The organism is Stenotrophomonas sp. YJH_SMC_80, from assembly GCF_059372495.1.
The window spans coordinates 167,835-225,029 of record NZ_JCAFVP010000003.1; the positions used below are offsets into that span (position 1 = coordinate 167,835).

General features: G+C 67.3%; 47 protein-coding genes, 3 tRNA genes and 1 pseudogene (2 of these 51 running past the window's edge). 22 read left to right on the top strand and 29 right to left on the bottom strand.

Annotation, left to right across the window (positions count from 1 at the left end; all coding sequences use genetic code 11):
* The 3 genes in view from AC5P99_RS06520 to AC5P99_RS06530 are tightly spaced (at most 7 nt apart) and all read right to left on the bottom strand, a layout consistent with a single transcriptional unit that may run on beyond the window.
* On the bottom strand, positions 1–2,046 hold the 5' portion of the coding sequence (locus tag AC5P99_RS06520; protein WP_099604852.1) for a fimbria/pilus outer membrane usher protein. 333 nt of this gene lie to the left of the window's left edge; the window shows 2,046 of its 2,379 coding nt (coding positions 1–2,046); it begins with the start codon at positions 2,044–2,046; the stop codon falls past the left edge of the window.
* A 7-nt stretch (positions 2,047–2,053) separates the two neighbouring features.
* A complete protein-coding gene (locus AC5P99_RS06525; RefSeq protein WP_495212999.1) occupies positions 2,054–2,803 on the bottom strand; it encodes a fimbrial biogenesis chaperone in 750 nt (249 codons plus the stop codon).
* The gene (locus AC5P99_RS06530) at positions 2,803–3,333 is read right to left on the bottom strand and encodes a Csu type fimbrial protein (RefSeq protein WP_005412747.1); all 531 of its coding nucleotides are present in this window, start codon (positions 3,331–3,333) and stop codon (positions 2,803–2,805) included. The genes AC5P99_RS06525 and AC5P99_RS06530 overlap by 1 nt, the downstream gene beginning before the upstream one ends.
* Positions 3,334–3,573: 240 nt before the next feature.
* Here AC5P99_RS06530 and map point away from each other — a divergent pair, with 240 nt between their 5' ends.
* The 8 genes and pseudogenes from map (at position 3,574) to AC5P99_RS06570 (ending at position 13,711) form a co-directional block, all read left to right on the top strand.
* Positions 3,574–4,350: a type I methionyl aminopeptidase gene (gene map, locus AC5P99_RS06535; RefSeq protein WP_010486307.1), complete on the top strand. Its 777-nt coding sequence runs from the start codon at positions 3,574–3,576 to the stop codon at positions 4,348–4,350.
* 20 nt (positions 4,351–4,370) lie between these two features.
* Positions 4,371–6,980 (top strand): [protein-PII] uridylyltransferase, encoded by a 2,610-nt coding sequence (locus tag AC5P99_RS06540; RefSeq protein WP_446832540.1) that lies wholly within the window; start codon positions 4,371–4,373, stop codon positions 6,978–6,980.
* Positions 6,980–8,041, top strand: coding sequence for a 2,3,4,5-tetrahydropyridine-2,6-dicarboxylate N-succinyltransferase (dapD, locus tag AC5P99_RS06545; RefSeq protein WP_005408756.1), 1,062 nt, complete (start codon positions 6,980–6,982; stop codon positions 8,039–8,041). Before AC5P99_RS06540 ends, dapD begins: the two co-directional genes overlap by 1 nt.
* A gap of 143 nt (positions 8,042–8,184) precedes the next feature.
* Positions 8,185–8,451, top strand: a pseudogene (locus tag AC5P99_RS06550) (hypothetical protein); the annotation flags it as partial.
* A gap of 31 nt (positions 8,452–8,482) precedes the next feature.
* Positions 8,483–8,854, top strand: a complete 372-nt coding sequence (locus tag AC5P99_RS06555; RefSeq protein WP_171039728.1) for an arsenate reductase — start codon at positions 8,483–8,485, stop codon at positions 8,852–8,854.
* Complete coding sequence (gene dapE, locus AC5P99_RS06560; protein WP_495213000.1) at positions 8,851–9,978, top strand: succinyl-diaminopimelate desuccinylase; 1,128 nt, start codon at positions 8,851–8,853, stop codon at positions 9,976–9,978. The genes AC5P99_RS06555 and dapE overlap by 4 nt, the downstream gene beginning before the upstream one ends.
* A 553-nt stretch (positions 9,979–10,531) precedes the next feature.
* Complete coding sequence (asnB, locus tag AC5P99_RS06565) at positions 10,532–12,223, top strand: asparagine synthase B (protein ID WP_108270484.1); 1,692 nt, start codon at positions 10,532–10,534, stop codon at positions 12,221–12,223.
* 99 nt (positions 12,224–12,322) lie between these two features.
* Entirely contained in the window at positions 12,323–13,711 is a 1,389-nt protein-coding gene (locus tag AC5P99_RS06570) for a cation:proton antiporter domain-containing protein (protein WP_164222267.1), read from the top strand.
* An 82-nt stretch (positions 13,712–13,793) separates the two neighbouring features.
* Here AC5P99_RS06570 and AC5P99_RS06575 read toward each other — a convergent pair whose 3' ends face one another.
* A complete protein-coding gene (locus tag AC5P99_RS06575; protein WP_108270482.1) occupies positions 13,794–16,121 on the bottom strand; it encodes a penicillin acylase family protein in 2,328 nt (775 codons plus the stop codon).
* Positions 16,122–16,244: 123 nt separating this feature from the next.
* Here AC5P99_RS06575 and bfr point away from each other — a divergent pair, with 123 nt between their 5' ends.
* Positions 16,245–16,733, top strand: coding sequence for a bacterioferritin (bfr, locus tag AC5P99_RS06580; protein WP_005408763.1), 489 nt, complete (start codon positions 16,245–16,247; stop codon positions 16,731–16,733).
* Between the two features lie 453 nt (positions 16,734–17,186).
* Here bfr and parC read toward each other — a convergent pair whose 3' ends face one another.
* Together parC and AC5P99_RS06590 are read right to left on the bottom strand one after the other, a co-directional pair.
* The gene (gene parC, locus AC5P99_RS06585; RefSeq protein WP_495213001.1) at positions 17,187–19,430 is read right to left on the bottom strand and encodes a DNA topoisomerase IV subunit A; all 2,244 of its coding nucleotides are present in this window, start codon (positions 19,428–19,430) and stop codon (positions 17,187–17,189) included.
* A gap of 59 nt (positions 19,431–19,489) precedes the next feature.
* Positions 19,490–20,371: a helix-turn-helix domain-containing protein gene (locus AC5P99_RS06590; protein WP_005408765.1), complete on the bottom strand. Its 882-nt coding sequence runs from the start codon at positions 20,369–20,371 to the stop codon at positions 19,490–19,492.
* Between the two features lie 172 nt (positions 20,372–20,543).
* Between AC5P99_RS06590 and emrR the strand changes: the two genes are divergently transcribed.
* From emrR to emrB, 4 genes are read left to right on the top strand one after another with little or no spacing between them, the layout of a single operon-like run.
* Entirely contained in the window at positions 20,544–20,987 is a 444-nt protein-coding gene (emrR, locus tag AC5P99_RS06595; protein ID WP_005408766.1) for a multidrug efflux system transcriptional regulator EmrR, read from the top strand.
* Positions 20,984–22,477, top strand: a complete 1,494-nt coding sequence (gene emrC / locus AC5P99_RS06600) for a multidrug efflux transporter outer membrane subunit EmrC (protein WP_033834101.1) — start codon at positions 20,984–20,986, stop codon at positions 22,475–22,477. The genes emrR and emrC overlap by 4 nt, the downstream gene beginning before the upstream one ends.
* Before the next feature lie 11 nt (positions 22,478–22,488).
* Positions 22,489–23,670, top strand: a complete 1,182-nt coding sequence (gene emrA, locus AC5P99_RS06605; protein WP_049451302.1) for a multidrug efflux MFS transporter periplasmic adaptor subunit EmrA — start codon at positions 22,489–22,491, stop codon at positions 23,668–23,670.
* A gap of 7 nt (positions 23,671–23,677) precedes the next feature.
* Positions 23,678–25,264 carry a multidrug efflux MFS transporter permease subunit EmrB gene (emrB, locus tag AC5P99_RS06610; protein WP_005408769.1) on the top strand — a complete coding sequence of 529 codons (1,587 nt, stop codon included), beginning with the start codon at positions 23,678–23,680 and terminating at the stop codon, positions 25,262–25,264.
* Between the two features lie 111 nt (positions 25,265–25,375).
* On the opposite strand, the gene AC5P99_RS06615 is transcribed toward emrB, so the two are convergent.
* From AC5P99_RS06615 to AC5P99_RS06625, 3 genes are all read right to left on the bottom strand, one after another.
* A complete protein-coding gene (locus AC5P99_RS06615) occupies positions 25,376–25,654 on the bottom strand; it encodes a hypothetical protein (protein ID WP_049451301.1) in 279 nt (92 codons plus the stop codon).
* Between the two features lie 325 nt (positions 25,655–25,979).
* Positions 25,980–26,064, bottom strand: a tRNA-Leu gene (locus AC5P99_RS06620).
* 50 nt (positions 26,065–26,114) lie between these two features.
* The gene (locus tag AC5P99_RS06625) at positions 26,115–27,014 is read right to left on the bottom strand and encodes a LysR family transcriptional regulator (protein ID WP_049451300.1); all 900 of its coding nucleotides are present in this window, start codon (positions 27,012–27,014) and stop codon (positions 26,115–26,117) included.
* 99 nt (positions 27,015–27,113) lie between these two features.
* Here AC5P99_RS06625 and AC5P99_RS06630 point away from each other — a divergent pair, with 99 nt between their 5' ends.
* Positions 27,114–27,860 carry a sulfite exporter TauE/SafE family protein gene (locus tag AC5P99_RS06630; protein WP_049451299.1) on the top strand — a complete coding sequence of 249 codons (747 nt, stop codon included), beginning with the start codon at positions 27,114–27,116 and terminating at the stop codon, positions 27,858–27,860.
* Positions 27,861–27,916: 56 nt separating this feature from the next.
* Here AC5P99_RS06630 and AC5P99_RS06635 read toward each other — a convergent pair.
* Both AC5P99_RS06635 and AC5P99_RS06640 read right to left on the bottom strand, forming a co-directional pair.
* Positions 27,917–28,001 (bottom strand) — tRNA-Leu (locus AC5P99_RS06635).
* A gap of 205 nt (positions 28,002–28,206) precedes the next feature.
* Positions 28,207–28,291, bottom strand: a tRNA-Leu gene (locus tag AC5P99_RS06640).
* 128 nt (positions 28,292–28,419) lie between these two features.
* On the opposite strand from AC5P99_RS06640, the gene rnr reads away from it, so the two are divergent.
* The 3 genes from rnr (at position 28,420) to rlmB (ending at position 32,305) form a co-directional block, all read left to right on the top strand.
* Positions 28,420–30,879, top strand: coding sequence for a ribonuclease R (gene rnr / locus AC5P99_RS06645; RefSeq protein WP_123958370.1), 2,460 nt, complete (start codon positions 28,420–28,422; stop codon positions 30,877–30,879).
* A 94-nt stretch (positions 30,880–30,973) separates the two neighbouring features.
* Positions 30,974–31,456: a GFA family protein gene (locus AC5P99_RS06650; RefSeq protein ID WP_005412762.1), complete on the top strand. Its 483-nt coding sequence runs from the start codon at positions 30,974–30,976 to the stop codon at positions 31,454–31,456.
* Between the two features lie 105 nt (positions 31,457–31,561).
* Positions 31,562–32,305 carry a 23S rRNA (guanosine(2251)-2'-O)-methyltransferase RlmB gene (gene rlmB, locus AC5P99_RS06655; protein WP_005408775.1) on the top strand — a complete coding sequence of 248 codons (744 nt, stop codon included), beginning with the start codon at positions 31,562–31,564 and terminating at the stop codon, positions 32,303–32,305.
* 91 nt (positions 32,306–32,396) lie between these two features.
* Here rlmB and AC5P99_RS06660 read toward each other — a convergent pair whose 3' ends face one another.
* From AC5P99_RS06660 to AC5P99_RS06670, 3 genes are read right to left on the bottom strand one after another with little or no spacing between them, the layout of a single operon-like run.
* On the bottom strand, positions 32,397–33,836 hold the full coding sequence (locus AC5P99_RS06660; protein ID WP_108270480.1) for an efflux transporter outer membrane subunit: 1,440 nt from the start codon (positions 33,834–33,836) through the stop codon (positions 32,397–32,399).
* A complete protein-coding gene (locus tag AC5P99_RS06665; protein WP_005408777.1) occupies positions 33,833–35,791 on the bottom strand; it encodes a MacB family efflux pump subunit in 1,959 nt (652 codons plus the stop codon). The genes AC5P99_RS06660 and AC5P99_RS06665 overlap by 4 nt, the downstream gene beginning before the upstream one ends.
* Positions 35,788–37,032, bottom strand: a complete 1,245-nt coding sequence (locus tag AC5P99_RS06670) for an efflux RND transporter periplasmic adaptor subunit (RefSeq protein ID WP_005408778.1) — start codon at positions 37,030–37,032, stop codon at positions 35,788–35,790. The genes AC5P99_RS06665 and AC5P99_RS06670 overlap by 4 nt, the downstream gene beginning before the upstream one ends.
* Before the next feature lie 204 nt (positions 37,033–37,236).
* Between AC5P99_RS06670 and AC5P99_RS06675 the strand changes: the two genes are divergently transcribed.
* The 3 genes from AC5P99_RS06675 to AC5P99_RS06685 all read left to right on the top strand — a co-directional run bounded on the left by AC5P99_RS06675 (position 37,237) and on the right by AC5P99_RS06685 (position 42,585).
* Positions 37,237–37,965, top strand: a complete 729-nt coding sequence (locus AC5P99_RS06675) for a response regulator (protein WP_005408779.1) — start codon at positions 37,237–37,239, stop codon at positions 37,963–37,965.
* 6 nt (positions 37,966–37,971) lie between these two features.
* Positions 37,972–39,381 carry an ATP-binding protein gene (locus tag AC5P99_RS06680; protein WP_495213002.1) on the top strand — a complete coding sequence of 470 codons (1,410 nt, stop codon included), beginning with the start codon at positions 37,972–37,974 and terminating at the stop codon, positions 39,379–39,381.
* Positions 39,382–39,558: 177 nt separating this feature from the next.
* Positions 39,559–42,585, top strand: a complete 3,027-nt coding sequence (locus AC5P99_RS06685; RefSeq protein ID WP_495213003.1) for a two-component regulator propeller domain-containing protein — start codon at positions 39,559–39,561, stop codon at positions 42,583–42,585.
* Between the two features lie 192 nt (positions 42,586–42,777).
* Here the strand turns inward: AC5P99_RS06685 and rnt are convergent, their stop codons facing one another.
* From rnt to AC5P99_RS06760, 15 genes are all read right to left on the bottom strand, one after another.
* Entirely contained in the window at positions 42,778–43,428 is a 651-nt protein-coding gene (gene rnt / locus AC5P99_RS06690; RefSeq protein WP_032965690.1) for a ribonuclease T, read from the bottom strand.
* A 169-nt stretch (positions 43,429–43,597) separates the two neighbouring features.
* Complete coding sequence (locus AC5P99_RS06695; protein WP_123958371.1) at positions 43,598–44,119, bottom strand: HvfX family Cu-binding RiPP maturation protein; 522 nt, start codon at positions 44,117–44,119, stop codon at positions 43,598–43,600.
* Positions 44,120–44,145: 26 nt separating this feature from the next.
* A complete protein-coding gene (locus AC5P99_RS06700) occupies positions 44,146–44,901 on the bottom strand; it encodes an HvfC family RiPP maturation protein (RefSeq protein ID WP_123958372.1) in 756 nt (251 codons plus the stop codon).
* Positions 44,894–45,769: an HvfB family MNIO-type RiPP peptide maturase gene (locus AC5P99_RS06705; protein ID WP_123958373.1), complete on the bottom strand. Its 876-nt coding sequence runs from the start codon at positions 45,767–45,769 to the stop codon at positions 44,894–44,896. The genes AC5P99_RS06700 and AC5P99_RS06705 overlap by 8 nt, the downstream gene beginning before the upstream one ends.
* Positions 45,756–46,112, bottom strand: a complete 357-nt coding sequence (locus AC5P99_RS06710) for a hypothetical protein (RefSeq protein WP_123958374.1) — start codon at positions 46,110–46,112, stop codon at positions 45,756–45,758. The genes AC5P99_RS06705 and AC5P99_RS06710 overlap by 14 nt, the downstream gene beginning before the upstream one ends.
* Before the next feature lie 256 nt (positions 46,113–46,368).
* The gene (gene phoU, locus AC5P99_RS06715; protein WP_005408787.1) at positions 46,369–47,076 is read right to left on the bottom strand and encodes a phosphate signaling complex protein PhoU; all 708 of its coding nucleotides are present in this window, start codon (positions 47,074–47,076) and stop codon (positions 46,369–46,371) included.
* A 65-nt stretch (positions 47,077–47,141) separates the two neighbouring features.
* Positions 47,142–47,972 (bottom strand): phosphate ABC transporter ATP-binding protein PstB, encoded by an 831-nt coding sequence (gene pstB, locus AC5P99_RS06720; RefSeq protein ID WP_005408788.1) that lies wholly within the window; start codon positions 47,970–47,972, stop codon positions 47,142–47,144.
* Between the two features lie 19 nt (positions 47,973–47,991).
* Positions 47,992–48,855, bottom strand: coding sequence for a phosphate ABC transporter permease PstA (gene pstA / locus AC5P99_RS06725; protein WP_005408789.1), 864 nt, complete (start codon positions 48,853–48,855; stop codon positions 47,992–47,994).
* Positions 48,855–49,823: a phosphate ABC transporter permease subunit PstC gene (gene pstC, locus AC5P99_RS06730; RefSeq protein ID WP_008267250.1), complete on the bottom strand. Its 969-nt coding sequence runs from the start codon at positions 49,821–49,823 to the stop codon at positions 48,855–48,857. The genes pstA and pstC overlap by 1 nt, the downstream gene beginning before the upstream one ends.
* A gap of 82 nt (positions 49,824–49,905) precedes the next feature.
* Positions 49,906–50,994: a phosphate ABC transporter substrate-binding protein PstS gene (gene pstS, locus AC5P99_RS06735; RefSeq protein ID WP_005408791.1), complete on the bottom strand. Its 1,089-nt coding sequence runs from the start codon at positions 50,992–50,994 to the stop codon at positions 49,906–49,908.
* A 473-nt stretch (positions 50,995–51,467) separates the two neighbouring features.
* Positions 51,468–52,484: a phosphate ABC transporter substrate-binding protein PstS gene (pstS, locus tag AC5P99_RS06740; protein ID WP_005408792.1), complete on the bottom strand. Its 1,017-nt coding sequence runs from the start codon at positions 52,482–52,484 to the stop codon at positions 51,468–51,470.
* Between the two features lie 222 nt (positions 52,485–52,706).
* The gene (locus tag AC5P99_RS06745) at positions 52,707–53,918 is read right to left on the bottom strand and encodes an OprO/OprP family phosphate-selective porin (RefSeq protein ID WP_005408793.1); all 1,212 of its coding nucleotides are present in this window, start codon (positions 53,916–53,918) and stop codon (positions 52,707–52,709) included.
* Between the two features lie 196 nt (positions 53,919–54,114).
* Positions 54,115–54,804 carry an endonuclease III gene (gene nth / locus AC5P99_RS06750; RefSeq protein WP_012479638.1) on the bottom strand — a complete coding sequence of 230 codons (690 nt, stop codon included), beginning with the start codon at positions 54,802–54,804 and terminating at the stop codon, positions 54,115–54,117.
* Entirely contained in the window at positions 54,804–55,157 is a 354-nt protein-coding gene (locus AC5P99_RS06755; RefSeq protein ID WP_005408795.1) for a hypothetical protein, read from the bottom strand. The genes nth and AC5P99_RS06755 overlap by 1 nt, the downstream gene beginning before the upstream one ends.
* 4 nt (positions 55,158–55,161) lie before the next feature.
* Positions 55,162–55,944 carry an enoyl-CoA hydratase/isomerase family protein gene (locus AC5P99_RS06760; RefSeq protein ID WP_012479639.1) on the bottom strand — a complete coding sequence of 261 codons (783 nt, stop codon included), beginning with the start codon at positions 55,942–55,944 and terminating at the stop codon, positions 55,162–55,164.
* Positions 55,945–56,111: 167 nt separating this feature from the next.
* Here AC5P99_RS06760 and AC5P99_RS06765 point away from each other — a divergent pair, with 167 nt between their 5' ends.
* Positions 56,112–56,813, top strand: a complete 702-nt coding sequence (locus tag AC5P99_RS06765; protein WP_005408797.1) for an FKBP-type peptidyl-prolyl cis-trans isomerase — start codon at positions 56,112–56,114, stop codon at positions 56,811–56,813.
* Between the two features lie 215 nt (positions 56,814–57,028).
* On the top strand, positions 57,029–57,195 hold the 5' end (the start) of the coding sequence (locus tag AC5P99_RS06770) for a CoA pyrophosphatase (RefSeq protein WP_024957875.1). It continues 637 nt past the right edge of the window; the window shows 167 of its 804 coding nt (coding positions 1–167); it begins with the start codon at positions 57,029–57,031; its stop codon lies beyond the right edge, outside the window.

The window sequence follows — 57,195 nt, forward strand, 5'->3', positions numbered from 1 at the left end:
ATCGGCGCGCATGTCCTCGGGCAGGTCCAGGGTGTCGATGGAGACGCGATTGCGCTGCCAGGACAGCAGTGGGCTGACCAGCAGCAGGCCGCGATCATCGGTCACGCCGATCAGCCGGTTTTCCAGCCGCACCGGCACGCCGCCCACGCCGTTGGTGCTGATGACTGCGAACGCGTCGGAGACTTCGCGGGTGGCGAAGGCATGCCCGTCCATCCACACCAGGCTGCCACTGGCGCTGGCGTAGGCATAGTTCAGGCCGCCCTGGCGCGAGGCGCCGAATGAGTAGCGACCGACGTCATTGAGGATGCCGACTTCGGCCAGGCCGCCATTGCCGTCCTCGCCATGGCGCACCTGCGCGCGCCAACCGACGCCGCCGGCGCTGCCATCGCCGGGTACCGGCTGGGTCACGTCCGCTACCCAGCTCTGGCTGTCGCCGTTGCGCTGGCTGGAGAGGCTGGCCTGGCGGTTGTTGCCCAGGCTGGCGGTGACCGACAGGTAGATGCTGCGGTCATCGCTCTTGTCCAGGTTCTGGTTCACCGACAGGTAGGCCGACCACCGCTGGCTCCAGGTGCGCGACCAGAACAGGCTGGCGTAGCGGTTGTCGTCTCCGTCGGGATAGCGCAGGCGCAGGTAGCTGGCGCTGAGCGTGCCCAGCCGCAGCAGATCGGCGCCGACCGTGGCCTGTTCACTGATGCTCGGCGGCAGGTTGCCCTGCAGTGCGCCCAGGTCGCGGTAATCGCCATGGCTGCGCACGCTGCGCAGATTGAAGTTGAGTCGGCGGTTGTTCCAGCTGTAGCCCAGTGCCCATTGCCCGCCCCGCAGGTCGTGATAGTCACTGTGCGCATAGGCGGCGTTGAACACGCCCGCGCCGCCGAGCAGCCACCAGCCGCCGATGCCGGCCTGGGCCAGGCCGCCGCCGCCTTCGGCATGTGCTTCGCCGGTAAATGTGTCGCTGATACCGCCTCGCCAGCTGGCACTGGCCACGGTGCGATCGTCGTAGGCGAAGGAACGCTGGCCGAAATCCTCACGCAGGCGGCCAACGCCGGCCGACCAGTCCGACAGGCCCTTGGCCAGCAGCTGCTGGGTGCCATAGAAACTGAAATCCAGCGTCTGCATGCGCCCGAATGCATCGGTCACCACCACCTGTGCGCTGCCGGTGCCGCTGATGCCGGGTTGCGCGGCCAGCTGGAACGGACCGACCGGCACCTGCCCGCTGTACTGGCGCAGGCCATCGACGTACAGCTCGACCGTGGACGGCACCACCGCCTGGCCGAGGAAGCTGGGCGTGGGGGTGAGTACGCGATACGGCTGCAGGCCGTAGTTGCGGCCGATCTGCAGGCCGCCCAGGCGCACCGGACGGGTCCAGTCGACGAAGCCGCTGTAGAAATCGCCGACCTCCAGCGTCATCGCCTTGTCGGGGAAATCCAGGCTCCAGCGCGTATCCAGGCGCACGCTCTCACCGCGCCAGCGACGATCGCCGGGCTGCTGGTAGCGCCGGCTGATCGCTGTGTTCTCGACGGTGCCGTTACCAATCCCGAACAGGCGCAGCTCCGAGCTGAGGCTGAGGTTGCCGAGCATGTCGACCCGGCTGCCATACACGTCGTAGTTCAGCAGCAGGCCGGGCGAGGCGGTGCTGGCCGGTGCCCGGGTCTGCGGCTGGCTGAGCACGGTGGTCGGCAGGGTCAGCTGGTCCAGCGGCACGTCCAGGGCCAGGGTCTGCATATGCGCGTCGTAGCGCACAACGGCCCCGCTGATCTGGTCCAGATAGACCGGCGCATCGCCGCGGGCGCTGAAGCCGAGCTGGCGCAGCACTTCCGGACTGGCCTGCAGCCGGCCACGGGTTTCAGTGAACGGCAGCAGGCCGCGGGGCGTGCTGTTGAGCGAGACGTCCAGGTACAGGGTCTGGCTGGCGGTCAGGGGCGTGGGGGCGGGCAGGATCGCGTCGGCCGACACCCCGGAGACGTCCGCAGCCCCGGCGGCAGCCACGCCGGACACATCGGCGGCTTCGGTCGCCGCAGGAGCCAGGGCAGCAAACAGCGCGCCCATCAACGCCTCAGCGAGCCGGTGGTGGCGACAGCGGCGTCTGTTCCGACTCGCCATTGAGCTTGGCCGTGATCTGGTCGTTGTCGCGGTCGATGGCCGTGCGCTCGATCGGCCAGCGCATCACCTGCCCGGGCAGTACATAGCCCAGCAGGCCGGGGTGCACGATGCGCGGGCGCTGGACGCTGCCCAGCGCCAGGTCGGCGATCTGTGCATAGCTGTTGCCGGTGTTGGCCACCTCCACGCCGTTGCGTCCGTCCTGCAGCCGCACCAGGCTGGCCTGCAGGCGCGGCGCCAGCTTGCCGCCCGAGGGTTGCACGAACACCGGAATCGAATAGCGCAGCACGAACTGCATGCCGTTGGCGCGGGTCGCCAGATCAGGCACCTCGTCGACGATCAGCCGGTAGTACTGCTGTGCCGCAGGCGGTTCGTGGTTCGGGCGCATGACCCGCACCAGCTGCTGCTGGCCAGCGCCCAGTTCCTGCATCGGAGGGGTGGCCAGCAGTTCCTCGGTGGGCAGCAGTTGTTCCTGGCCATCCTGCTGTACCCAGCGGAAGACCCGCACCTGCAGCCTGACCGGCGAGGTGCCACTGTTGGTCAGCCACAGTTCGCCAGCGCGCTGGCGGGCCTCAAGCTGCAGGGTGGTGGGGGCGACCTGGAGGCTGGTGGCACCGGCAGGGGCTGCGGCCAGCAGGGAGAGGGCGAGCAGCGCCACGCCGGTGGCGCGCCACGGGCGGGGTCCGGCCATGCGGGCGTGCTCCATCAATAGGTGATCGTGGCGGTGACCGTATCCAGGTAGTTGCCGGTGGCCGGGTTGTTCGTGCTCAGGTTCAGGATCTGGCCGTAGACGATGTAGGGCACGGCCAGGCCAGTGCCGATGCCGGCCTGGGTGTTGGTGCCCGAGGTTGCACCCCAGACCAGGGTATGAGCGGCGTCCTGGTAGAGCTGGTAGCCAACGAAGTTGTTGGCGGTCACCGCGGCGTTGGTGTTCTTCATCCGGCGGGTGGTGACGTCGTTGGCGGTGCTGGCATTGGCGCCCGCGTTCAGCGAAATCGTGTACGGGGTCAGGGCCGAGCATTGGGCGGTCACCGTGCCCTGGCCCAGGGTGGGGGTCGCCGTGGTCGAGGCCGCCGTGCCGAAGTCAACGTTGGTGGCCGCCGCCGCCGTGATGGTGCAGGCCTTGGTGACCACCAGGGTCACGTTGAAGGTCGTGGTGTCGGCGGCCAGTGCGGGGCCGGCCAGCAACAGTCCGGTCAGGACCCAGGCGAGCGGTGAGCGGAACGTGGATCGCATGGACAACCTCCCTGACCCGAAGGTCTGTTGAACAAGGCGAAGGCGGCAGGTTCGGGGCCGCTTTGACAACGGTCGTGGCCAGCTTCTGCGGGTAAGTGTCTGTAATCCGTGATAAACAGGCGTGCGAAAGGGTGGAGATCGTCACGCTTTCACTTTCCTTGCCGGAACCGTGCATGCCCCCGGATCGCCAGTTGGGTGGCGTTCGTTCAGATTGCAGCGGGATCGGCGATAATGGGCGCCATGAGCGTGAATCTGAAAACCCCGCAGGAAATCGAGATGATGCGCATCGCCGGCCGCCTGGCCAGCGAAGTGCTCGACATCGTCACCCCCCACGTCAAGCCCGGTGTCACCACCGAGGAGCTGGACCGCATCTGCCACGACCACATCGTGAACGTGCAGGGCGCGATTCCGGCCAACGTCGGCTACCGCGGCTTCCCGAAGACCGTGTGCACCTCGGTCAACAACGTCATCTGCCACGGTATTCCCAGCGAAGGGAAGGTGCTGAAGGATGGCGACATCATCAATATCGACGTCACCGTCATCAAGGACGGCTGGCACGGCGACACCAGCCGCATGTACTTCGTCGGCACGCCGTCGGTGATGGCCCGCCGCCTGGTGGAAACCACCTACGAAGCGATGTGGCGCGGCATCCGTGCGGTGCGTCCGGGCGCAACCCTGGGCGACATCGGCCATGCCATCCAGAGCTATGCCGAAGGCGAGCGTTTCAGCGTGGTGCGCGAGTACTGCGGCCACGGCATCGGCAAGGTCTACCACGACGAGCCGCAGGTGGTGCATTACGGCCGCCCGGGCCAGGGCCTGGTGCTGCAGCCGGGCATGACCTTCACCATCGAACCGATGATCAACGAGGGCACCCGTTACAACAAGGTGCTGCCGGATGGCTGGACCGTGGTGACCAAGGACCGCAAGCTGTCGGCGCAGTGGGAGCACATGATCGCGGTCACCGAGACCGGCGTCGACGTGCTGACGCTGTCGCCGGGCGAGTCGCAGGTCTCCTGAGGATGCTGCCGGCGAGTTCGCTGCTGGACACGCCGGCCGCGTCGCTCAACGACCCGGACTGGGCTGCTGCCGCGCGCCAGGCGCTGCAGCAGGCCGACGCGCGCCTGTACCGCCGCTTCGACCAGGGCGACAACATCGAGCGCCTGCTGGCGCTGCGCGCGCGTGCCGCCGACCATCTGATCCGCCTGGCGTGGCAGCGCTGCCTGCCAGTCGAGAGTGGCCTGTCGCTGTTCGCGGTGGGCGGCTATGGGCGCGGTGAGCTGTTCCCGCGCTCGGACATCGACCTGCTGGTGTTCGGCGGCCCGCCGGCACAGCTGGCGCACGAAGCGGCACTGGCGCGCCTGTTTGCGCTGCTGTGGGATTGCGGGCTGGCGGTCAGCCATGCGGTGCGTTCTGCATCCCAGTGCCGCGAGGCGGCGACGGACCAGACCGTGCTGACCGCGCTGATCGAGGCGCGCCCGATCCTGGCTGATGATGCGGCGCGCCGCGCGCTTCGCGAGGCCATCGACGACCGCGAACTGTGGCCGGCACGCGCGTTCTTCCTGGCCAAGCTGGAAGAGCTGCGCAACCGGCACCAGCGTTTCGGCGATACCGCCGACAACCTGGAGCCGGACCTGAAGGATGGCCCCGGTGGCCTGCGCGATCTCAATACGCTGGGCTGGATGGCTCTGCGCGCCTTTGGCGTGCGCGACCTGGAAGCCCTGGTCGGGCTCGGCCATCTGGGTGCCGACGAAGCCGCGGCGCTCAAGCGCGAACGTGCGGTGCTGGCGCGGTTGCGCTTCGGCCTGCACCTGGTAGCACGTCGCCCGGAAGAGCGCCTGCGTTTCGATTACCAGAAGACCCTGGCCGCGCGCCTGGGCTTCGAAGACGACGCCGAGAACCTCGGTGTCGAGAAGATGATGCAGGGCTTCTACCGCGCCGCGCTGGTGGTGCGCCGGATCAGCGACCGCCTACTGCAGCGCTTCGAGGAACAGTTCGATGGCGAAGCGCAGCCGGAACCGCTGACCGTGGGCTTCTCCCTGCGCCGCGGCTACCTGGCCGCCAACGAGGCCGACTGGCCGCGTGGCGATATCGGCCAGGTGTTTGCGCTGTTCTCCAGCTGGGCCAACAATCCGCAGGTACGCGGCCTGCATTCGCTCACTGCGCGTGCACTGGCCGAGTCGCTGCCGCTGCTGCCGGCCTACGACCAGGCCGACACCGACGCGCGCGAGCAGTTCATGACCCTGCTGCGTGGCCAACGCCCGGTCGATACGCTTTCGCGCATGGCGCGGCTGGGCGTGCTCGGCCAGTGGATTCCCGCGTTCGCCCAGGTCAGCGGGCGCATGCAGTTCGACCTGTTCCATGTCTATACCGTCGACCAGCACACGCTGATGGTCCTGCGCAACATCGGCCTGTTCGCCAGCAGCCGTGCCGACGAACGCTTCTCGATCGCCCATGAAGTCTGGCCGCGCCTGCGCAAGCCGGAACTGCTGCTGCTGGCCGGCCTGTTCCATGACATCGCCAAGGGCCGCGGCGGCGACCATTCCGAACTGGGCGCGGTCGATGCGCGCGCGTTCTGCCAGGCGCATGCGCTGAGCACGTCCGATACCGAACTGGTGGCGTGGCTGGTCGAACAGCACCTGCGCATGTCGGTGACCGCGCAGAAGCAGGACATCGCCGACCCGGTGGTGATCCATCGCTTCGCCACCCTGGTGGGCAGCCGCGACCGCCTCGACTATCTGTACCTGCTGACCTGCGCTGATATCGCCGGCACCAGCCCGAAACTGTGGAACGCGTGGAAGGACCGCCTGCTGGCCGATCTGTATTTCGCCACCCGGCGCGCGCTGCGCGAAGGGCTCGAGCACCCGGTACCGGCGGCCGAGCGCGTGGCCGAGGCGCGTGACAGCGTGCGCGCACTGGTGCGCGAGCAGGGTTACGACGACGCCACCATCGACCGCCAGTTCGCCGTGATGCCGGATGAGGGCTTCATTCGCCTGCGCCCTGAGCAGCTGGCCTGGCAGGCCGCGGCGCTGGTACCGGTGAAACAGGGCCAGACGCTGGTGAAGGTGCGCCGCATCAGTGTCGACGACCCGGCACTGGAAGTGTTCGTGCATTCGCCGGACCGCGACGGCCTGTTCGCCGCCATCGTGATGACCCTGGACCGCAAGGGCTACGGGATCCATCGCGCGCGCGTGCTGGATGGTCCGGCCGACACCATTTTCGATACCTTCGAAGTGAACCCGGCCGACAGCTTCGCCGATGGCAGCAGCGCCAACCTCGAGGCCGCGCTGCGCGAGGCACTCAGTGGTGACCTGTCGCGCCTGCGCCCGTCGCGTCGGGTGGTGCCACGCCAGCTGCGCCATTTCCGCTTCGCGCCGCGCATCGAGTTCCGCGATGAACCGGGCGCAACCCGTTTTGCCCTGGTCGCACCCGACCGCCCCGGCCTGCTGGCCGACGTGGCGTTCGTGCTGCGCAACCAGGGCCTGCGCGTGCATGATGCACGCATTGCCACATTCGGCGAACGCGCCGAAGACACCTTCGTGATCAGTGACGAACACGACCTCCCCCTGACTGAACCTGCCCGGCAGCAGCTGCATGACGCGATGCTGGCCTGCCTGGACCCTGATCGAAACGCCGGAGACCCCGCCTGATGGCCACCAAGCCTGTTAAGAAGACTGCTGCCACCGCCAAGAGCGCAGCGGCCAAGAAAACTGCCGCCGTGCCGGCCGCGAAGAAGGCTGCCGCGCCGAAGAAAGCCGCGGTGGTGAAGGCGCCGGCGAAGAAGGTGGCAGCACCGAAGAAGGCCCCGGCCAAGAGCGCAGAAGCCGCACGCGCCGAAACCATCGCCCGCAAGTCGCTGCGCAAGCCGGCCGCGCCGGGCGTGGAAGAACTGAAGTTCGGCATCGAAAGTGCCTTCGAACGCCGCGCCACGCTGACCCTTCACGAACTGGAAGGCTCGACCCGGCCGCTGGTCAACCGTGTGATCGACGGCCTGGAGAGCGGCGAATTCCGCGTTGCCGAACCGGACGGCCACGGTGGCTGGAAGGTCAACGAGTGGCTGAAGAAGGCCGTGCTGTTGTACTTCCGCGTCAACGACATGGCCGTGGTCGACGCACGTCCGGCGCCGTTCTGGGACAAGGTCGAATCGCGTTTTGCCGGTTATGACGAAGCGAAGTTCCGCCGTGGTGGCGTGCGCGTGGTGCCGGGCGCGATTGCCCGCCGCGGTACGTACTTCGGCAAGGACGTGGTGCTGATGCCGAGCTTCACCAACATCGGTGCCTATGTTGGTGAAGGCACCATGGTCGATACCTGGGCCACCGTGGGTTCGTGCGCGCAGATCGGCCAGCACTGCCACCTGTCCGGCGGTGCCGGCATTGGCGGCGTGCTGGAACCCCTGCAGGCCAGCCCGACCATCATTGAAGACCACTGCTTCATCGGTGCGCGTTCGGAAGTGGTGGAAGGCGTGGTGGTCGGTCACCACAGCGTGATCGGCATGGGCGTGTTCCTCAGCCAGAGCACCCGCATCTACAACCGTGCCACCGGCGAGATCACCTACGGCTACATCCCGCCGTACAGCGTGGTGGTGTCCGGCTCGCTGCCGAGCAAGGACGGTACGCATTCGCTGTACTGCGCGGTGATCGTCAAGCAGGTTGATGCCAGGACCCGCAGCAAGACCAGCGTCAACGACCTGCTGCGCGGCCTGGCCGACTGAAGGTGGCTGCGCCGGAGGATCTGGCGCAGTCCGCGATCTACCGGCTACCGGCATCCGTCCGACACCCTGTTGGGGCGGATGCTGCCGCGCCTGCTGCACGCCATGCGCTGGACCCGACTGCGCCGCGCACTGTCGCGGCGCTGGCCGATGCCGGCGCCGCCTTCGGTGGCCATCAGGCCCCCCTGCGTTTCCTCACCTGCCAGGACGAGGCCATCGCCCGCACCTGCGACTGTCGCTGGGCCAGCACCCGCATCGCGCTGCCGGTAGACCTCGACAACCTGCAGCCGCTGCGCCTGGAACGCGAGCTGCGGTGCCCGCGCCTGCAGGCGATGGGCGTGGCGCTTGCATCGGGCCTGGCCTTCCGCTTGCCGAGAGTGCCGTTCCGGGTCGTGTCCGAGCGCCTGTTGTGAGATTCTGGCCCTCTGTTTTCCAGCATCACAGATGGCCATGAGCACCACTGTCTACGGTTTGAAGAACTGCGATACCTGCAAGAAGGCGACCAAGTGGCTGGACCGCTTCGGCGTGCCGTACACCTTCGTCGACTACCGCGACAACAAGCCCAGTCCGGAAATGCTGCTGGAATGGGCCGCGCAGCTGGGGGGGCTGGCGGCGATGGTCAACAAGTCCTCCACCACCTGGCGGCAGTTGCCGGACAACCGCAAGGCCGCGGACTCCGAGGCCGAATGGAAGCTGCTGCTGCGCGAGTATCCGCAGCTGATCAAGCGCCCGCTGGTGGTCACCGCCGATGGCAAGGCCAGCCAGGGTTTCAGTGACAATGGCTTCAAGGCACGCTTCGGCGTGGGCGACGCATGAGCGCGGTCCTCGACCTGACCTGCGAGCTGATTGCGCGACCTTCGGTAACGCCGGACGATGCTGGTTGCCAGGCGCTGTTGGCGGCGCGGCTGAAGCAGGCCGGATTCCAGTGCGACCATCTGCGCCTGGGCGACGTTGACAATCTGTGGGCGACCCATGGCCAGGGCGCGCCGGTGCTGGTTCTGCTGGGCCACACTGACGTGGTGCCCACCGGCCCGCGCGAGACCTGGACCAGCGACCCGTTCACCCCACAGATCCGCGATGGCGTGCTGTATGGGCGCGGTGCCGCCGACATGAAAGGCAGCGTGGCGGCGTTCGTGGTGGCCGCCGAGCAGTTCGTCGCCGACCATCTCGACCATCCCGGCACGCTGGCGGTACTGCTGACCAGCGACGAGGAGGGCGATGCCATCGACGGCGTGCGCCATGTCGCACGCCTGTTCGCCGCACGCGGCCAGCGCATCGACTGGTGCATTACCGGTGAACCGTCGTCGACCGCGACGCTGGGTGACCTGCTGCGCGTGGGGCGTCGCGGCAGCCTGTCGGCCAAACTGCGCATCCAAGGCGTGCAGGGTCACGTGGCGTATCCGGAAAAGGCACGCAATCCGATTCACCAGGCGGCTCCGGCCCTGGCCGAACTATGCGCGCGGCGCTGGGACGACGGCTACGAGAGTTTCCCGCCGACCAGCCTGCAGATCTCCAACATCCACGCCGGCACCGGTGCCAACAACGTGATTCCCGGTGAGCTCGACGTGGATTTCAACATCCGCTACAACCCGCACTGGGATGCGCCGAAGCTGGAGGCGGAGATCACCGCACTGCTGGACCGGCATGGCCTGCAGTACACGCTGAAGTGGCATCGCAGCGGCGAGCCGTTCTACACCCCGGAAGGCACGCTGCGCGCCGCCGCGCGTGCGGTGCTGGCCGAGCACATCGGCCGCGCGCCAGAAGAAAGCACCGGCGGCGGCACCTCCGATGCACGCTTCATCGCGCCATTGGGCGCGCAGTGCATCGAAGTAGGCCCGGTCAATGCCAGCATCCACCAGGTGGACGAGAACGTGCGCGTGGACGATCTGGAAGCGTTGCCGGGGCTGTACCAGCGGCTGGTGGAACGGCTGCTGGTGTGACGATGGTGGTGTGAGGATGGTGGATGCCGACCGTGGGTCGGCACACCTTCCGCGCAGGACTGCAGCCGGGCCCTGGTCCGAAAAGATGAATAACGGCGGCATGATCGCCTTTTCCCAGTAGCTTGGCGCGGCCATGTAGAAACGCTGCGCCTGGGGGCCGGGCGAACAAGCCGGCCGCCGCTGGCAGGGCCGAAGGCGGGTGAGGGTCTGGTAGGCCGCCAGGCCCAGGCAGGGCAGGGCAACCAGTGCCCCGGTGCCTCGGTTGCCGACGCAACTGTTGCGCCGCGCTGGAAACCGGGGTAGGGTCGATGCCATGTCGATCCGTCTGGCCACCGCCGTCAACAACAACAACCGCAATAATCTGCGCGCGAATAATCGTGCGCGGCCGATGCGGGACTGCGCCCTGGGTAGATAGACAGCAACACACGCCCGGACACCAGAAAACCCGCATCAGCCGATGCGGGTTTTTTTGTGCCCGGGCGCAGCCTGCCCGGGCCTGGATGGCCGGTCGAACACCTTCCCACCCGTGAAATTCCCCAACAGGAGCTCCCCCATGTGTTCGATCTTCGGAATCTTCGGCCTGCAGGCCGGTGACGATCTTCCCACCCTGCGCCGCCACGCGCTGGAACTGTCGCAACGCCAGCGCCACCGTGGCCCGGACTGGAGCGGCGTGTACCTCGACGAAGGTGCGCTGCTGGTCCATGAACGGCTGGCCATCGTCGATCCGGCCGGTGGTTCGCAGCCGCTGCTGTCGGCCGATGGCCAGCTGGCGCTGGCGGTGAACGGCGAGATCTACAACCACCAGGCGTTGAAGGCGGCGCTGACCACCCCCTACGACTTCCAGACCGGCTCGGACTGCGAGGTGATCAACGCGCTGTACCGCCAGGGCGGCGCGCCGGCGCAGTGGCTGGAACAGCTCAACGGCATCTTCGCCTTCGCGCTGTGGGACCGTGACAGTGGACGCGTGCTGGTGGCGCGCGACCCGGTCGGTGTGGTGCCGCTGTACTGGGGCCACGACGCCCAGGGGCGCTTGCGCGTGGCCTCGGAAATGAAGGCGCTGGTCGATACCTGTGCCGATGTCGCGCAGTTCCCGCCGGGCCACTATTTCGACAGTGCCAGCGGTGAACTGGTGCGCTACTACCAGCAACCGTGGCGTGACTATGCCGACGTGCAGGGTCGCCAGGCCGATCTGGCCGAACTGCGCCAGGCCTTCGAGCATGCAGTGGAACGCCAGTTGATGAGCGACGTGCCGTACGGCGTGCTGCTGTCCGGTGGCCTGGACTCGTCGCTGGTGGCGGCGGTAGCCGCGCGCTACGCACGTCGCCGCATCGAGGATGGCGGGCAGACCGAAGCCTGGTGGCCGCGCCTGCACTCGTTCGCGATCGGCTTGAAGGGCTCGCCCGATCTGGCCGCCGCTGCCATTGCTGCCGAAGCGCTGGGTACCGTGCATCACGGCTTCGAGTACACCTTCGAGGAAGGCCTCGATGCGCTGCCGGAAGTGATCCGCCACATCGAAACCTACGACGTCACCACCATCCGCGCCTCGACGCCGATGTTCCTGCTGGCGCGGCGGATCAAGGCGATGGGGGTGAAGATGGTGCTCTCCGGCGAGGGCAGCGATGAGATCTTTGGTGGCTACCTGTATTTCCACAAGGCACCGGATGCGCGTGAATTCCACGAGGAGCTGGTGCGCAAGCTCGACGCGCTGCACAACTACGACTGCCTGCGTGCCAACAAGTCGATGATGGCCTGGGGCGTGGAGCCGCGTGTGCCGTTCCTCGATCGTGAGTTCCTTGATGTGGCGATGCGCTTCGATGCCGCGCACAAGATGGTCGGTGCCGGCTTTGGCGGCCGCCGCATCGAGAAGGCGGTGCTGCGCGAGGCGTTCGATGGCTACCTGCCGGACAGCATCCTGTGGCGGCAGAAGGAACAGTTCAGCGATGGTGTCGGCTACGGCTGGATCGACGGGCTGAAGGCGCATGCCGAGGCGCAGGTGAGCGACCGTGTACTGGCGGCGGCCGACAAGCGCTTCCCGCACAACCCGCCGCAGACCAAGGAGGCGTACTACTACCGCCACCTGTTCGAGCAGTTCTTCCCGAGCCGCGCGGCCGCCGAGACCGTGCCGGGCGGCAAGTCGATCGCCTGTTCGTCGCCGGCGGCGATCGCCTGGGACGCCAGCTTCGCCGCCGCTGCCGACCCTTCGGGACGCGCGATCGCCGGCGTGCACGAGCAGGCACTGGCCTAAGCCCCAAAATGGGGACGGAGGGGATTAAGTCGTAAGTGGCACAAACGACTTAATCCCCTCCGTCCCCTTTTTGTATGATCGCCCCCTGCGCATTGGGGAATGTTCATGGACGTACAGGCAGGCGGCAACGCGCCGCCCACGAAATGGGGATGGCGTTATCTGGCGTGGGCCGGGGTGCCGTTGCTGGCCGGCGTGCTGCTGGCGCGGTATGCCGGGCCGACGGCGCCCGAGATGGTCGCCCGTGCCACGGTTGCTGCCGAAGGCAGCTGGGCGCAGCATCTGGCGTCACCGCTGGGCCTGTTCCTGCTGCAGCTGCTGGTGCTGTTGCTGGTGGCCAAGGGGGCGGGTGCATTGCTGAAGCGGCTGGGCCAGCCGGCGGTGATTGGCGAGATGGCGGCCGGCCTGATGATGGGCCCGCTGGTGCTCGGCAGCCTGCTGCCGCAGTTGCATGGTGCGTTGTTCCCGGCCAGCTCGTTGGGGCCGCTGGGCATGCTCAGCCAGCTGGGCGTGCTGATGTTCCTGCTGGTGGCCGGTGCCGAGCTGGACCTGGCGGCACTGCGCGGCCGCCGGCGTTTCGCCTTCACGGTCAGCCATGCCGGCATCGCGGTGCCGTTCGTGCTCGGCGTCGCCCTCGCGATCTGGCTGTATCCGCAGCACGGCCCGCAGGGCGTGGGCTTCACTGCATTCGCGCTTTTCGTTGGCATCTCGATGAGCATCACCGCCTTCCCCGTGCTGCTGCGCATCCTTGCCGACCGCGGCATCACGCAGACGCCGCTGGGGCAGACCGCCATCGCCTGCGCGGCATTGGGCGATGCCACCGCATGGTGCCTGCTGGCACTGATCGTGGCGGCTGCACAGGCCAGTGGATGGCTGCCGGCCAGCCTCAACCTGCTGTGCGTGGTCGCCTTCGTGGCGCTGATGCTGGGGCTGGTGAAGCCGTGGTTCGCCCGCCAGCAGATCGCGCCGGGCCGTGAGGGGCGCTGGCTGCTCGGCATCCTGCTGCTGTCGCTGGGCAGTGCCCTGATCACCGAAATGCTGGGCATCCACGCGCTGTTCGGTGCCTTCGCTGCGGGCGTTGCGGTATCGTCCAACGCGCAGCTGCGCGACCTGTTGATGGCCCGCGTCGAACCGTTTGCGGTGACCCTGCTGCTGCCGTTGTTCTTCGCCATGACCGGCCTGCGCATGCGCGCCGATGCGCTGCAGGCCAGCGACATCGTGTTGTGCGGGGTGGTGATCGTGGTGGCTACGGCTGGCAAGCTGCTGGGCACCTTCAGTGCTGCACGCAGTGCCGGCATGCCCACGCGCGAGGCGTGGCGGTTGGGCGCGTTGATGAACACCCGTGGCCTGATGGAGCTGATCGTGCTCAACCTGGGTTACGAGCTGGGCCTGCTCGGCGACCGCCTGTTTGCGGTGCTGGTGGTCATGGCGCTGGTGACCACGGCGATGACCGGGCCGCTGCTGAACCTGATCGAGCGTCGCAGGGCTTGAGCGTTGAACGGTAGTGCCGGCCGCTGGCCGGCAACCTCATGATGCTGGACACACCTGCATCGATGCCGGCCCGTGGCCGGCACTACCGCGCCGGCACCAGTGTCATCACGTGCTGTGCCTTGCCGGGCAGGAAGGGCGTCGGCCGTCCATGCACCCAGTCCTCGTGGCCGGCGCCCCAATAAGGTGACAGTGGATGGCCGCTCTGGCCGCCGGGCATGTGCACGATGCCGTCGGCCTCGTGGCCGGGCGAGACCACCATGCGCTCGGAAGCACCGAAGTTCGGCGTCTGCACGCGTGGCATGTCACGGTCGCCGGGCAGCTGGTCGGCGGGCATGCACAGCCAGCGCTTGGCGATGCCCGGCAGCGCCCGTGCGATGGGGTGGCAGATCGCCGCAGTGTTGCGTTCGCCCCAGCTGCGCTTGGACAGCGGTCCCTGCTTGGCCAGCTCGCTCTCGGTACGGCGTGCCGCGTCGATCAGCAGCGCATCCCAGCTGTCGAAGGCCGGTGGCAGCAGATGGGCCGGACGCTGTTGCAGCATCGGCCAGGCCACGCCTTCCAGCTGCGCCAGTCGCGGGTCGAGGTAGTCATCACCCAGCTGCGCATTGGCCGGTGCCAGCAGTGCATCGGACAACGTCTCCATCACCTGGGTGCGGAATTCACGTACTACCCGGTAGCTGACCGAACTGGCCGCGGCACGACCGCCCCATTGATGGCTGACTTCCCTCAAACGCTTCAGTGCAGGGTCGTCACTGCGCTCGATGACGTCGTGCAGCAGGGCCCACCAGCGCTGCAGGAACACCGCGCGATCGTCGAGCTGGATCGCCAGCAGGTCGTGCTCGTCGAAACGGTCCTGGATGGCGAGCAGATCGCGGATCTGCCGCGCGCGGGCGCCAAGGTCATAACCACCGTTGCCGACATTGGCCAGTGCCTCGCCTTCGAGGACGCGGCCGTTGGCGGTCCACAGGCGATGGTTCGGTGGGTCGATCAATGCCGGCGATGCGTCGCTGCGGATCGGCCAGGGGGCGCAGTCCTGGTTGTTGGCGGCGGTGAAGCCGGCCGGTGCACAGCCCGGACCGCGGTCGGGGCGGGCGCCGATCAGGCGCCAGGCGATGCGTCCGCTGCGGTCGCCGACCACCAGGTTCTGTGCGGGGATGCCGGCGTGGTCGGCGAATTGCAGGGCACTGTCCAGGTCACCGGCGCGGGCCAGGTCACCGAAGTCCAGGCGCACCGCGCCGGGCAGGTGGGCGACCCAGCGCAGCGCGTCGCCGCTGCCATCGGCATGCGTGTGCAGGATCGGCCCCCAGTCGGTTTCGCGCACCGGGAACAGCACGTCGGCCTGGCCGGCCACCGCAATCCGCTCTTCATGCACGGTCACTGCGGCGTTGGCTGGTTCAGTGCGGTAATCGGCGGTATCGATGTAACTGTTGGTGAAGCCCCAGGCGACGTGGCCGTTGCTGCCGACGATCACCGCCGGCAGGCCAGGCAGCGAGAAACCGGTGACGTCGACCTGTCCGCCCGCGGCCTGCGGGTCGGGGTAGCGCAGGCGCACGCGGAACCACAGACCCGGCGCGCGCAGGCCGAGATGCATGTCGTCGGCGACGATCGCGCGACCGTCGGCGGTGAGCGCGCCGGCCACGGCGAAGTTGTTGCTGCCGATGACATCGGCCTCTTCCTGCTCGGTGCCCGGTTTCGCCTGCAATGTGCGCAGATCCAGCTGGCTGGCATCGGGCAGGGCAGCGTTGCCGGTCGGTTCGCCGAACAGTGGCGCATCCCATTCGGTGCCGTCGTGGGCGATCAGCGCGTACAGCGCCGGCGGCACCACCGCGCGGATGCGGCTGAGCGCAAGCTCGGTCTGGTTGTTCGGGTCCTGCAGGTCGGCGTACATGGCCAGACCGGTCAGCACGCTGTCGCTGGCCTGCCAGGGCTGCGGCGACTGCCGCAGCAGCAGGTAGGCCCATGGCCGCACGGAGAGGCCGGCCAGGCCCTCATTGACCCCACCGACATAGGCGCTCACGGCGTCGACGTTGTCGCCCAGCGCAGCCTGCATGTTCGCCTCGGTGCGCGCGCGCAGCCGATGCACGCGCATGCGCTTGTCGGCATCGATCGCTTTCGGGCCAAACAGTGCGGACAGTTCGCCGGCCGCGCTGCGGCGCATCAGGTCCATCTCGAAGTAACGTTCCTGCGCATGCACGCGGCCGAGTGCGCGCATCGCGTCGGCCTGGCTGGTGGCGGTGATGGTGACCACGCCCAGCGCATCGCGCTCGATGGTGACCGGCCTGGCCAGGCCGGGCAGCGCATGCTCGCCGTCCAGGTCGGCCAGGCTGCCACGCAGCAGCAGCCACAGGACCAGTGCGGTAACCAGCACGATGGCGACCAACACGCCCAGCACCCAACGCCATGTACGTCGCATCGCACGTCCTTTCCGAACTCGTGGGCCGATTGTAGCCGCAGGCGCAACTGCGACTGATTCCGATTAGATCACCGTATTTTGAAATGCGGCACCCTATGCCGCATCGATTCACAGGAGCCCCCCATGAAAGGCAACCCGGACGTCATCGCCTGCCTGAAGGAACTGCTGCGCGGCGAGCTTGCTGCCCGCGACCAGTACTTCATCCATTCCCGCCGCTACGAGGACCAGGGCCTGTTCGCGCTGTACGAACGCCTGAACCACGAGATGGAAGAGGAAACCCAGCACGCCGATGCGCTGCTGCGCCGGATCCTGTTCCTGGGCGGCGACCCGGACATGCGCCCGCATGCCACCGAGCCGGGCAAGACCGTGGAAGAGATGCTGCAGAAGGATCTCGACACTGAATACGCGGTTCGGAACAATCTCGCCGCCGGCATGAAGCTGTGCGAGGAAAAGGGCGACTACGTGAGCCGCGACATCCTGTTGGCCCAGCTGAAGGACACCGAGGAAGACCACGCCTGGTGGCTGGAGCAGCAGCTGGGCCTGATCAAGCGCATCGGCCTGGAGCTGTACCAGCTGAGCAAGATCGACGGCAACGGCGCCCCGGCGCACTGAGCCGGAGGTGGCGCCGGGCAATTCCCGGCGACCACCCGGTAGAGCCGACCGCTGGTCGGCTGCTTTTCGGTAGAGCAGCCGACTGACAGTCGGCTCTACCAGGAGCAAAAGGCAGCCGACTGACAGTCGGCTCTACCAGGAGCAAAAGGCAGCCGACCAGCGGTCGGCTCTACCAGGCGCACAAAGCAATGTCGCCCGCCAGCACCGGAGCACCGCCAGCCAGCCTTCGCCAGCCAGCTGCTCCACCGCCCGCCAGCCGACAACGAAAAAGCCGGGGAATGCCCCGGCTTTTTCGTGTCCGGGGTCGGGTCCGTTTTCAACGAAAACGGCTCTGACCCCATTGGGATCGAAAACGCCAACCGAGGTTGGCGTTTGCCGGGGGTGATGCGTGTCAACCAAGGTTGACACCCACCTCAACCAAGGTTGACACCCACCAGGGGCAGGGCCCAGCCCTTATTCCACCGACAACCCTTCTACCTTCTGCCAGCCGCGCGGCAGCAGGTGGCCGCGGGTGGCGCGGGCGCCGAGGTAGGCGTCGAGTTCGTTGAACTTCAGCCCCATCGTGCGCTGACCGCTGCGCACCTGCAGGGTCTGCCCCGGGCTGATCGCCACGATGGCGACCACGCGTTCAGTGGCGAGCTTGGCCTTCGGGATCTCGATGATCTTGTTGCCCTTGCCCTTGTCCAGTTCCGGCAGGTCGTTGGCGGCGATCGCCAGCAGGTTGCCGGAACTGGTCACCGCCACGATGCGGTCGGTGGCCACGTTGGCGACCATCGACGGGGTGAGCACCGACGAGCCGGACGACAGGTTCAGCATCGCCTTGCCGGCCTTGTTGCGACCGATCAGGTTCTCGAAGCGGGTGATGAAGCCGTAGCCATGGCTGGAGGCCAGCACGAAGCGGGCATCCGGCTCGGCACTGGCCAGGGTCACGAAGCTGGTGCCCGCTGCCGGCGAGAAGCGGCCGGTCAGCGGCTCACCGTTGCCACGCGCGGAGGGCAGGGTGTGCACCGGCGTCGAGTAGGCGCGGCCCTCGCTGTCGAGGAACGCGACCTGCTGGGTGCTGCGCGCACGCACCGCGCCCTGCAGGGCATCACCGTCGCGGTAGGAGAGGGCGGACGCATCGACGTCATGGCCCTTGGCGGCACGGATCCAGCCCTTTTCCGACAGCACCACGGTCATCGGCTCGCTCGGCACCAGCTCGGTCTCGTCGATGGCCTGCGCGGCCTGGCGCTGCACCAGCGGCGAACGGCGCGCGTCGCCGAACTTCTTGGCGTCGGCCGTCAGTTCGTCGCGGATCAGCTTCTTCAGCTTGGCCTTGCTGTCGAGGATGCCGAGGATCTTCTCGCGTTCCTTGGCCAGCTCGTCCTGCTCGCCGCGGATCTTCATCTCTTCCAGGCGGGCCAGCTGCTTCAGCTTGGTTTCCAGGATGTACTCGGCCTGTTCCTCGGACAGGCCGAAGCGCGCGATCAGCGCCGCCTTCGGTTCGTCCTCGGTACGGATGATGTGGATCACCTCGTCCAGGTTGAGGAAGGCGACCAGCAGGCCTTCCAGCAGGTGCAGGCGGCGCTCGACCTTCTGCAGGCGGTGCTGCAGGCGGCGGGTGACGGTGTTGCTGCGGAAGGTCAGCCATTCGCTGAGCAGCATCTTCAGGTTCTTCACCTGCGGACGGCCGTCCAGCCCGATCACGTTGAGGTTGACGCGGTAGCTGCGCTCCAGGTCCGTGGTCGCGAACAGGTGGCCCATCAGCTGGTCGGCGTCGACGCGGTTGGAACGTGGCACCAGCACCACGCGCACCGGGTTGGCGTGGTCGGATTCGTCGCGGATGTCTTCCAGCCACGGCAGCTTCTTGGCGCGCATCTGCGCGGCGATCTGCTCGATCACCTTCGACGGCGACACCTGGAACGGCAGCGCCGTCACCACGATGTTGTTGGCTTCCTTGTTGAAGGTCGCACGCGCACGCACGCTGCCGTTGCCGGTCTCGTAGATGTTCCGCAGATCGTTGGCGGCGGTGATGATCTCGGCGCTGGACGGGTAGTCCGGGCCCTGCACGTGCTCGCACAGGTCGCGCACGGTCGCATCGGGGTTGTCCAGCAGGTGCAGCAGTGCGCTGACGATCTCGTTGAGATTGTGCGGCGGCACGTCGGTGGCCATGCCCACGGCGATGCCGGTGGTGCCGTTCAGCAGCAGGTGCGGCAGCCGCGCTGGCATCCAGGTCGGTTCCTGCAGGGTGCCGTCGAAGTTCGGTGCCCAGTCGGTGGTGCCCTGGCCCAGTTCGCCCAGCAGTACTTCGGCGATCGGGGTCAGCTTGGATTCGGTGTAACGCATCGCCGCGAACGACTTCGGGTCATCGCTGGAGCCGAAGTTGCCCTGGCCCTCGATCAGCGGGTAGCGGTACGAGAACGGCTGCGCCATCAGCACCAGCGCCTCGTAGCACGCGCTGTCGCCGTGCGGGTGGTACTTGCCGATGACGTCACCGACGGTGCGCGCGGACTTCTTCGGCTTGGACGCAGCATTCAGGCCCAGCTCGCTCATCGAATAGATGATGCGGCGCTGCACCGGCTTCAGGCCGTCGCCGATGAACGGCAGGGCGCGGTCCAGGACCACGTACATCGAGTAGTCGAGGTAGGCGCGTTCGGCGTACTCGCGCAGCGGCAGTTGTTCGAATCCGTGGAACACGGGGCGGGCAAGTTCGGTCATGCGGCGTTGTTACCTATGTCGGGAGGCGGCGACGGCGGTCGCCGCTCGCAATCCTGTGATTATCCGGATGCGGCGGGGGATGCCAAGCCACGTGCAGGGTCCAGCCCGGTTTCGAGGCCATGCCCGGCCCGCGCCAGATAGCGCCCCGGTGGCAGCCCGAAGTGGCGGCGGAACACGGTGACGAAGGCACTGGCGCTGCTGAAGCCCAGTGCATGGGCGATGTCGGCCACGCTGCGGCCATCGGTCAGCTGGCGCAGGGCTTCGGACAGGCGGGCCTGTTGCCGCCACTGGGCGAAGCTGAGCGTGGTCTCGTCGCGGAAGTGACGGGTCAGGCTGCGCGGCGACAGGCCGGCCCAATGCGCCCATTCGGCCAGGCTGCGCTCGTCGGACGGGTCGGCCAGCAGCTGCGAGGCGATCTTCAGCAGGCGCCGGTCGTGCGGCATCGGCAGGTGCATGCGCTGGCGCGGCGCGGTGCGGATCTCGTCCAGCAGCACCTCGATGATGTGCTGGCGCTCGGGCGTGGTGTCATAGCCCAGCGGCCATTCGCAGATGCGGTCGGCCAGCGCCTGCGCCAGCTTGGACAGGCCCAGTACGCAGGGATCGGCGGGCAGGGTGGCGCAGGCCGGCGCGGCCAGCGCCATGCCCCAGCCGCGCAGCGGACCGTCCAGGGTCACCGTATGCGGCTCCAGCGGCGGCATCCAGCCGGCCGAACCCGGCGCCAGCGACCACGTCCCGTGCGAGGTGCGGGTGGTCAGCAGGCCACGCTCGACACAGATCAGCTGGGCGCGCTGGTGGTGGTGCCAGTCCACTTCCCGGACCAGCCCCTGCGGGCTGTCGAAGCGGAAAGCGACCACCGGTGGGCCATCGTTGCGCTCGAACCAATCCAGTGCGTCGTCCCTGAGCAGGCGCTTGGGAGCGGGAATTTCTGCCTTGTTCATCATGTCCGCTGGCTGAAATGTGTCATCCATTGGCTGAATTGTACTACCGGGCCACCTGACCAGATCATTAAGGTAGGCGCCTTCATTGATCCAGCCCACTGCTGCAACACAGCATTCGATGCCAGATCGAATATTTCCATTGAGAAATATTTTTTTTGGAAGAGAATGCTCCCCCATGATCTGTCCTGCAACCACTCCCCCCAGTTTCGGCCTGCTGCTGCGCCAGGTGCGCGACGGCCTGGTCCGGCAACTCGACGCGTCCATGGCTGAAGAAGACCTGGGTATCGGCTTCACCCACTACATCGGGTTGAAGGTGCTCTCGCACATGGCCCCGTGCACGGCCAACGAACTGGCCCAGGCCATCGACCAGGTACCCAGCGCAGTCACCCGCCTGCTGGACAAGCTCGAGGCACTGGGCTGCGTCCGCCGCGAACCGCATGCGCAGGACCGGCGTGCGCTGCAGATCGTGCTGACCGATGAAGGCCGCGCATTGTGGGCGCGGTTGAAGCTGCGCGGCGACGCGGTGATGGATTACGCCCTGCGTGATCTTTCCGCCGACGAGCGCACGCTGCTGCTGTCCCTCCTTACCCGAATCCGCGATTCCCTGACGACCCCATGAACCCGATCCCGCATTCCACTCTCCGCCGGTCCGGGCGCGCGCTGCTGGTGTCAGCGCTGGCCCTGGCCCTGGCCGCCTGCGCCAGCAGTCGTGGCCTCAACCCGCAGGGCCACGTGCTTGACGTGGACAGCCTGCACAGCGAACGCACCCTGGCCGACACCGACCTCAGCGCCACCGGCTTCCCGGCGCAGGACTGGTGGAAGGCGCTGGGCGATGCGCAGCTGGACGCGCTGGTCGCCGAGGGCCTGGCCGGCCACCCGAGCCTGGACGCCGCCGACGCGCGCCTGCGCCAGGCCCAGGCCCAGGTCGGCACCGCACGTGCCGATGAGCTGCCCAGCCTGTCGGTGTCCGGTGGCTATACCGGGCTGCGCCTGCCTGAGTCGATGGCAGGCAGCGAGATCGGTGGCCATTACGCCGGCAGCAGCCAGGTCGCCTTCGACTTCAGCTATGGCGTGGACCTGTGGGGCGGCAAGCGCGCCGCCTGGGAAGCGGCCGTGGACGGCGCGCATGCGGCCACCGTCGAGGCGCAGGCCGCACGCCTGAACCTGTCCACCGGCATCACCCAGGCCTATGCCGACCTGGCCTACGCCTGGCAGCTCAACGATGTGGCCGAGGAAGAGCTGGCCCGTTCGCAGAAGTCGCTGGAACTGACCCGCCAGCGCCGCCGCGCCGGCATCGACAGCGATCTGCAGGTGCGCCAGGCCGAGGCCCGCGTACCGGCCGCGCAGCAGCAGGTGCAGGCCGCACAGCAGCGGATCGACGCGGCCCGCACCGCACTGGCCGCGCTGGTCGGCAAGGGCCCGGACCGTGGCCTGTCGATCCAGCGCCCGCAGCCGCTGAACCCGGTGGCGCTGCAGCTGCCGGGCGTGCTGCCCAGCGAACTGCTGGGCCGTCGCCCCGACATCGTTGCCGCACGCTGGCGCGTTGAAGCGGCCGACAAGCAGATCAAGGTTGCCAAGACCAGGTTCTACCCGAGCTTCAACCTGACCGCGCTGGCCGGCGTGGTCGCCCCGAACGTGGGCGACCTGCTGAAGAGCAGCTCCACCTTCGCCTACATCGGCCCGGCGCTGAGCCTGCCGATCTTCGAAGGCGGCAAGCTGCGCGCCAACCTCGCCAACACCGATGCGCAGTACGACCTGGCGGTGGCCAACTACAACCAGGCCGTGCTCGACGCACTGCGCGACGTCGCCGACCAGGTCAACGCGGTGCGCTCGCTGGCGCAGCAGGCGCACTCGCAGCAGCAGGCGGTGGATACCGCACGCTCGGCCTTCGACCTGGCCCAGCAGCGTTACCGCGCCGGCATCGGCAGCTACCTGGACGTGCTGACCGCGCAGTCCACCCTGCTGCAGTCGCAGCAGCAGCTGGCCGGCCTGCAGTCGCAGCAGGTGCAGTCCTCGGTGCGCCTGAGCAAGGCGCTGGGCGGTGGTTTCCAGCCCGCTGACGCCGACCGCGCACCGATCGCCTCCCATTCCGATTCCTCGCATTCCTGAAGACGCCCGCCATGAGCCAGACCCAAGACACCGCGGCCCCGGCCGCCCCCAACCGCCGCGGCAACCTGCTGCGCGGCCTGTTCGTGATCGTCGTGCTGCTGCTTGCCGCACTGGCGCTGTGGTACTTCATGTTCGGCCGTTGGTTCGAAGAGACCGACGATGCCTACGTGCAGGGCAACCAGGTGCAGATCACCCCGCTGGTGGCCGGTACCGTGGTCGCCATCAACGCCGATGACGGCATGCGCGTGGAGCGCGGCCAGCTGCTGGTGCAGCTGGACCCGTCCGACACCGCGGTGGCACTGCAGCAGGCCGAAGCCAACCTGGCCAAGACGGTGCGCCAGACCCGTGGTCTGTACCGCAGCGTGGAAGGCGCCCAGGCGGACTTGAACGCCCGCCAGGTGACCCTGAAGCGCGTGCGCGACGACTTCGCCCGCCGCAAGGACCTGGCCGCCACCGGCGCCATCTCCAACGAAGAACTGGCCCACGCCCGTGACGAGCTGGCTGCCGCCGAAGCGGCCGTGGCCGGCTCGCGCGAGACCGTCGAGCGCAACCGCGCGCTGGTCGACGACACCGTGATCGCCACCCAGCCGGACGTGCAGGCGGCTGCCGCGCAGCTGCGCCAGGCCTTCCTCAACAACGCCCGCGCCGGCATCGTCGCGCCGGTCACCGGCTACGTCGCCCGTCGTTCGGTGCAGGTCGGCCAGCGCGTGCAGCCGGGCAATGCCCTGATGGCCGTGGTGCCGACCGAGCAGATGTGGGTCGAGGCCAACTTCAAGGAAACCCAGCTGCGCCACATGCGCCTGGGCCAGGAAGTGGAGCTGAAGTCGGACCTGTACGCCGGTGACGTGAAGTACAAGGGCCGCATCCAGAGCCTTGGCCTGGGCACCGGCTCCGCGTTCTCGCTGCTGCCGGCGCAGAACGCCAGCGGCAACTGGATCAAGATCGTGCAGCGCGTGCCGGTGCGCATCGCCATCGATGCCAAGCAGCTGGCCGAACACCCGCTGCGCATCGGCCTGTCGATGAAGGCCGAAGTGAGCCTGCGCGACCAGAAGGGCGAAGTGCTGCCGAGCACTCCGGCCAAGGGCACGGTGTTCGACACCGACGTGTATGCCAAGCAGCTGCATGATGCCGACGAGGTGATCCACACGATCATCCAGGGCAACCTGCCGCAGCAGCAGGCGAAGGTGGGCTGAGGTCGCCATGTCCGCACAAGCTCCAGCCGCGCCCGGCGCTCCGGGCGCACCGGCGGCGCCGGGTGCGGCCTCCGGGTTCCTGCCGCCCAGCGTCGCACTGTGCACCGTGGGCCTGGCGATGGCCTCGTTCATGCAGGTGCTCGACACCACCATCGCCAACGTCTCGCTGCCGACCATCGCCGGCAATCTCGGCGCCAGTTCGCAGCAGGCGACCTGGGTCATCACCTCGTTCGCGGTCAGCACGGCCATCGCGTTGCCGTTGACCGGCTGGCTCAGCCGCCGTTTCGGCGAACGCAAGCTGTTCGTCTGGGCCACGCTGGCCTTTGTCATCACCTCGCTGCTGTGCGGCCTGGCGCAGAGCATGGGCATGCTGGTGCTGTCGCGTGCGCTGCAGGGGTTCGTTGCCGGCCCGATGTACCCGATCACGCAGTCGCTGCTGGTCTCGATCTATCCGCGGGAGAAACGCGGGCAGGCATTGGCACTGCTGGCGATGATCACGGTGGTTGCGCCGATCTGTGGCCCGATCCTCGGTGGCTGGATCACCGACAACTACAGCTGGGAGTGGATCTTCCTGATCAACGTGCCGCTGGGCATCTTCGCTGCGCTGGTGGTGGGCAACCAGCTGAAGGGGCGCCCGGAGCAGATCGAGAAGCCGAAGATGGACTACGTCGGCCTGGTCACCCTGGTGATCGGCGTCGGTGCGCTTCAGCTGGTCCTCGACCTGGGCAACGACGAGGACTGGTTCTCGTCGATGAAGATCGTGGTGCTGGCCTGCGTAGCGGTGGTGACGCTGACGGTGTTCCTGATCTGGGAGCTGACCGACAAGGATCCGATCGTTGACCTGAAGCTGTTCCGGCACCGCAACTTCCGCGCCGGTACGCTGGCGATGGTGGTGGCCTACGCGGCGTTCTTCAGCGTGGCGCTGCTGATCCCGCAGTGGCTGCAGCGTGACATGGGCTACACCGCGATCTGGGCGGGCCTGGCGACGGCGCCGATCGGCATCCTGCCGGTGATCATGACCCCGTTCGTGGGCAAGTATGCGTCGCGCTTCGATATGCGCATGCTGGCCACGGTCGCGTTCATCGTGTTGTCGATGACCAGCTTCCTGCGATCGAACTTCAACCTGCAGGTGGACTACATGCACGTGGCCGGCGTACAGCTGATCATGGGCATCGGCGTCGCGCTGTTCTTCATGCCGGTGCTGCAGATCCTGCTGTCGGACCTGGATGGACGCGAGATCGCGGCGGGCTCCGGCCTGGCCACGTTCCTACGTACGCTGGGTGGCAGTTTCGCGGCGTCGCTGACGACGTGGCTGTGGGCGCGGCGCACCCAGGTGCACCATGCCGACCTGACCGAGCATATCTCGGCCTATCAGCCGGGCATGCAGGACCAGGTCACGGCGATGGGGCAGGGCGACCTGCAGCACGGCGCAGCGGTACTGAACAACATGATCAACCACCAGGCATCGCAGATGGGCTTCAACGACATCTTCTTCCTGCTGGGCTGGATCTTCCTGGCGATCATTACGTTCCTGTGGCTGGCCAAGCCGCCATTCGGCGCAGGTGCGGGTGCAGCCGCCGGTGGTGGACACTGATACTCCCTGGAAACACCGTGCTGTATTTTGACCCCGCCGCGAGGCGGGGTTTTTGTTGGGGCGACGCTGGTCGCGCGGGCATTGCCCTCGAGGTGATGCAACGGCGCAGGTTCAGCGCGTGCGATAGACGCGTTTGAACACCACCCGGTCGGAAGACAATCGGGAAATGGCCCAGATCCCCGCCACAAGTACGGCGCCGCATGCGAACCAGCCGGCAGTGGCCTGAAATCGGCTGCCGACAAGTGCGCCGCAGATGATGGCGGCGACAAAGACAAGCATTACGGCCTCCTTTGATGCGCCGTAGTGGACCTCGGCCTGGCATCCCACGCATACGCTTACGCCGTGGTTCGAGCCGGTATGGCAGTGTGGGCAGATGATGCTGCGCTGCATTGGTGCGTCCTTTTGGGGAGAGGAGGGGCGCTGGTCAGGTCGTGGCGATACACCTGCAACCGGCTCCCGCAAATCTGCCTCCCACCGAAAAGGAATCGGGTGGATCTCGACTAGGAAAAGTACGAATTGAACGGGGAACGTGAAATGCGCCCCAAAAGGGGGGCCGTTCAAGGTCTGGTGACGACGCGCCGGGGGGAGGTATGCACCCGCAGACGACGCCCGGACGGTGCGAGATACGACAGTCCGAGTGGCGGTTGCGATGCCAGGATCGCCAAACCCCGGAAACGAAAAAACCCGCTTTCGCGGGTTTGATCATCTTGAGTCGTGGTGCCCAGGAGAGGACTCGAACCTCCACGGTTTTACCCGCTAGTACCTGAAACTAGTGCGTCTACCAATTCCGCCACCTGGGCGACTCAGGAGATGAATTGTGCGGGACGGCAGAGAGTGTGTCAACAACATTTCACACATTTTTCTGCGGCTGCACGCCCAGGTGAAGCAGCAGGCTGCGCATCGCCGGTGACAGCTGCGCCCATTCGGCGAAACAGGCGCACAGGCGGCGCTGTGCCCAAGCATCTGCAAGCGGAACCGCAACAGTACGGGTATTGCGTCGATGCTGGCGGGCGATGGTACGCGGCACGATGCCGACACCAATGCCGTGGCCGACCATGATGCACACGCCTTCGAACGTCTTCATGCGGATGCGCACGTCCAGGCGTCGCCCGATGTCCCGTGCCTGGTCTTCGATGTAGGCCTGCAGTGCATTGCCGTCGGCCAGCGCGACGAAGGTCTCGCCGGCAACATCCGCGAAGGCCACGCTGCGCCGCGATGCGAAGCGGTGTTCCGCGGGCAGCAGCATCACCAGTGGATCTTCGGCGACCACGTGCTGCTGCAGGCCGGCAGCGTCGACCGCATCACTGATGATGCCGGCTTCGGCCTGGCCAGCGTTGATCGCACGCACGACTTCGGGGCTGGTGCGCTCCAGCAGTTCCACGTGCAGGCGCGGGCGTTCGGCCAGCCACGGTGCCAGCCGCGAAGGCAGGTAGTTGGTCAGTGCTGCGGTGTTGGCATACAGATGCAGTGTGCCGCGCGCGCCGTGCGCGAACGCCTGCAGTTCACCGCGCAGCTGCGCCTGCTGCTGCAGGATCAATCGTGCATGGTGGGCGAGGGCGGCGCCGGCTTCGGTCAGGCTGACGCCGCGGGGGTGCCGGTTCAACAACGCGGTGCCGGCATCGGCTTCGATCGTGCGCAGGCGTTCGCTGGCCGACGCCAGTGCCAGGTTTGCCTGCGCTGCGCCGGCCGTGATGCTGCCCGCCTCGGCAATCGCCAGGAACAGGCGCAGGTCGGCGATATCCATCCGCATGTGATGCCCTCATCGCAACGGCTGCGCCTTCGGATCAGCCGAAGGCAAGGCCGGAAACACCGCATTGTGCGCCGAGCGGCCGGCCGATCCAATGAAGGCATGAATGAATCAATGTACTTCTACGTGCTGCTGGTGGCGGTGTTCGTGCTGGCCGGTGTGGTCAAGGGTGTGACCGGCATGGGGTTGCCGACGGTGGCGATGGGGCTGCTGGGCAGCACGCTGTCGCCGGTGGCGGCGGCGTCGATGCTGTTCGTTCCCACTTTCGTCACCAATGCGTGGCAGCTGTTGTCCGGGCCGTCACTGGACCGCATCGTGCGGCGCCTGTGGCCGATGATGCTGGCCGTGGTGGTGGTGACGCTGGGCTCGGCGGCGCTGCTGGTGCGGGTCGATCGCACTTGGTCGCGCGTTGCGCTGGGCGTGGCATTGGTGGTCTATGCCGCCTATGCGTTGCTTGCGCCGGTGTTCCGCGTGCAGCAGCGGCGCGAGCGTTGGCTGGGGCCGCTGGTGGGGGCGTTGTCGGGCGTGGTGACCGGCGCCACCGGCGTGTTCGTGATGCCGGCGGTGCCGTACCTGCAGTCGCTGGGGTTGCAGCGCGAGGAGCTGGTGCAGGCGCTGGGGCTGGCGTTCACGGTGTCAACGATTTCGCTGACCGCCGGCCTGGTGTTGCACGGCGCATTCGGCATCCAGCAGCTGGGGCTGAGTGCGCTGGCGGTGCTGCCGGCATTGCTGGGCATGTGGCTGGGGCAGGTGATCCGGCAGCGCATCAGTGCGCGGGTGTTCCGGGGCTGCTTCCTGGGTTTCCTGCTGCTGCTCGGGCTGGAACTGGTGCTGCGGCCGCTGCTCTGATGCAGGATTCCGGGCATGAAAAAACCCGCTCTCGCGGGTTTTTCTCATTCTCGACGTGGTGCCCAGGAGAGGACTCGAACCTCCACGGTTTTACCCGCTAGTACCTGAAACTAGTGCGTCTACCAATTCCGCCACCTGGGCGTCGAGGAGCGAGATTATGGGGTGTTGTTACGGGGGTGTCAACACTTTTTCTGGATCCGGTGTCGGACCTCGTTTCGCGTGCGGAGCGGGCTCTGACCCCATCTCACTCGCTTGGGGTCGGAGCCCTTTTCTTCGGAAAGGAATTTGGCCCCGCTGCTGGATTGCAGGCAAAAAAAATCCCCGCCGAAGCGAGGAGTTTTTTCGTTGGTGCCCAGGAGAGGACTCGAACCTCCACGGTTTTACCCGCTAGTACCTGAAACTAGTGCGTCTACCAATTCCGCCACCTGGGCGTTCCAGAGGCGCAATTGTGAAGATGAATCCGCAGGCTGTCAACGACTTCCTGAATATTTTTCACGCAAGGCCTTCAAGATGGCCACTGACCCGTTCTGCACGCCGTCAACGGCTACCATGTAGGGCGATGACTACCAAAAAACCAAGCAAGGGCGGGAGCACCTCTCGCGGCCAGGCCCCGAAGAAGGGCGCCAAGGCGGGCACGGCCCGCACCACCAAGCCGGGCAAGCCGTTGCCGGGCTGGTTCCCCGAATTGAATGAAGGCGGCACACCGCCGCGTGGCCGCAAGGTCCGCAGCAGCGACGCACCGGGCCCGGCCCCGGGCCGCAAGTTGCCGCCGACCGGCAAGGTGATCGACGATCCCTATGCCGCCCGCGAAGCAGAGAAGTACGAGCAGCCCATCGCCAGCCGCGAAGCCATCCTGGCCCTGCTGGAGCGTTGCGAAGGGCCGCAGACGGCAGAGGAACTGGGCGCACGCCTGGGCCTGACCGCCCCGGACCGTGCCGAAGCACTGTCGCGCCGGCTCGGCGCCATGGTCCGCGACGGCCAGCTGGTGCAGAACCGCCGCGGCGGCTTCGCCCCGATCCAGACCCTGAACCTGGTCACCGGCGTGGTGATCGCCAACCCGGAGGGGTTCGGCTTCCTGCGCCCGGTCGAGGGCGGCGACGACCTGTTCCTGCCGCCGTATGAAATGCGCAAGGTCATGCACGGCGACAAGGTGCTGGCCCGCGTGACCGGCATCGACCACCGTGGCCGCCGCGAAGGCAGCATCGCCCGCGTGCTGGAGCGCGGCATGACCCGTCTGATCGGTCGCTTCAGCGTCGAGATGGGCATCAACTACGTGGTGCCCGACGACAAGCGCGTGCAGCGCAACGTGCAGGTGCCGCCGGACCAGACCGGTGGTGCGCGCGACGGCCAGCTGGTGGTCTGCGAGCTGACCCAAGCGCCGGACAGCCGTCGCCCGCCGATCGGCCGCATCATCGCCGTGCTCGGCGACAAGCTGACCGCCTCGCTGGTGGTGGAGACCGCCATCCACGGCCATGAACTGCCGTTCGAGTTCCCGCAGGAAGTGCTGGACGAAGCCGCCTCGGTGCCGCTGGTGGTCGAGCCGGCGATGATCGGCGACCGCGTGGACCTGCGCAGCATGCCGCTGGTCACCATCGACGGTGAAGATGCCAAGGACTTCGACGACGCGGTGTACTGCGAGCCGAACGCCGATGGCTTCCGGCTGGTGGTGGCGATTGCCGATGTCTCCAACTACGTCCGGCCCGGCACGCCACTGGACGAAGAGGCGCAGAAGCGTGCCACCTCGGTGTACTTCCCGGGCTTCGTGGTGCCTATGCTGCCGGAGACGCTCTCCAACGGCATCTGTTCGCTGATGCCGAAGGTCGACCGCATGTGCTTCGTCTGCGACATGCAGATCGACCGCGACGGTCTGGTCACGCATTCGCGCTTCTACGAAGCGGTGATGAACTCGCATGCGCGCCTGACCTACACCCAGGTGTGGAAGGCGGTGGGCGAGGACGATGCCGATACCAAGGCCTGGATGGGCGACCTGCTGCCGCAGGTGCAGCGCCTGCACCAGCTGTACAAGGTCCTGTCCAAGGCGCGTGCCAAGCGTGGCGCCATCGAGTTCGAAAGCAGCGAAGTGCGCTTCGTGCTGGACAACCGCGGTGAAGTGACCCAGGCCGGCATGCTGGTGCGCAACGACGCGCACAAGCTGATCGAGGAATGCATGATCGCGGCCAATGTGGAGGCGGCGAAGTACCTGCTGTCGCGCCATGTGCCGGCCCCGTACCGCATCCACGAGAAGCCGCCGGAAACCAAGTACGCCGACCTGCTGGAATTCCTCAAGGAGTTCAAGCTGAGCCTGCCGCCGTGGTCGAAGGTGCGCCCGGGCGATTACACCAAGCTGCTGAAGAAGATCCGCGACCGCCCCGATGCCACGCTGCTGGAATCGGTGCTGCTGCGCAGCCAGAGTCTGGCGATCTACAGCCCGGAAAACCACGGTCACTTCGGCCTGGCGCTGGAGGCGTACGCGCACTTCACCTCGCCGATCCGCCGTTACCCCGACCTGCTGGTGCACCGCGCGATCAAGCACGCGCTGTCCGGCAAGCCGCTGGACAAGTTCACCTACAACGCGCGCGAAATGGCCGCGCTGGCGCTGCAGTGCTCCGAGCGCGAGCGCCGTGCCGATGAAGCCGAGCGCGAGGTCGACGAGCGTTACCGCGCGGCGTGGATGGAAAAGCACGTGGGTGGCCAGTTCGATGGCGTGATCAGCGGCGTGACCAGCTTCGGCCTGTTCGTGGAACTGGACGAGTCGAAGGTGCAGGGCCTGGTGCACGTGACCCAGCTGCCGCAGGACTATTACAAGTTCGACGCCACGCGCAAGACGCTGACGGGCGAACGCCGCGGCAGCAGTTACCGTCTGGGCGACCGCGTGCGGATCCTGGTGCTGAAGGCCAGCATGGAAGAGCGCAAGATCGACTTCCGCCTGGTCGAACACAAGGGCGAGGACGAAGGCGATGGCCTGCCGCCGCTGCCCGAGCGTGGCAAGCCGGCCAAGCGGAAGAAAGAGAAATACTGATGACCGTGGTAGTGCCGGCCGCTGGCCGGCATCCATGGCACCCTCGGCACCGACGGGTTGCCGGCCAGCGGCCGGCACCACCAGGAGACATCGCATGCAAGGCCAACCCGAATACAGTGGCGGCTGCCAGTGCGGCGCGATCCGCTTCCAGGTGCGTGGCGCGCTGACCGACAGTTCGATCTGTCATTGCCGGATGTGCCAGAAGGCCTTCGGTGCCTACTACGCACCGCTGGTATCGGTGCGTGGCGTGCAGTTCAGCTGGACCCGTGGCCAGCCGCGCTATTTCCAGTCCTCCAACGTGGTGCGCCGGGGCTTCTGTGCCGACTGCGGTACGCCGCTGAGCTACGAGGCGCCGGACGGCGTGGCGGTGGCGGCCGGCGCCTTTGACGAACCCGAGCGCCTGCCGCCGACGATCCAGTACGGGGTCGAGCGCAAGCTGCCGTTCGTCGATACGCTGGCCAACCTGCCGGCCCGTCGTACCGAGGAAGACATCGCGGCGCTGGAGTTCCTGGCCACCATCGTGTCCCATCAGCACCCGGACCACGACACGCCGCACTGGCCGCCGCGCAGCCGGTAACGCCCCTGTAGCGCCGAGCGCAGGCTCGGCTCGACAGGGACCTCGCCGCAGCGCCCGGCCCGCCGATGCTCTACCATAGCCACCCCCTTTCCGGTCCCCGCCCGCATGAGCAAGAACAGCCAGTGGATCGTCGGCGTCAACGCCGTCGCCTCCTCCATCGAGAACGACGCCGAGAACGTCCGCGAAGTGCTGGTCGAGGCCGGTGCGAAGAACCCGCGCCTGACCGAGATCGAGGAAAACGCCCGCCGCAAGGGCATCGACGTGCGCAAGGTGAACAGCCAGGCGCTGGACGGTGTCGGCGGTTCGGTACGCCACCAGGGCGTGGCCGCTCGCTATGCCGCCGCCCGCACTTACAGCGAGAACGAGCTGGAGGGCCTGGTCACCGCAGCCGAGGGCAAGGCCCTGCTGCTGGTGCTGGACGAAGTGCAGGACCCGCACAACCTTGGCGCTTGCCTGCGCTCGGCGGCTGCCGCAGGCGCCACTGCCGTGATCATCCCCAAGGACAAGTCGGCCACGGTGAACGCGACCGTGCGCAAGACTTCGGCCGGTGCCGCCGATCTGATCCCGGTGGTGGCGGTGACCAACCTGTCGCGCTGCCTGAAGGACCTGCAGAAGCAGGGCGTGTGGATCTACGGCCTGGCCGGCGAAGCCACTGCGTCGCTGTACCAGCTGGACCTGAAGGGCAACATCGCCCTGGTGCTGGGTGGCGAGGCCGATGGCCTGCGCCGCCTGACCCGCGAGAACTGCGATGGCCTGGTCAAGATCCCGATGCCGGGCGAGATCGAGAGCCTGAACGTTTCGGTCGCCGCCGGCGTCAGCCTGTTCGAGGCCGTGCGCCAGCGCGGTTGATTTCGGGGTCGGATCCCTTTTCCATTTGCCGTGTCGACCAAGGTCGACACCCACCGGGCAGTCGCCAACCTGGGTTGGCGCCCTTGCCGCCTCACCCCGCGCTGCCGCCCAGTGCCTTGAACAGGGTGACGTCGTTGTTCAGCTGGCCCTGGCGCACGCGCGCCAGCGACAGCTCGGCATCACGCCGGGTCTGTTGGGCCTCCAGCCAGGTGCGCAGGTCGGTGGCACCTACGCGGTAGCGCACTTCCTGCGCGCGCTCCACTTCCACCGCTTCGTCGTACGACGCCTGCGAGGCCGCCACCTGGCGCGCCAGCTGCTCGCGTGCCGACAGCGCGTTGTCCACTTCCGACAGCGCGGTGTACAGCGTCTTGCGGAAATTGGTCGCGGCGATCTGATAGCTGGTGCCGGCGATGTCGGTATCCAGCTGTGCGCGCTGCAGGTTGAGGAACGGCAGCGACATGCCGGCGCCCAGCGTGGCCACCGGGTTGCGCAGCACGTCACCCAGCGACGTTGCACTGGAGCCGAGGCTGCCGGTCAGGCTCAGCGCCGGGTAGTACTGGGTAGCGGTCACCTTGATGGTCTTCAGGCTGTTGCGCAGGCGAAGTTCGGCCGCGCGCAGGTCGGAACGGCGGCCGAGCAGCTCGGCCGGCAGGCCTTCGTTGATCCACGGGCTGCGTGCGTCCAGCAGGTCCTGCGGTTCGTCCTGCTGCGGCCAGGGCGTGCCGTCCAGCAGCACGGTCAATGCATTGCGCACCTCCACCCGCTGCTGTTCCAGCGCGCTCTGCGAGGAACGCTGCGACTGCAGGTTCTGCAGCGCCTGGCGCACTTCCAGGCGCGATACCGCACCAGCGTCGAAGCGGGCCTGCACCAGGTCGCGGGTGCGCTCCAGCCGCTCCAGGTTGGCCTGGCCGGTGGCGATGGACTGGTTGAGATAGGCCAGGTTCCAGTACTGGGTGATGGTGTCGCCGATCACCAGCAGCGCGGTGTTCTGCCGGTCTTCCTCGCTGGCCTCGGCTTCCCAGCGGGCGATGTCGCGCTGGGTGCGCAGACGGCCCCACAGATCGACTTCCCAGCCCAGCGAGACGCCGGTGGAATAGCTGCGGCGCCAGTCGTCGGCCTGATCGGTGGCGCGGCTGGCATTGCCGCTGACGCCGGACGACGACGGCTGCGGCCACAGCGCGTTGCTGGCCAGTCCGGCCTGCAGGCGCGAACGCTGCACGGCCAGGCCAGCGGCGGCCAGATCGCTGTTGGCGGCCAGCGCCTGCGCCACCAAGCGGTTCAGTCGTTCATCGCCAAAGCCCGTCCACCAGCTGTCCTGGCGGATGTCGCGGCCCGGTGTATCCAGGCTGCTGCGCGGGTCGTCGGCCGGTGCGTTGAGGGTGGCATCGCCACGGCCGTAGCTGGCCGCCACGTCGGGGGCCTGCACCGGGTAGCGGCCCACCGAGGCACAGCCTGAGAGGGCAAGCAGAACAGCGCCCACCAGTAGCAGGCGCGAGGGAGCAGGGAAGGGCAGTCGGGTCATCATCTTCATTCGCGGGCCAGGGCCTCCACCGGGTCCAGCTGCGCGGCGTTGCGCGCGGGCAGGAAGCCGAATGCCACGCCGATCAGGGTCGAGCAGGCGAACGCGGCAACGATCGAGGCGGTGGAGAACAGCACCTGGAAGTCACTGGCGAAGCGGCCGATCATCGAGCCCAGCAGCAGGGCCAGGCCGATGCCGAGCAGACCACCGAGCAGGCACACCAGCACCGCTTCGATCAGGAACTGCTGGCGGATGTCACTCTGCCGTGCCCCCACCGCCATGCGCACGCCGATTTCGCGGGTGCGCTCGGTCACCGAGACCAGCATGATGTTCATCACGCCGATGCCACCGACCAGCAGCGCGATGGCGGCGATGGCGCCGATCAGCAGGGTCATCGTGCGCGTGGTCTGCTCAATGGTCTGGCGGATCTCTGCGCTGTTGCTGAGGAAGAAGTCCTCGGTGCCGTGGCGCAGGGTCAGCAGGCGGGTGATCGCTTCCTGCGCCGCATCCATCGGCGTGTCGTCGTCCACGCGCACGGTGATGCTGGAAACGTGGCTCTGGCCGAGCATGCGCGACATCACCGTGGTGTAGGGCACCCACACGCTGAGGCTGGTGCTGCCACCAAAGCCGAAGCTCTGGCGCTTGGCCACGCCGACCACGCGTGCCGGTACGTTGCCGAGCAGGATCACCTGGCCGACCGGATCGACATCGGGGAAGAACTGGGTCTGGGTGTTCTCGTCGATCACCGCCACCTGGCCGAGGCCCTTCACCGCGTCGGTATCGAAGAAGCTGCCGCTGAGCAGGGTCACGCCCTTGACCCGGAAGAACTGCTCGCCGACGCCACTGACCTGGGCGGTGGAGGACTGGTTGCGGTAACGCGCGGTGACCGAGGTCGACACGCTGGGGGTGGCGCTGTCCACGTAGCTCTGCTTTGCCAGTGCATCGGCATCGCTGGCCTTGAGCGTCTGTACCCGCGCCGAGCGCATGTCACCGAAACCACGGCCGGGATAGACGTCGATGGTGTTGGTGCCGAGCGCGCTGATGTTCTGCAGGATCTGCTGCTGCGAGCCATTGCCCAGCGCCACCACCGAGACCACCGAGGCGATGCCGATGATGATGCCGAGCATGGTCAGGAAGGTGCGCAGCCGATGTGCGTTCATCGCCAGCAGGGCCATGCGGAACGCTTCGGTGAAGCGGTCACGGGCCGCCCGCCAGCTGTTGCCGCGGGCCACGCCGGTGCTGGCCTCGCGCTGCGCGCGGTAGGTCGGTGCGTTCGGATTGGTGCGGTCGGCGATGATCTCGCCGTCGCGGATTTCGATGATGCGCTGCGCGTGTTCGGCCACGCTCATGTCGTGGGTGACGATGATGATGGTGTGGCCTTCGGCGTGCAGCTCGCCGAGGATCGCCATCACTTCCTCGCCGGATTTCGTGTCGAGCGCGCCGGTCGGTTCGTCGGCCAGGATCACCTCGCCGCCGTTCATCAGCGCACGTGCGATCGACACGCGCTGCTGCTGGCCACCGGACAGCTGGCCAGGCTTGTGGTGCATGCGGTCGCCCAGGCCCAGCCGCTGCAGCAGCTGCTCGGCACGCGCGTTGCGCACTGCGCCCGGGCTGCCGGCATACACGGCAGGTACCTCCACGTTGCCGCGCGCATCCAGGTCGCCCAGCAGGTGGTAGCGCTGGAAGATGAAGCCGAAATGCTCGCGGCGCAGTTCGGCCAGTTCATCCGGCGCCATCCTGCCGGTTTCGCGGCCGGCCACCTGGTAGCTGCCGCGGGTAGGGCGATCGAGGCAGCCGAGGATGTTCATCAGCGTCGACTTGCCCGAGCCGGACTGGCCGACGATCGCCACCATCTCGCCGGCGTGGATATCCAGGTTGACGTCACGCAGCACGGCGATCACATCATCGCCGGCCGGGAATTCGCGTCGCAGGTCGCGCAGGCGCAGCAGCGGCGCCTTCGTGCTCATCGGCGCGGACCCATGCCCGGGCCGCCGACCCGCATCTGCATGCCGCCGCGGTTGCCGCCGCCGGCGCTGGCACCTGCCGCACCGGCTTCGCCCACCACCACGCGTTCGCCTTCCTTCAGCCCGGACAGGATTTCGGCCGAGGCGCCGTTGTTGATGCCCACGGTGACCTTGCGCGGTTGCGGCTGGCCCTTGTCGTCCAGCACCCGCACCATGCGCTCGTCGCCGCGGCGCTTCGGTCCCAGCGCCACCGCCGGCACCATCAGCACGTCCTTGGCCTGCTTGAGCAGTACCGAGACCTGCGCGGTCATGTCGATGCGCAGGGTGCCGTCCGGGTTCTCCACGTCGAACAGCGCGTTGTAGTAGACCGCGCTGCTGGAACTGGAGCTGGACGAACTGCTGGAGCTGGACGAGTTCTCGTTGGCGATCGAGGCCGGCGCCGGATTGATCTGGCGCAGCGTGGCGTGGTACTTGCGGTCGGGGTCACCCAGGGTGGTGAAGTACACCGGCATGCCGGCCTTGATCTTGACCACGTCGGCCTCGGAGATCTCGGCGTTGACCGTGACCACGTCCAGCCGCGCCAGCATCACGATGGTGGGCGCGGTCTGGTTGGCGTTCACGGTGCGGCCTTCCTCGGCCACCACCGCCACCACGGTGCCATCCATCGGCGCGGTGATGCGGGTGTAGGCCAGGTTGGCGCGGGCGGTGCCCAGCTCGGTCTGGCGGCCCTTGATCTGCGCCTCGTAGGACTGCAGCTGGGCGCGGGCAGTTTTCAGCTGTGCTTCGGCGGCATCGTATTCCTGGCGCGAGGTGGCCTCGGCCGCCAGCATCTGCTGCTGGCGCGCGAACTCCAGTTCGGCCTGGCGCAGGGTGGCCTGCTGCACGGCGCGTTGGGCGGTGACCTGGTCCAGCGAAGCCTGCGCATTGAGCACCTGGTTCTGCTGGGTGGTGGCATCGATCTCGGCGATCAGGTCGCCTTCCTTCACGGTATCGCCCAGCTGTACCTTCAGCGACTTGATCTGGCCCGAGGCCTGCGCACCGACGCTGACCAGCTTGTAGGCGTCGATCACGCCGGTGGCTTCCACGGTCTGCTCGATGTCGCCGCGGCTGACCGGCGTGGTCGCCACCGCCGGGGCGGCGGGTTTGCGCAGCAGCCACCAGGCGGCGACGGCCACGATGAGGGCGAGCAGGGCGATCAGTATCAGGCGACCACGGCGGGTCGCGGGCAACAGGCGGAACGTCACGTCGTGGCTTCACTCTCGGGGCCGCGGCGGCGGCGTTGGTGGGCATTGTGAAGACCGGGCGACAGGCGGCTCAATCCTCGGGGTATGTCTCTATGTAACACTGTCGGTGAATACGCGTAACCACAGGTATCCCGCTCATGGCTGGATACACTGGTACGCATTGCCCCGGATGCGGTTCAGCTGCCGACACGGGATGATCGCGACATGGAGACTGAAAACACGATGCATCGACTGCTGATCGTCGACGACGACAACGACATCCGCACCCTGCTGGCCGAGCAGCTCGGCCGTGCCGGCTACCAGGTGAGCACGGCCGCAGACGGCACCGCCATGCGCCAGCTGCTGGACCGCGAACACGTGGACCTGATCGTGCTCGACCTCAACCTGCCGCGCGAGGATGGCCTGACCCTGTGCCGCGACCTGCGCGCGCGCTCGAACACCCCGGTGATCATGCTGACCGCGCGCGCCGAGCCGATCGACCGCGTGCTCGGCCTGGAAATGGGCGCCGACGACTACCTGGCCAAGCCGTTCGAACCGCGCGAGCTGCTGGCGCGCATCCGCAACGTGCTGCGCCGGACCGAGGCGCTGCCGGCCAACCTGGAGCCGCTGGCGGTGCGCCGTGCGCGTTTCTCGCGCTGGGTGTTCGACCTGGAGCATCGCCACCTGGTCGATCCGGACGACCGCGTGGTGGTGCTGTCCGGTGCCGAGTTCCGCCTGCTGCGCGTGTTCATCGCCCATGCCAACAAGGTGCTGTCGCGCGAACAGCTTGTCGCGCTCAGCAGCGGCCGCAACTACGAGGCGCAGGATCGCGCGATCGACCTGCAGGTCAGCCGCCTGCGCAACAAGCTGGGCGATGACGGTGGGCCGGATGGCCTGATCAAGACCGTGCGCAACGAAGGCTACGTGCTGGCCTCCTCGGTGAACCTGGAATAAGCCGTCATGAAGCGCCTGCGCCATTTCCTGTCCTCGATGGTCGGGCGGTTGTTCGTCATCCTGCTGTTGGGCATGAGCGTGGCTGCGATCGGCGCGACCATGCTGGCCACCTCCAAACGCCAGCAGGAGTTCGAGCGGCAGAACCTGAACCGCATCGCCGACCGCCTGCAGGGCTACGTCAACCTGCTCGATGGCAATCCCGAACTGCGCGAGCGACTGCTTGAGATCGGTGGGCCCAGCGTGCGTGCGCTGCAGCCCGGCGCGCGCCTGGGGCGGGCGGATACCGCACTGATGGAAGTCCTGGATGACCGGCCCGGCCCGGTGTCGCGCGCGCATGTGCACTTCACCTCGTTCCGTTCCTGCATTCCCAAGCTGCAGGATCTGCTGCCGCCACCGCCGCCGGGGCACCGACGGCATCCGCGTGAGCGCGATCCGGCCTTCATTCCGCCCAAGTGCCGCGCGGTCGATGTGACGCTCAACGACGGTACGCTGCTGAAGCTGGCGCTGGATTCGCCAGCAGTGGCCCACAACGGCATTCTGGCCGTGGACCTGTGGTTCCTGACCCTGCTGGTGCTGGCCATCGCGGTGCTGGCCTACATCGTCGCGCGCATGGCCAGTGCGCCGCTGCAGGAGCTGGCGGCGGCCGCGGAGGATCTCGGCGACGATCTGCAGCGCGATCCACTGCCGTTGCGCGGGCCGCGCGAGGTGCAGCGCGCCGCCGAGGCCTTCAATGCCATGCAGCACCGCCTGCAGCGGCACCTGGCCGAACGCACGCAGATGCTGGCGGCGATCACCCATGACCTGCAGACCCCGTTGACCCGCCTGCGCCTGCGCCTGGAGAACGTCAGCGACGAGGTGCTGCGCGAGCGCCTGATCGGCGATCTGGCGGCGATGCAGGCACTGGTGCGCGAAGGGCTGGAGCTGGCCCGCAGTGCCGAGAGCGCCGAGCAGCGCGCCGCGCTGGATCTGGATTCGCTGCTGGAAAGCATCGTGGAAGACGCCGCCGAGGGTGGTGCCGACGTGGTCTTCGAGGGCGGCACCGGTGCGGTGCTGATGTTGCGCCCGCTGGCCATGCACCGTCTGTTCTCCAACCTGGTGGATAACGCCGTGATGTATGCCAACCGCGTGCGCGTGCGGGTGGAGCGCAGCGGCGGCACGATCACGGCGATGGTGTCCGACGACGGCCCGGGCCTGGCGGAAGACCAGCTGGAGGCCGTGTTCGACCCGTTCGTGCGGGTGGAAACCTCGCGTTCGCGGGAAACCGGCGGTGCCGGGCTGGGCCTGACCATCGCGCGCGCCCTGGCCGAGAAGGATGGCGCGCGGCTGTGGCTGCGCAACCGTGCCGAGGGCGGTCTGGAGGCGGTGGTGCAGTGGCCGGCCAGTGCGCAGGTGGTGCCGCCTGGCCGGCCCGGCTGAGCCCCGCCGGCCGCACGCGATGACGCCGGGGCCAGGGTTTGGCCTATCATCTGCGCATCTCCCCAGTTTCTCCCCGATGAGTCAGCCCGTTCCTGACGGCACGCCGTTCCGCGTTGCCCGGTCGTTCCCGCTTGCTGCCATGCCCTGCAGCCGCTACCGGCCACTGCCGCCGAGCTGATGGGCAGGTCAGGGGACAACGGGTGCTGGGTGGAGCGCCGCGTTTCGAAGGCCAGGCAGGTACTGCAGCGCGGTCTGCTGTGGGTGTTGCTGGTGCTGGCGCTGCCGCTGGCCGCGCAGGAGGGCGCGCCGCCGCTGCGCGACTACGCCATCGACGTGTGGACCTCGCGCAATGGCCTGCCGCACAACTCGCTGCGCGATATCGCGCAGACTCCCGAGGGGCACCTGTGGTTTGCCACCTGGGAAGGCCTGGTCCGCTACAACGGCCTGGATTTCACCGTGTTCGACCGCAGCACCCGCCCGGGGCTGCGCGACAACGGCATCGGCGCACTGCTGGTCGATCGGCAGGGAGGGCTGTGGATCAGTGATTCGCGCGGTAACGTCAGCCATCGTGGCAACGACGGCCAGTGGCGGGTCTGGGAGCATCAGGCCGACACCCCGCAGGTGCTGATCCAGTCCATGCAGATGGACAGCCAGGGGCGCCTGTGGCTGCTGTACGAAGGCAAGGGCATCGGCTATCTCACGCCGGACAAGGGCATCGTCTACCAGGCGCCGGCGGCCGACCTGCCGATGGCGATGAGCTTCACCAAGCTGGTGGTCGATGCGCAGGACCGGGTCTGGGTTGGCACGCTTGACGGGCTGGTGCTGCGCGACAACGACGGCGTGCTCAAGCGCGCGCCCGCGGCGTGGGGCCTGGGGGCCGGCACCGGCCTGTCCTGGCCGTACCGGGCTCCTGATGGCGCGCTGTGGATCGTCGCTGGCGAGCGCCTGTACAGCGTGGAGGACGATCAGCTGGTGCTGGTGCACCGGCTGCCGGGACAGCTGCACATGACCTCGATGCTGCAGGACCGGCACGGCGACCTGTGGCTGGGAACCGAGAACCAGGGCCTGCTGCGGATCTCGGCGCATGGCCTGGAACGATTGCCGGCCGGCCTGAACCTGCCGGGCGGGCGCGTGGTCAGCCTGCGCGAGGATGCCGAAGGCAGCATCTGGGTGGGGGCCAACGGTGGCCTGTATCGCCTGCGCGAAACACTGTTCAGCAGCTACACCGAGCGCGATGGCCTCAGTGGCGACTATGTGCGCACGGTGCTGGAGGACCGCGACCGCCAGTTGTGGGTCGGTAGTGCCAGTGGTCTCGATCTGCAGACACCCGATGGCCGCTTCCGCGCGGTTCCGCTGCACAACCGCGGCGGCAAGGCGCCATCGGTATTGAGTCTGGCGCAGGGGCCGGACGGCGACCTGTGGGTGGGTACGTTCGGCGACGGCGTTTACCGGCTGGACCGCGATGGCAGTCTCCGCCACAACTATGCGGCAGCCGACGGCATGCCGGGTGGCAACATCCGCGCGATCAGTGTCGATCCGCAGGGCAGGGTCTGGGCGGGTACGCAGAAGGGCGTGGTACGCATCGACGGCGACCGGGTGCAGGTGTCGACTGCCCCGGGCATGCCCGGTGGCCTCATCACCGCACTCGAGCATGACCACCAGGGCAACCTGTGGATCGGCACCATCGAGGGCATCCGCGTGCTGCGTGGCGACCACGTGCAGTCGATCGACCTGGCACCGATGGGCGGGGGCCGCAGTGTGTTCGGATTCCACCAGCTTGGCGAAGCGATGTGGATCAGCAGCGACCGCGGCCTGTACCGTTGGCTCGACGGAAAGCTGGCGCGCGTCGGCCTGGAGCAGGGCATGCCGGTGGATGCGGTCTTCCAGCTGGTGCCGGATCGTCTTGGCAACGTGTGGATCAGCAGCAACCGCGGCGTGCTGCGCACCGACATGGCGACCCTCAATGCCGTGGCCGATGGCCGCGCACCACGAGTGGTGGTGGAGCGCTACAACGAGATCGACGGCATGGCCAACGCGCAGGCCAACGGCAGCTCCGGGCCATCGGCCATCCTGCGCCAGGACGGCACCTTCTGGGTGGTCACCGCCGGAGGCCTGAGCACCGTCGACCCGCAACGCCTGCAGCGCTTCCGCGAGCGCCCATCACCGCCGGCAGCGATCGAGAGCGTGCAGGTGGATGGCGCACCCGTGCATTGGGAGGGCCCGGATCGCAACTACATTCCCGGCGGCCGACGTCTGGCGGTGAGCTATGTGGGCCTGAGTTACCTGATGTCGGACCGGATCCGCTATCGCACGCGGCTGGATGGCCTGGACACCGGCTGGGTCGAGCGCGGCCCGCAGCGCAGCGTCGAGTTCGTCGGCCTGCCTCCGGGTGACTACACCCTGCACGTGTCGGCGGCGCATCCAGGCGGGGCCTGGGGCCAGCAGGAAGCCGTGTGGAGCTTCACGGTGGAGCCGTTCTGGTGGCAGCGCCGCAGCGTGCAGCTGCTGGGCGGGTTGTTGCTGCTGGCTGGGCTGGTGGTGCTGTACCGCCTGCTGCTGCAGCAGCTGAAGGCCAGCAACCTGCGCCTGGCACGGCGCGTGGACGAGGCAACCTTCGACCTGCAGGCCAAGACCGTGCACCTGCAGGCACTGAACCAGGAAAAGACCGAGCTGGCCGAGCGCCTTGCACGGCAGGCCGAGGCCTTTGAGCGGCAGGCGCGCGAGGATGCGCTGACCGGACTGGCCAATCGCCGTGCCTTCGATGAAACGCTGGCGCGCGACTTCGCCCGTTCACAGCGCAGCGGCCACCCGCTGTGCCTGGTGGTGCTGGACATCGACCACTTCAAGGACGTCAACGACCGCCACAGCCACAGCATCGGCGATGCGGTGCTGGTGCAGGTGGCCAGGCTGATCGCCGCGGCCTGCCGCGATTCGGACCTGCCCGCGCGGACCGGTGGCGAGGAGTTCGCGCTGCTGCTCAACGACACCCGCCTGGAAGAAGCCGCGCAGCTGTGCGCGCGCCTGCGCGGCCTGTTCCATGACCACCCCGACTGGGCCGGTGTAGCGGGCCTGCGCGTGACCTTCAGCGCAGGCCTTGTGGAACTGGATGCCGATGACCGCACCCCGGCGCTGCTGTACCAGCGCGCCGACCGCGCGCTGTACCGCGCCAAGAGCGACGGCCGCGACCGTACGAGTATTGGTTGATCGCATCCACGCATGGCGTGGATCTACTGGTGTTGTCGTACCAACCGGCGGTGCCGACCAACGGTCGGCACCCACCAGAGAAGTGCGGCTAAGCTCCCAGGTACGGGTTCACGGCGTCCCCCCGCGAACCCACCTTGTCCGGCCCGACCGCTGATTTGCTTCACGCCACGAGGGGCTCCGCCGTTGGACGCTTCACCGCGGCCAGGCGTTGGCGATGGTGCAGAACAATCGTGCGGTCTGTTCGGTGTCATACACCGCGCTGTGTGCTTCGTTCGCATCCCAGCCCAACCCGGCGGCCGTGGCGGCACGCGCCAGCACCGTCTGCCCGTAGGCGATGCCGGCCAGGGTGACGGTGTCGAACACGCTGAACGGATGGAACGGATTGCGCTTGTGGCCGGTCCGGGCCACGGCGGCGTTGACGAAGCCCAGGTCGAAATGGGCGTTGTGGCCGACCAGGATCGCGCGCTGGCAGCCGTACTTCTTCATCGCCGCGCGTACCGGGGTGAAGATGTGGTCCAGTGCGGCCTTCTCTTCCTTGGCCAGCCGGAACGGGTGGTCGAGGATGATGCCGGTCACTTCCAGCGACTTCGGGTCGATCTCCAGGCCCTCGGCCGGCACCACATGGGCACTGGCGGTCTGGCCGGGGTAGAGCAGGCCGTTCTCGTCCATCTCGATCGGCACCGCGGCGATTTCCAGCAGGGCGTTGCGCTGGCTGTCGAAGCCGCCGGTTTCCACGTCCACCACCACCGGCAGGAAGCCGCGGAAGCGTTGTGACATCGCGCGCTGCGCCTGGGGGATTGCGGAATCGGAGGCGGCGGCAGGTGCGGGAGTGGGGTCATTCATGCGTGAATTCTAGCAGAGCGACCCTGAGCGCCCGGCCAGCCTGTGGCGCACGGGTTCCCTGCGCAGGAGCGTGTCGACCAAGGTCGACACCCACCGGTGCACCGCGCGCCCAGGATTCCGGTAGGTGCCAACCTTGGTTGGCACACAACGCGCCGACCAGGATCGCCATCTACCGGACTGCGGGCCGTGCCGTCGTGCCCGATGGCTGCCACCGTGCCAACCACGCATCCACGCTCAGCCTGCCGGCGCCGCTGAAAATCAACGGCAGCAGCATCGCCATGAACAGCACCGGCAGCTTGAAGTTGCCGAAGCCCTGGTCAGTGATCGCATAGCCCATCGCGAGGTCGCCCAGAGAGTCCCATTGCATCGGCCAGTGCACGGCATAGGTGGCCACCACGGTCAATACCAGCAGGCTGGCGGCGGCGAAACGCGTACCGAAACCCAACAGCAGGCAGGCCGCGCCGACCAGTTCGAACCAGGTCGCCAGCTGCCAGTTCAGCGTGCTCGGCAGCTGATCGAACGGGAACGGAAAGGCATCCTGCAGGTCGGCGAACCAGTTCTGGCCGTGCAGTTTCTCGCGGCCGGATTCGAAGTATTCCCAGCCCAGCAGCAGGCGCAGGCCGAGCGGGGCCAACCAGGGGGCGAGACGGTCCAGCTGGCCACGCGCGGTGGCCAGGGTCGGAAGGTTCATCAGGGGGGCTCCGCGAATGAGGTGTGTCAGGGAGGGGCTGTGAGCGGGCCGATCACGCCGGCCTGCAGGAACTGCCGCAGCAGCGCGGCACCGGGTTCGGCCAGCGCATCCTCGGCCAGGCCGTGCGCAGCGGCCAGACGCTGCAGGTAGGCCTGACCATCAAGGCCGGGCTGTTCGCCGATGCTGGACAGCAGGAACACCGCCAGAGGGCTGAGCGCGGCGAATCGCACCTCGCCGTCGGCATCGCGGCGCACCAGAAGGCCAGTCGGCTCGGCCGGCGGCTCGGTCGGTGCGTCCTCGGCACCGAGCCGGTGCACCGGCCACTGGTACAGCAGCGGCCATGCCAAGGGCGAGCGCTGCAGCGGCACCCGCAGCGGGTCGGTGTCGTCCTGCGCCGGCAGCGGTTCGGCATCCAGCTGGTACAGCGCGGTTTCCACCCACTCGTAGTGGGCCAGTTCGGCCAACGCCGGATGCGGCAGCTGTGGCTGCGCCTGCAGCCACTGCACGAATTCGGCGGCCAGTTCGGTGAACAGCGGTGTCTGGCAGCGATGGGTCGCGAAGTAATGGCGCACCAGTCCGCTCCAGGCCGGCTCGCCGAGCAGGCGCACGCAGACCGGGAAGCCGTTGCTCAACAGGCCGAGCAGGTTGTTGAACAGCAGTCGTTGGTATGCCGCGACCCGGCGTGATTCCAGCCCGGCCGGTGGCGGCACGCCCTGTGGATCACGCAGATGGGCAGTGAATGCGTGCTGCTGCGCGCGCAGCGTGTCGGGAGCATCAGTCATGTGCGCCCCCGGCGTGCGTCGCCTGCAGGCGCCGGATGGTCTGCAGCTCGCCCTGCAGTTCGGTGTAGGGCGGGAAGTTGAAATCGCGCTCAAGCAGGGTGGGGCGTGCGCCGATGCGCGCATAGGTGCGTGCCAGCAGCGCCCAGACCGGGTCGATCACCGCGCTGCCATGGGTATCGATCTTCAGGTCCGGTGCCTCGTCCAGGTGCCCGGCCACGTGCAGGCAGACGATGCGTTCTGCGGGCAGCCCGGCAATGAAGGTGTCGGCGTCGTAGCCGTGGTTGCAGGCGTTGACGTAGACGTTGTTGACGTCCAGCAGCAGGTCGCAGTCGGCCTCGGCGAGCACGGCGTTGGTGAAGGCCAGCTCGTCCATCGCCGGCTCCGGCGCCAGGTAGTAGGACACGTTCTCCACTGCGATGCGGCGACCCAGCAGGTCCTGCACGCGGGCGATGCGCGCGGCGGTATGGCGCACCGCTTCGTCGGTGAACGGAATCGGCAGCAGGTCGTACAGGTGTCCGTCGTCGCTGCAGTAGCTCAGGTGCTCGCTGTACAGTGGCACACGGTGCTTCTCCAGGAACTGGCCGACCTGTTCCAGCAGCTGCGTATCCAGTGGCGCGCTGCCGCCCAGCGACAACGACAGGCCGTGGCAGCTCAACGGATGGCGCTGCGCCAGTTCGGCCAGTGCATCCCCGGCAGGACCACCGACATGGATCCAGTTCTCCGGCGCGCATTCGAGGAAATCGAAGTCACCCGCCGGTGCATCACGCAGGTCCTGCAGCAGCGCCCGGCGCAGCCCCAACCCGGCGGCCGCCGCACGAAGCGGCGACCGCAGGTGGACGGCGCTGGCGCGGACGTCAGTGCTTGGCACCGCACTTGCCTTCGCCGCACTTGCCCTCGGCCGACTTCTTGTCGCCGGACGTGGCCTTGGCGCCTGCCGCAGCACCGGCGGCCTTGCCCTTGTCGGCGCCGCATTTGCCCTCGGCACTCTTGCCGTCGGCACCACATTTGCCTTCGGCGTGCTTGGTCGCGTCGGCGGCCATCTTGGTATCTGCTGCCTTGGCATCGGTGCTGGCCTTGGCCGCCTGGCCGGCCACCAGATAGCCCTGGGCGAGGTCGCTCATGCTCAGCGCCGAGGCACTGGCGGTCATGCCCAGGCCGGCGGCCAGGGCGGTAGCAGTCAGCAGGGACAGGGTCTTGTTGGAACTGCTCATAGGTCGTGCTCCTGGGTGGTGGGCGGGTGCCCGGGTGGCCGGCAGGGGTGCCGGTGGAATCGATGGTGCAGCGATCCTACTCAACGAATCCTCGCCAAGACCTCAAATTTTCGTGAGGTTTGTTACAGAAGCATCCGGCGGGTTCGCACCGGGCAAGCCCGGCGCCCACAATGCGGGTGGAACACCCCAAAAAAGAAGGCCGCTCTCACCAGGACAGCGGCCACCTTGGAGTCAACTCCGGTGTTGCAGTGCAGCGTCAGGGCTGGCCGGTGCTGGAGGTCTCGTCGCGCTTCTCGCGCGGCGGCAGCGGCTGCTCGCCGTGCACCAGGAACCACACGTTCTCGGCGATGTTGGTGGCGTGGTCACCCACGCGCTCCAGGTTCTTGGCCATGAACAGCAGGTGGGTGCACGGGGTGATGTTGCGCGGGTCTTCCATCATGTAGGTCAGCAGCTCGCGGAACAGCGCGGTGTACTGCGCGTCCAGGCGGGCATCGTCCTCGCGCAGTTCCAGCGCGGCATCGGCGTCGTTGTCGCGGTAGGCGGCAATGGCACGGCGCACCTGCTGCGCAGCCAGGCGGCCCAGCGCACGCAGGCCCTGGATCTGCGGCAGCGGCGGCACCTTGCCCAGCGCGATCGAACGCTTGGCGACGTTGGCCGCGTAGTCGCCGATACGCTCGATGTCGGCCGGGATGCGCAGGCCCGCCAGGATCTCGCGCAGGTCGCGCGCCATCGGGCCGCGCAGGGCCAGGCGCATCACGTCATGGCTGATCTGCTGCTCCAGCGCATCAATGGCTTCGTCGTTGGCGATGATGCGATGGGCGGCGTTCTCGTCGCGCTTCTCGATCACGTCCATCGACGCTTCGAGCTGGGCGACGGCCATCTCGCCCATGCGCACGATCTCGGCCACCAGGCGTTGCTGCTCTTCGTCGTAGCTCTTGACGATGTGGTCGTTGGGAAGGTTCATGGTCTGCAATCCGGGTAGAGCCAGGCCGTGCCTGGCTGGGACATGTGGCGAAGGATCAGCGTCGATCAGCCGAAGCGACCGGTGATGTAGTCCTCGGTCTGCCGCTGCGACGGCTGCGAGAAGATCACTTCGGTGCGGTCGTGCTCGATCAGGTCGCCCAGGTACATGAAGGCGGTGTAGTCGGAAACGCGCGCGGCCTGCTGCATGTTGTGGGTGACGATGACGATGGTGTACTCGTGCTTGAGCTCTTCCACCAGCTGCTCGATGCGGCTGGTCGAGATCGGATCCAGCGCCGAGGTCGGCTCGTCCAGCAGCAGCACCGACGGGCGCAGCGCCACGGCACGGGCGATGCACAGGCGCTGCTGCTGGCCACCGGACAGGCCCAGCGCGCTCTGCCCCAGCTTGTCCTTCACTTCGTCCCACAGTGCGCCCTGGCGCAGTGCCTGCTCGACGCGGTCGGCCATGTCGGCCTTGCTCAGTTTCTCGTGGTGGCGGATGCCGTAGGCCACGTTCTCGAAGATGGTCATCGGGAACGGCACCGGCTTCTGGAACACCATGCCGACCTTGCTGCGCAGGCGGTTCATCGGGTACTTCGGCGACAGGATGTTCTCGCCGTCCAGCAGCACTTCACCGCGCGCTTCCAGCTTCGGGTACAGCGCGTAGATGCGGTTGAAGATGCGCAGCAGGGTCGACTTGCCGCAACCGGAGGGACCGATCAGCGCGGTCACGCGCTTTTCCGGAATCTCCAGGTTGATGCCCTTCAGGGCGTGGAACTTGTCGTAGTAGAAGTCCAGTCCACGCGCAGCCAGCTTCACCGGCGACGGCGTGTGCAGGCTCTCGTGCGAGGACGGCACGGCGATGCGCTGCATCGGCACGGCGTTGGAAAGGTCGTTCATGGCGTTGTCCACGGAAAGGTCAGTCATGGGAGATACGGTTGCGAAGCAGGATGCCGCGGGCGGCAAGGCTGACCAGCAACACGAAGACAGTCAGCACCAGGGCACCGGCCCAGGCCAGCACCTGCCAGGATTCATACGGGCTGCCGGCGAACTGGTTCATCACCACCGGCACCGAGGCCATCGGCTGGAAGATGTTGTTGTTCCAGTACTGGTTGCCGAAAGCGGTGAACAGCAGCGGAGCGGTCTCGCCGGAGATGCGGGCCAGCGCCAGCAGGATGCCGGTGATGATGCCGGCCGAGGCACTGCGGTACAGCACCTGCACGATCACCTTCCACTGCGGGATGCCCAGCGACAGGGCCGCTTCGCGCATCTGCGATGGCACCAGCCGCAGCATCTCGTCGGTGGTGCGCACCACCACCGGCAGCACGATGAAGGCCAGCGACAGGGCACCGGCGAACGCCGAGAAGTTGCCGCCGGTCTGCATCACGTACAGGGTGTAGACGAACAGGCCCAGCACGATCGACGGTGCCGACAGCAGGATGTCATTGACGAAGCGGACCACGGTGCCGGCCTTGCGGGCGTTGCCGTACTCGGCCAGCCAGGTACCGGCCAGCACGCCCAGCGGCGTGCCGATGCCGATCGCCAGCGCACACATCACGGCACTGCCGAAGAAGGCGTTGGCGAGGCCACCATCCTGCATCGGCGGCGGCGTCATCTTGGTGAACAGGTCCCAGTTGATGCCGGCCAGGCCTTTCGAGGCCAGGGTGAACAGGATCCAGCCCAGGAAGAACAGGCCGAACAGCGCGGTGGCGCAGGAGGCGGTGATCGCAACGACGTTGCCGATGCGGCGGCGCAGGTACAACGAATCAGCGGTGGTGGACATCAGTTGCCCTCCTTGCGGGACAGGCGCATCAGCATCAGGCGGGCGATGGCCAGCACCACGAAGGTGACGATGAAGAGGACGAAGCCGAGCAGCAGCAGGGCCGAACGGTAGGTTTCAGTGGCTTCGCCGAAATCGTTGGCGATCAGCGCGGCGATGGTGGTGCCCGGCTCCAGCAGCGACGGCGACAGGCGCACGCTGTTGCCGATCACGAAGGCCACCGCCATCGTCTCGCCCAGGGCGCGGCCGAGGCCGAGGAAGATGCCGCCGATCACTGCCGAGCGGGTGTAGGGCAGGACGATGTCCCAGCTCACTTCCCACTTGGTGGAGCCCAGCGCGTACGCCGACTCCTTCAGGCGGGTCGGCACGGTCAGGAACACTTCGCGCATCACCGAGGAGATGAACGGAATGACCATGATGGCCAGCACGAAACCGGCGGTGAGCATGCCGATGCCCAGCGGCGGGCCCTGGAACATCGGGCCGATGATCGGCCATTCGCCCAGGGTCTCGTTGAGGAACGGGGTGACGTACTCGGTCATCACCGGCACCAGCACGAACAGGCCCCACATGCCGTAGATGATCGAGGGAATGCCGGCCAGCAGTTCGATGGCGGTACCGACCGGGCCACGCAGCCAGCGCGGCGCGACTTCGGTGAGGAAGAAGGCGATGCCGAAGCTGACCGGCACGGCGATGACCATCGCGATGAGCGCGGTGACCAGGGTGCCGTAGATCGGAGCGAGGGCGCCGAACTTGTTTTCGACCGGATTCCAGTCGGCGGAGAAGAAGAAGCTCAGGCCCTGCATCTGCAGGGCATGGCGGCCGCCCCACAGCATCGACAGCGCGGCGCAGGCCAGGGCGATCAGGACGAAGATGACGGTGCCGACCAGCACCCATCGGAACAGTTTGTCGTTGCGGGCATCACGCGCATCACGCGTGGACGGGGCGGCTACAGGCTGGGCGATGGCATTCATGGGGACGGCAGGGCCAGAAAGGGGCGGGGCGGCACGGCGTGGAAGAAGCGGTGCCCGCGTGGGGCGGGCACCGTCGTGTCCATCACTTCAGGTCGGTCGCCCAGTAGGCCTCGATCTGCTTGACCAGTTCGGCCGGCAGCGGCACGTAGTGCAGCTCGTTGGCCTGCGCCTGGCCGTTTTCGAAGGCCCACTTGAAGAAGGCCAGGGTGTCCTGGTTGCGCTTGGCGTCCTTCGGCTTCTTCTGCATCAGCATGAAGTTGGTGGCGGTGATCGGCCACGCCTGCTCGCCCGGAGCGTTGGTGATGACCAGGTTGAAGTCCTTGGCGCTGGCCCAGTCGGCGCTGGCGGCCGCGGCGGCGAAGGTTTCCGCGCTCGGCTCGACCCAGTTGCCGGCCGCGTTCTGCATGGCGGTGTACGGCATGCCGTTCTGCAGCGCGTAGGCCAGTTCGACGTAGCCGATCGAGCCCTTGATCTGCTTCACGTAGGAAGCGACGCCTTCATTGCCCTTGCCACCGACGCCGTCCGGCCACTGCACCGAGGTGCCTTCGCCGACCTTGCTCTTCCACTCCGGGCTGACCTTGGACAGGTAGTTGGAGAAGTTGAAGGTGGTGCCCGAACCGTCCGAACGGTGGACCAGGGTGATCTTGCCGTCCGGCAGCTTCACGCCCGGGTTGGCGGCGACGATGGCCGGGTCGTTCCAGGTCTTGACCTTGCCCAGGAAGATGTCGGCCAGCAGGGCGCCGCTCAGGCGCAGCTTGCCGGCTTCCAGGCCTTCGATGTTGACCACCGGCACCACGCCGCCGATGGCGGACGGGAACTGCGCCAGGCCGGCCTGGGCCAGCTCTTCGCTGCTCAGCGGCTTGTCGGAGGAACCGAAGTCGACGGTGCCGGCCTTGATCTGGGCAATACCGCCGCCGGAGCCGATCGACTGGTAGTTGATCTTGGCGCCGGTGCTGGTGTTGTAGTCAGCCGACCACTTGGAGACCAGCGGGAAGATGAAGGACGCGCCCGCGCCGGACACTTCGGCGGTCACCTTGGCACCGGCAGCGGCCGGGGCGGCGGCGCCGTCGGCAGCCGGCTGCTGCGCGGCCTGCTTGTCGCCACCGCAGGCCGACAGGCCCAGGGCGATGGCCAGGGAAAGGGCGGCGAGGCCGGCCGAGTGCAGTTTCATGGTCACTCCATAGCGGGGAAGAGCCGACGTGGTCGGCGGATGCGGCTATGAAATGATGTTTTTGTTACAGCCGTATTACGACCATGACAGGGGTGTCCTGGATCACGTTCTGACAAGGGTTTCACAGGATTGGCGCCGATCCGGCAGGTGCCCGGAAACCCCCGATCTGCGCACCGATATGACGGTCGGTTGGCCCTTGTAGAGTTGAGCCATGCTCGACTGCTCCCTGTTCTCGGTAGGTGCGGACCGTTGGTCCGCACGCTCCAGCACCCAGCCGAGCGTGGGCTCGTCTCTACAAACGCTCCTGCCTTCCATGACCCCACCGACTCCCCCATGGATCAGCGAAGGCGCAGCGCTCTTCACGACCCATCCCCCAAAAACAAGAAGAGCGCGAGATCTCGAGGATCTCGCGCCCGGGTGGGAGCGGCGGGGGAGAGAGGACCCGCCGCCCCCGTTCCTGCGGGGGAACGCGCTTACTTCAGGTTCTGCGACCAGTAGGTCTCGATCTGGCGGACCAGGCTGTCCGGCAGCGGCACGTAGTCCAGCTGGCGGGCCTGGGCGTCGCCATTCTTGTAGACCCAGCGGAAGAACTCCTGGGTCGCCTTGCCATTGGCAGCATTCTTCGGCGTCTTCTGCACCAGGATGAAGTTGGTGGCGGTGATCGGCCAGGACTCGGCGCCCGGCGCGTTGGTCATCACCAGGTAGAAGTCGCGGGCGTTGGCCCAGTCGGCGCTGGCGGCAGCGGCTGCGAACGAGGTGTCGCTCGGCTGCACGAACTTGCCGGCGGCATTCTTCATCGCGGTGTAGGAGAGCTTGTTCTGCAGCGCGTAGGACAGTTCGACATAGCCGATGCCGCCCTTGATCTGCTTCACATAGGCGGCAACACCTTCGTTGCCCTTGCCGCCGATGCCGGCGGGCCACTGCACCGAGGTGCCTTCACCGACCGAGCTCTTCCACTCCGGGCTGACCTTGGACAGGTAATTGACGAAGTTGAAGGTGGTGCCCGAGCCGTCCGAACGATGCACGACGGTGACCTTGGCGTTGGGCAGGGTCACGCCCGGGTTCAGCGCGGCGATGGCCGGGTCGTTCCAGGTCTTGATCTTGCCCAGGAAGATGTTGGCCAGCACCGCGCCGTCCAGCTTCAGCGCGCCCGGCGCGATGCCGGCCACGTTGACCACCGGCACCACGCCGCCGATCACCGACGGGAACTGCGCCAGGCCCGCAGCAGCCAGGTCTTCCGGCTTCAGCGGCGCGTCGGAGGAGCCGAAATCAACGGTCTTGGCCTTGATCTGGGCAATGCCGCCGCCGGAACCGATGGACTGGTAGTTGACCTTGTTGCCGGTTGCGGTGCTGTAGTCGGCCGACCACTTGGACATGACCGGGTAGATGAACGATGCGCCCGCGCCGGTGATATCGGCGGCGTTGGCGGCGAACACGGACGATGCGGCCAGGATGGCGACAGCGGCGCGCGACTTGAAGGCGTGGATCACGGGGAGACTCCTGGGGTGGTGGTCGAAGGGCGGTTGCCCGACGTTTCGGTGCACATTCCATAACGGTTGCGTGACACCCCCGCGTCTGTCATATGACGCGGGCGTGACACGCGTCATGAGCGATGTCACGTCCGCTGCGCCGGCAGGGCAGCGCGGCTACCGATGCAACGACGAAGGCACGGCCGGGGCCGTGCCTTCGCGGGTCAACGCAGGGGGCTGGACTTACCAGAAGAACTGCGCGCGGGCTTCCAGGATGTTGGGATCATCGTTGACGAAACCGCGCGCCGTGGAGCTGTACTTCTTGCTGTCGACCATCACGTAGTTGAGCATCAGCTTGAAGTTGGAACGCAGGTACCAGTTGGCGCCAACGGTCCAGATGTCCATCTTGCCACCCAGCACGCCATCGACGATCGGCGGGCGACCGGCAACCGGGTTGGCGGCGAGGTTGCCGTCATTGAGGTCCATGTGGTCGTAGCGCACGCCCAGCTGCCACTGGCCGCCGGCCGGGTTGTTCGGCAGGCCGGTGCCCGGGGTCCCGCCCTTGTAGCTCCAGGTCTCGCCGGTGACGTTCCACACGCCGCTGATGTAATAGCCGTCGCTGGTGTAGTTGTCGTGGTCGTAGCGCTTGGCCTTGCTGGTGTAGTACTCGGCCTGGGCCTTGAACGGGCCCTGGAAGTACATCGCTTCGGCACCGATGGTGCTGACGCGGTCGGTGTCGGTCAGGTTGCCGCTGTCGACCAGGCGGGCCGTGGCGAGGTCGGCATTCGGACGTGCACGCACGCGCAGGGTGTCGGCGTCGGTGTCGTAGTTGACGTAGCTCAGTCCGAAGTGCAGGACCTGGCCCTTTTCATTGATCGGGGCCCAGGTGCCACGCGCGCCGTAGCCGCTGCCGTGGGCCAGGTTGCGGGTCAGCTCGCGGCCGAAGGCGCTGGCAGTCACCGACCAGTTGTCCTGGCCGTAGCTGTACGCGCCGCCCAGGCGGCGGGCGATGGCATAGGTGTTGGTGACCGCTGCCTTGGAAATGAAATCGTTGTTCTTGGTGCTGGACAGTTCTTCCAGGCTGTTGGGCTGCTTGAACTGGCCCAGCTGCAGGAAGTGGTTGGCGTTGCCCAGCAGCTTGTACTTCACGTTGGTGTCGAGGAACTTGTCGGCCTTGGCGTCATAGCCGACCACCCACTCCACGTTGCCCGGGCCCTTGCCCTTCAGCACCAGCTCGGCGCGACGCAGTTCGAATTCGCTGTTCTTGCCGTTGCCGGCGTCGCCACCGTTGAGGTCGACCACATCGTTGTGGAACCAGTTGCCATCGGCCTGGACCAGGCCTTCGAAGGTGATTTCCGAACCGCCGATCACGTCGATGGCGACTTCGGCGTGTGCAGCCGGCACATACAGCGCAGCAGCCACGGCCACCGTCAGGAGTTGGTGATGCAGTTTCATGGAGAGGAGCCTTGCAGGCAGGTGGGAAGATGCGCGCAGGCTAGAAGGTAAAGATTGCGTAAATGTGACAGTTCACGCGCGGCAGACATCCACCGCAGGCCCCGTCACGGCAGGGCCTGCCATTGAACCCGCTTGCGTATGACGCCCGGATTGCGCCTTGGTTGCAGTCGATCCACGCCCTGCATGGATGCGGCCGTCACTCGGCCGGGGTCTTGTCCTTGAACCGGCACAGATCGGCGATCACGCATCCCGGGCAATCCGGCTTGCGCGCCTTGCACACATAACGTCCGTGCAGGATCAGCCAGTGATGCGCGTCGAGCAGGAACTCGGCGGGGATCACCTTCACCAGCTTGTCTTCCACTTCGCGCACATTCTTTCCCGGGGCCAGGCCGGTACGGTTGGAGACGCGGAAGATATGCGTGTCCACCGCCATCACCGGCTCGCCGAACGCGGTGTTGAGCACCACGTTTGCGGTCTTGCGGCCCACGCCCGGCAGTGCTTCCAGCGCATCGCGATCGCGCGGCACTTCACCGCCGTGCTTTTCCAGCAGGATCGCGCAGGTGGCGATCACGTTCTTCGCCTTGGCGTTGAACAGGCCGATGGTGGCGATGTACTGCTTCAGTCCTTCTTCGCCAAGCGCGAGGATCTTCGCCGGCGTGTTGGCCACCGGGAACAGGCGGCGCGTGGCCTTGTTGACGCCGACGTCGGTGGCCTGCGCCGACAGCGCCACCGCCACCAGCAGCTCGAACGGCGAGCTGTACTCCAGTTCGGTCTTCGGGTGCGGGTTGAGTTCGCGCAGGCGGGTGAACATTTCCACCACGTCGGCGCGCGGCATCGTGCCGCCACGCCGCGCCGGGGCGCGTGCGGTTTTCTTCGTGGTCGCCATTACTGCTCCTTGCCGCTGGCGCGGGCCTTGGCCCGGGCGAGGATGGCGGCGGCCGCGGCGGGCAGGGCGGGCTTCACGTCCGGCGCCGGGGCGGGCGTGCGCCGCGCGTCGCGTTCGGCTTCGCGGCGGGCCAGTCGCACCGCACGCGCGCGGTAGCGTTCGCGTGCCGCCCAGGCGGCCTGAAGCTGCTGCTGGGCCTGCTGCAACCGCTGCGGGAGTTCCGGGTGGCCGGGCAGCAACTGCGCGTCGTCGGCGCGGGCGACATAGTCCATCAGCCCGGCCTGCAGGGCGCCATCGAGATCGTCTGCCTGGACCCGGGCAAACAGCTGCGCGGGGTTGGGTCGGGATGCCATGGCGTCAGCGGTTCTGGAAGGCCGGCGGGCGACGCTGCAGGAAGGCGCTGGTTCCCTCGCGCATGTCCTCGGTGGCGAACAGCAGGCCGAACTGTGCGCTTTCGTATTCCAGCCCGGCTTCCAGGCTGCATTCGCCGCCCACGTGCACCGCATCGAGCAGGCCGCGCAGGGCCAGCGGCGCCGAGCGTGCCAGCTGCCGGGCGATGTCCTGCACGCGGTTGTCCAGCGCGTCGGCCGGTACCACCTCGTTGACGATCCCCAGTTCCAGCGCACGTGCGGCATTGATCGGTGCACCCAGCAGGCATAGCTCCAGGGTGGCGGCGCGGCCGCACAGGCGCAGCAGGCGCTGGCTGCCGCCGAAGCCGGGAATCAGCCCGAGATTGATTTCCGGTTGGCCGACTTTGGCGGTATCGGCGGCAATGCGCAGGTGGCAGGCCATGGCCAGTTCCAGGCCGCCGCCCAGGGCAAAACCGTTGACGCGGGCGATGACCGGTTTGGGCATGCGCTCGATCTGGCGCATCAGGGCCTGGCCCAGCAGCGAGAAATCACGTCCCTGAACCGCGCTGAGTGTGTTCATCTCGGCGATGTCAGCGCCAGCCACGAACGCCTTCGGGCCGGCACCGGTCAGCACCACCACGCGGATCTCCGGGTCTGCTGCGGCGGCGCTGAAGGCCTCGGCCAGGGCCTGCAGGGTCGCGGCGTTCAGGGCGTTGAGCTTGTCCGGGCGCTGGACGGTCACGGTGCGGATGGCGCCGTCGTCGGTGACAGCGATCAGGGCATCGGCCACGGGGAAACTCCTGGAACGTTAAAAAAAAGTGATATTGAACTCCGCGAACGCAGACGGGTCATAGCCTGCATCGTGAGTAGCGGTTACACGTTGCGCCCGTTATCCTAACCCGTCGCCTCAGGGCGGCGCAGAACGTCCCTGAGTTACCACCCCTGGAGAACTGTTTGATGAAGTTGCGTTCTATCGCGGTCGCCGTCGCGGCCCTGGCCCTGACGGGCAATGCCTTCGCCCAGGACGTCTCGTCCGAAAAGGGCAAGCTGAGCTACTACTTCGGTTACGACTACGGCAACAACCTGGCGGAGCTGACCGGTCGTGGTGAGCAGCTGGACATCAACTCGGTGGTGAAGGGCCTGCAGGATGCCTACGCCAAGAAGCAGCCGGCGATCACCGCCGAGCAGCTGAAGCCGGCCGTTGAAGCGTTCCAGAAGCGCGAGCAGGGCCGTGCCCAGGCTGCCAAGGCCGAGTACGAGAAGGCTGCTGCCGAAAACAAGACCAAGAGCGATCAGTTCATCGCGGCGAACAAGGCCAAGGCCGGCGTGCAGTCGCTGCCGAGCGGCGTCCAGTACCGCGTGATCGAAGCCGGCAAGGGTGCCAAGCCGACCCAGGCCAGCACCGTGCAGCTGGAAGTGGCCGGTCCGTTCCCGTACGGCCAGCGCCCGACCGAAGCCCGCCCGGCCCAGCAGATCCCGTCGATCAAGGTCAGCGAAGTCGAAATGAAGGCCATGCGCGAGACCCTGCTGCAGATGCCGGCCGGCTCGAAGTGGGAAGTCACCCTGCCGCCGGACCAGGCCTACGGTGCGGACCCGCGCACCCCGTTCCCGCCGAACGTGGCTGTGCAGTTCGAGATCAAGCTGGTCAGCGTCAAGTAAATCGAAGCAGTAAACCAAACGCGCCGGTGATTCCACCGGCGCGTTTTTGTTTGCGCAGTGCCTGACGGTACAGTCGACTGTCAGTCGACTGCTCTTGGGTCACATCGGGGAAACGCCCGCGCTGCGCGCTAGTCGACTGACAGTCGACTCTACCGTCCGACCGGCCCACCCGCGCAAATTCAGCCCGTTCGCGCTACTGTTGCCGGGTGCAAACAATGGAAGAAACGGCGCGTGTTGTCGCAAGTCCCTGCATCGGAGTGTGCACGCTGGATCCGCACCGGCAGTGCACCGGCTGCGGGCGTCATATCGATGAAATCGCACGGTGGTCGTCGATGAGCAACGACGAACGCAGTCGCATCCTGCATCGCGTGCAGCCGTTGCG

Coding starts and splice junctions, on each gene's coding strand:
- AC5P99_RS06525 (WP_495212999.1), bottom strand. CDS start 2,803: ATGGAGCACGCCCGCATGGCCGGACCCCGCCCGTGGCGCGCCACCGGC.
- AC5P99_RS06530 (WP_005412747.1), bottom strand. CDS start 3,333: ATGCGATCCACGTTCCGCTCACCGCTCGCCTGGGTCCTGACCGGACTG.
- map (WP_010486307.1), top strand. CDS start 3,574: ATGAGCGTGAATCTGAAAACCCCGCAGGAAATCGAGATGATGCGCATC.
- dapD (WP_005408756.1), top strand. CDS start 6,980: ATGGCCACCAAGCCTGTTAAGAAGACTGCTGCCACCGCCAAGAGCGCA.
- AC5P99_RS06555 (WP_171039728.1), top strand. CDS start 8,483: ATGGCCATGAGCACCACTGTCTACGGTTTGAAGAACTGCGATACCTGC.
- dapE (WP_495213000.1), top strand. CDS start 8,851: ATGAGCGCGGTCCTCGACCTGACCTGCGAGCTGATTGCGCGACCTTCG.
- asnB (WP_108270484.1), top strand. CDS start 10,532: ATGTGTTCGATCTTCGGAATCTTCGGCCTGCAGGCCGGTGACGATCTT.
- AC5P99_RS06570 (WP_164222267.1), top strand. CDS start 12,323: ATGTTCATGGACGTACAGGCAGGCGGCAACGCGCCGCCCACGAAATGG.
- AC5P99_RS06575 (WP_108270482.1), bottom strand. CDS start 16,121: ATGCGACGTACATGGCGTTGGGTGCTGGGCGTGTTGGTCGCCATCGTG.
- bfr (WP_005408763.1), top strand. CDS start 16,245: ATGAAAGGCAACCCGGACGTCATCGCCTGCCTGAAGGAACTGCTGCGC.
- parC (WP_495213001.1), bottom strand. CDS start 19,430: ATGACCGAACTTGCCCGCCCCGTGTTCCACGGATTCGAACAACTGCCG.
- AC5P99_RS06590 (WP_005408765.1), bottom strand. CDS start 20,371: ATGATGAACAAGGCAGAAATTCCCGCTCCCAAGCGCCTGCTCAGGGAC.
- emrR (WP_005408766.1), top strand. CDS start 20,544: ATGATCTGTCCTGCAACCACTCCCCCCAGTTTCGGCCTGCTGCTGCGC.
- emrC (WP_033834101.1), top strand. CDS start 20,984: ATGAACCCGATCCCGCATTCCACTCTCCGCCGGTCCGGGCGCGCGCTG.
- emrA (WP_049451302.1), top strand. CDS start 22,489: ATGAGCCAGACCCAAGACACCGCGGCCCCGGCCGCCCCCAACCGCCGC.
- emrB (WP_005408769.1), top strand. CDS start 23,678: ATGTCCGCACAAGCTCCAGCCGCGCCCGGCGCTCCGGGCGCACCGGCG.
- AC5P99_RS06615 (WP_049451301.1), bottom strand. CDS start 25,654: ATGCAGCGCAGCATCATCTGCCCACACTGCCATACCGGCTCGAACCAC.
- AC5P99_RS06625 (WP_049451300.1), bottom strand. CDS start 27,014: ATGCGGATGGATATCGCCGACCTGCGCCTGTTCCTGGCGATTGCCGAG.
- AC5P99_RS06630 (WP_049451299.1), top strand. CDS start 27,114: ATGAATGAATCAATGTACTTCTACGTGCTGCTGGTGGCGGTGTTCGTG.
- rnr (WP_123958370.1), top strand. CDS start 28,420: ATGACTACCAAAAAACCAAGCAAGGGCGGGAGCACCTCTCGCGGCCAG.
- AC5P99_RS06650 (WP_005412762.1), top strand. CDS start 30,974: ATGCAAGGCCAACCCGAATACAGTGGCGGCTGCCAGTGCGGCGCGATC.
- rlmB (WP_005408775.1), top strand. CDS start 31,562: ATGAGCAAGAACAGCCAGTGGATCGTCGGCGTCAACGCCGTCGCCTCC.
- AC5P99_RS06660 (WP_108270480.1), bottom strand. CDS start 33,836: ATGAAGATGATGACCCGACTGCCCTTCCCTGCTCCCTCGCGCCTGCTA.
- AC5P99_RS06665 (WP_005408777.1), bottom strand. CDS start 35,791: ATGAGCACGAAGGCGCCGCTGCTGCGCCTGCGCGACCTGCGACGCGAA.
- AC5P99_RS06675 (WP_005408779.1), top strand. CDS start 37,237: ATGGAGACTGAAAACACGATGCATCGACTGCTGATCGTCGACGACGAC.
- AC5P99_RS06680 (WP_495213002.1), top strand. CDS start 37,972: ATGAAGCGCCTGCGCCATTTCCTGTCCTCGATGGTCGGGCGGTTGTTC.
- AC5P99_RS06685 (WP_495213003.1), top strand. CDS start 39,559: ATGGGCAGGTCAGGGGACAACGGGTGCTGGGTGGAGCGCCGCGTTTCG.
- rnt (WP_032965690.1), bottom strand. CDS start 43,428: ATGAATGACCCCACTCCCGCACCTGCCGCCGCCTCCGATTCCGCAATC.
- AC5P99_RS06695 (WP_123958371.1), bottom strand. CDS start 44,119: ATGAACCTTCCGACCCTGGCCACCGCGCGTGGCCAGCTGGACCGTCTC.
- AC5P99_RS06700 (WP_123958372.1), bottom strand. CDS start 44,901: ATGACTGATGCTCCCGACACGCTGCGCGCGCAGCAGCACGCATTCACT.
- AC5P99_RS06710 (WP_123958374.1), bottom strand. CDS start 46,112: ATGAGCAGTTCCAACAAGACCCTGTCCCTGCTGACTGCTACCGCCCTG.
- phoU (WP_005408787.1), bottom strand. CDS start 47,076: ATGAACCTTCCCAACGACCACATCGTCAAGAGCTACGACGAAGAGCAG.
- pstB (WP_005408788.1), bottom strand. CDS start 47,972: ATGAACGACCTTTCCAACGCCGTGCCGATGCAGCGCATCGCCGTGCCG.
- pstA (WP_005408789.1), bottom strand. CDS start 48,855: ATGTCCACCACCGCTGATTCGTTGTACCTGCGCCGCCGCATCGGCAAC.
- pstC (WP_008267250.1), bottom strand. CDS start 49,823: ATGAATGCCATCGCCCAGCCTGTAGCCGCCCCGTCCACGCGTGATGCG.
- pstS (WP_005408791.1), bottom strand. CDS start 50,994: ATGAAACTGCACTCGGCCGGCCTCGCCGCCCTTTCCCTGGCCATCGCC.
- AC5P99_RS06745 (WP_005408793.1), bottom strand. CDS start 53,918: ATGAAACTGCATCACCAACTCCTGACGGTGGCCGTGGCTGCTGCGCTG.
- nth (WP_012479638.1), bottom strand. CDS start 54,804: ATGGCGACCACGAAGAAAACCGCACGCGCCCCGGCGCGGCGTGGCGGC.
- AC5P99_RS06755 (WP_005408795.1), bottom strand. CDS start 55,157: ATGGCATCCCGACCCAACCCCGCGCAGCTGTTTGCCCGGGTCCAGGCA.
- AC5P99_RS06765 (WP_005408797.1), top strand. CDS start 56,112: ATGAAGTTGCGTTCTATCGCGGTCGCCGTCGCGGCCCTGGCCCTGACG.